Genomic DNA, 52106 nt, shown 5'->3' with positions numbered 1-52106 from the left:
GCGGCGGTGGCTGGCACTGGCGTCATGCCCGCGACGCCCCCGCGGGGGGGGTCCGCGGGCCGGGCGGGGGGGGGTGGGGGGGGGGGGGGCGGGGCCCCCCCCCCCCCCCACGACCCCGTTCTCGGCACCCCGGGCGGGCGCGGCACCCCTTCACGCGACCCGGCTCACTCGCCCGGGTAGACCACGCCCGCCTGGCGGCGGACCTCGTCCATGGTCCGCATGACGTCGAGCGTGTCCTGCCACGTCATGCGCGGGCTCTCGGTCAGGCCTGCCTCGACGCACCGCGCGACCTCGGCCGCCTGGTACTGCTTGCCCTCGCCCCGGAAGCCCTCGTAGCGCCACTCGGCGCCGTCGTGACGGACCACGCGGAACGACGTCGGGGCGTAGAACGTGCCCTCGACCTCGATGCGCCCCGCGGTCCCGGAGATCGACGCCACGTTGGGCGTCTGCGACCACAGGGTCGTCGACAGCGTGGCCATGGCCCGGCCGTACCCGAGCGTGATGCCGAGCTGGCCGTCGACCCCTGTCTCGGTCAGCGCACCGACCGCGCTGACCGACGACGGCGCCCCCAGCACGTCGTGCGCGAACGACACGGGGTACACGCCCAGGTCGAGCAGCGCACCGCCCGCGAGCTCGGGCGCGTAGAGCCGGTGCTCGGGGTCGAACGGGAAGAACTGGCCGTGGTCGGCGGTCACGTTGACGATCTGGCCGATCTCACCGCGCGCGATCACCCCGCGCAGCGCCGCGACGTGCGGCAGGAAGCGCGTCCACATGGCCTCCATGACGAACACCCCCGCGGCCCGGGCGGCGTCGAGGATCTCGCGCGCCTCGGCCTCGTTGCGCGTGAACGCCTTCTCGACCAGGACGTGCTTGCCCGCGGCGATGGCCAGCAGCGCGTGGTCCCGGTGGTGCGAGTGGGGCGTGGCGACGTACACGACGTCGACCTGCGGGTCCTCGACGAGCTCGGTGTAGTCGGCGTGGGTCGTGTGGATGCCGTGCTCGGTCGCGAAGCGCTCGGCCCGGACGCGGTCGCGCGAGCCCACGGCCACGACGCGCGCCCGGGTGTGGTCGCGCACGGCCTCGGCGAACGACCCGGCGATGTTCCCGGCCCCGAGGATCCCCCAGCGGACCGTGGGCGCGGTCCGGGGATCGGGCACGACGCCGGAGATCACCTCGGGGAGGTCGGCAGCGGTCGCAGCGAGGTGAGGCAGGGAGGTGGGCGTCGGGTCGGTCGGTGCCGCAGGGCGGGCGTCGTTGCTCATGGGTTCACGCTAACCCCGTGAGAACGCTGCCACGGGTGATTGCCCGAGGTGTGGTCGTACAGCGCCCAGGCCGTCGCGGACGAGCACGAGGTTGCGTGCGGTCGAACCCCGCGATCTCGTCCGTCCCGGCCGTCAGGACGACCGCAACCTCGTGCTCGGCACCGGCGCCCGACGCCCGGCACCCGGCCCCCGGCACCGACGCCCGGCACCCGACTCCCCAGGCCCGGCATCCCTCACTCCCCCGGGTACACGACCCCCAGCTGGGCGCGCGCCCGGTCCATGACCTGCAGGAGGTCGAGCGTGTCCTGCCACGTCATGCGCGGGCTCTCGGTGAGCCCCGCCGCGAGGCAGCGCGCGACCTCGGCTGCCTCGTACTGCTTGGCCCCGGGCGCGTACCCGTCGTAGTCGCGGCGCGCGCCGTCGGCCCAGACCACGCTGAAGGCCGTGGGCACCATGAAGCGGTCGACGACCTCGATCCGTCCGCCCGACCCCGCGATCACGAGCGACGTCGCCGACTGCGCCAGGACCGACGAGGCGAGCGTCGCCGTCGCGCGGTCCCCGTACCGCAGCACCACGGTCGACTGGGCGTCCACCCCGGTGGGAGCCGCGAGACCGACGGCCGTGACGTCGTCGGGCATACCCAGGAGGTCCGTCGCGAACGCGAGCGGGTAGATCCCGATGTCGAGCAGCGCACCGCCCGCGAGCTCGGGCGCGAAGAGCCGGCCCGCCGGGTCGTACGCGGCGTTCGACCCGTAGCTCGCCGTGACCGACCGGACCTCGCCGATCTCACCCTGCGCGATCAGCGCGCGGATCGCGGCGACGTGCGGCAGGTGCCGCGTGAGCATGGCCTCCATGACGAACACGCCCGCGGCCCGCGCGGCGTCGAGCACCTCGCGACCCTCCGCCTCGTTGCGCGTGAACGCCTTCTCCATGAGCACGGGCTTGCCCGCCGCGATCGCGAGCAGCCCGTGGTCGCGGTGGTGCGAGTGCGGGGTCGCGACGTACACGACGTCCACGTCGGGGTCCGCGACGAGCGCCTCGTACGAGCCGTGGACGGTCGCCGAGGGCGCGTGCCGCTGCGTGAAGTCCCGTGCCCGGTGCTCGTCGCGCGAGCCCACGGCCGCCACGTGGCCCTGCGTGAAGGTCCGCACCTCGTCGGCGAACGATCCCGCGATGTTCCCCGCGCCGAGGATCCCCCAGCGCACGGGTGGGGCAGCGCCCGGGTCGGGGACGGCGTCGAGCACGTTGACCACTGCGTGGGAGACCATGCCTCCACGCTACTGCGGCCCCGGGGGCGGCCGGTCGACGGACCAGTCGCCCCCGGGGCCGCTGCCCCCAGGACGGGTTCCGGACGATCGGAGGACCAGACGCGAGAACCGCCGCTGTGTCGCACGTCACCCCGGGTCGGGACACGATGGATCCACCCGAGCGAACGGAGACCCCGATGGCGCACCCGACTCCCCCGCAGTCCCCGGCCGGCCCTTCCCCGCAGGGCGCCGTGCCCGGCGCCACGGGAAGCACCGCGGCCGGCAGCACCGCCGTGCCGGGGAGCGCCGCCAGTGCCCGCGGCCTGGTCAAGACGTACGGCCAGGGCGAGACGACGGTCCGCGCCCTCGACGGCGTCGACGTCGACTTCCGCGCGGCCGAGCTCACAGCCATCATGGGCCCCTCGGGCTCGGGCAAGTCGACGCTCATGCACTGCATGGCCGGCCTGGACACCCCGACGTCGGGCAACGTCGTGATCGACGGGACCGAGGTCAGCCGCCTCTCGCAGCGGCGCCTGACGGCGCTGCGGCGGACCCGGATCGGGTTCGTGTTCCAGTCGTACAACCTGGTCCCGACGCTCACCGCCGCAGAGAACATCACGCTCCCGCTCGACATCGCGCGCGCCCCCGTGAACCGCGCGTGGTTCGACGAGGTCGTGGCCGCGGTGGGCCTGGGCGACCGGCTGCACCACCGGCCGTCCGAGCTCTCGGGCGGGCAGCAGCAGCGGGTCGCGTGCGCGCGGGCCCTGGTGTCGCGGCCGTCGGTGGTGTTCGCGGACGAGCCCACGGGCAACCTGGACTCGCGCTCGTCCGCGGAGGTGCTGGGCTTCCTGCGGCGGTCGGTCGACGAGCTGGGGCAGACGGTCGTCATGGTCACGCACGACCCGCGCGCGGCCTCGTACGCGCACCGGGTCCTGTTCCTGACCGACGGGCGGATCACGGCCGACCTCGCGGCCCCGACCCGCCGCGACATCCTCGACGCGCTCGGGCAGGCGGAGGAGGACTGATGCTGCGGGTCGCGCTGCGCGGGGTCCGGGCCCACCTGGTCCGCTTCCTGCTGTCGACGCTCGCCGTGATGCTCGGGGTCGCGTTCGTCGTGGGGACGTTCACGTTCCGCGCGATGCTGTCGTCGACGTTCGACGAGATCATCGCGACGACCCTCGTCGCCGACGTGTACGTGCGCGGCGCCGAGGAGATCGACGCCACGACGAGCGCCGGCAGCTCGTTCGGCACGCCCCACGCGCCCGTCCCGGTCGCGCTCGCCGACACGGTCGCAGGGGTCGACGGCGTCGCGCGCGCCGTGCCCGACGCGTCGGGTCCGATCGTCCTGGTCGCGGCCGACGGCACGGCCGTCACGACGTCAGGGCCCCCGAGCATCGGGATCGCGGTGGGACCGGACGAGCCGACCGTGACCCTCGCGAGCGGCGCCTGGCCCGTGGGCGGCACGCAGATCGCGCTCGAGGAGAGCGCGGCCTCGGCCGCGGGGCTCGCCACGGGCGACGCGACGACCGTGGTCCTCGCAGGCGCCCCGCAGCCCGTCACGGTCACGGGGGTCTTCGCGATCGAGGCCGCCGCGGCGGGCACCATCCTGGTGGGGCTCGACCCCGCGACCGCGCTCGCGACCTACGCGCCCGACGGGACCGTCCCCACGATCTCCGTCTACGCCGCGGGCGACGCGTCCGAGCAGGTGCTCGCCGACCGTGTGGCCGAGGTCCTGCCCGAGGGGGCCGAGTCGCTCACGGGCGAGGCGATGCGCGACGAGGCCCGCGAGGGCGTCGAGCAGATCCTCGGCTTCATCGAGACGTTCCTGCTGGTCTTCGCGGCCATCGCGCTGTTCGTGGGGGCGTTCATCATCGCCAACACGTTCGCGATGTCGGTGCGCGAGCGCCAGCGCGAGTTCGCGCTGCTGCGCGCGCTCGGGGCCTCGCCCGCTCAGGTCTTCGCGTCGATCCTCGCGCAGGCGGTCGCGGTCGGGCTCCTGGGAGCGGCCGCGGGCGTGGTCCTGGGCCGGGTCCTGGTCAGCGGCTTGCGCGCCGCGTTCGGCTCGACCGGAATGGAGCTCTCGGGTCGCGTGCCGCTGAGCGTCACGTCGGTCGTGGTCGCGATCTCGCTGGGGGTCCTGGTGAGCGTGGTCGCGGCCGCGGTCCCGGGCCGCCACGCGGCCCTCACCCCTCCGGTCCAGGCCATGCACGACGACGTCGCACCGGACCGCGGGACCGGCACCCGCGCGGTGGTCGGGCTGGTGCTCACGCTGGTCGGTGCCGGGCTCCTGGTGCTCGCCTCGCGCCTCGGGAGCTCGGCGTCGGCCGACCCGACCGGGTGGGCGCTGGTCGACGACCTCAACCCGCGGGTCCTGCTCGCGGTGGGCGCGAGCGCGGCCCTCGTGGGCGTCCTGGTCCTGTCCCCCGCGATCGCCGGCGCCGTCATCACGGTGCTCGCCGTCCCGGCCGTGGCCGCGATACGTCCGCTCGGTCGGCTGGCGCGCGGCAACGTCACGCGCAACCCCCGCCGCACCTCGAACACGGCCGGCGCGCTCCTGATCGGGATGGCCCTCGTGAGCGCGACCGGAGTCATCGCGGCCTCGACGCAGGCCTCGGTCCGGTCGATCGTCGACGAGCAGGTGCGGGCCGACTACGTGGTCCAGGCGGCCGCCGCCACGGGCGCGCTCCCCCCGGGTGTCACCGACGCCGTGACCGGGCTCCCCGCCGTCGGGCAGGCGCTCGCGCTGCGGCTCGGGACGCTCGACGTGGACGGCGAGCCCAGCGGCGCCACGGTCGTGCCGCCCGGGTTCTTCACCGAGGCGCTCGACGCACCCGTGGTCGAGGGAGACCCCGACCGGGCGCTCGCCGACGGCAAGGCCGTGGTCAGCACGACCGCAGCGCGGGACGAGGCGTGGGAGGTCGGCGACACCCTGACCCTGACGAGCGACGACGGCGCCCGTACCCAGGACGTGCGCGTGGGGGCGATCATCGACACCCAGGTCATCTCGTCCGACGTGGTCCTCGCCGACGCGACCTACGCGAGCGTGGGCGCCCCCGAGATCCCGACCTACGCGGTGTACGTGACCGCGGCACCCGGGACCACGACCGCGGAGCTGCGCGACGCGCTCACCGCGGCCGTCAAGCCCTTCCTCGTGGTCTCGGTCCTGGACCGCGAGGAGCTCGCCAACGCGGCCGCGGCGCAGGTGGACCAGGTCCTCGTGATCCTCTACGCGCTGCTCGGGCTGTCGATCGTCATCGCGCTGCTGGGCATCGTCAACACGCTCGCGCTGTCGATCATCGAGCGCACGCGGGAGATCGGGCTGCTGCGCGCGGTGGGCCTCGGGCGCCTCCAGCTCGCGGGCATCATCACGATCGAGTCCGTCCTGACCGCGGTCTACGGGACCGTGCTGGGCGTGATCACGGGCATCGCGATCGCCGCGGCACTGCCCGGGGTGCTCGCCGAGCAGGGGCTCACGAGCCTCGCGGTCCCCTGGGGGCAGGTGCTCGCGGTCCTGGGGCTCGCGGTCGTGATCGGGCTGGTCGCGAGCGTGTGGCCGGGCATCCGGGCCTCGCGCCTGCCGGTGCTGGAGGCCGTCACGGTCGACTGACTCGTCGTGTCGACGCCCTCCGTGCCGGACCCACCGCACGCGTCGAGCCGTCGGCCGCCGAGGGAGGACGACGCACCTACGTCGTCTCGGCGGGCACCACCCTCGCCGTCGCCGTCGTCGCGGCCGGGGTCCGGTAGCGGCGCAGAGGCGCGTTGCGCCAGGCGACCAGCCCGACGACGGCGCTCGCCGCGAGCCCGCCCGCCACCAGGGCGACGGGGGCCGAGGTCAACGACGCGAGGACCCCGCCGCGGAAGTTGCCCACCTCCGGGCCGGCGACCCCCACGACGTGCTCGACCGACGACACGCGGCCCCGGAACTCGTCGGGCGTCTCGAGCTGGACGAGCGCTCCGCGCGTCACGACCGACACGGTGTCCGCCGCCCCCGCGACCGCGAGGCACGCGAGCGCGAGCCACAGCGGTCCTGCCAGCCCGAAGCCCGCGAGCGCGAGCCCCCACGTCGCCGCCGCGGCGAGCTGCAGCGCGCCCGACCGCGGCGCGCGCGTGACCGCGCCGGACAGCAGTCCCGCGCCGATCCCGCCCACCGCGACCGCCGAGAGGAACAGCCCGAGGGTGCGCGGGTCGCCGTCGAACCGGATCTCGTTGACGAGCGGGAACAAGGAGACGGGCATCGCGAGCACGGTCGCCGCGACGTCCGTCGCGAACGAGCCCCGCAGGGTCGGCCGCTTCCAGACGATCGACCAGCCGCCCGCCGCGGCCCGACGGCGCACGGGTCGTCCGTGGTCCGGCACCGGTCCACCGTCCGGCACCTGCACGGGCACGGGAGCGAGTGCGGGAGCGGGCGCCGGTGCGGGGCCGCCGTCCGACGCGGGCGCCAGGGCAGGCGTGCGGACCGGCGGGAGCGGCGGCAGCCGCACCAGCCCGAGCAGGGCGACCACGGCCGCCGCCACCTGGACGCCGTAGGCGGCCGCGAGGTCCCAGCGCGCGACGACGAGGCCTGCCAGCGCCGGCCCGACGAGCATCGCGACCTGGAACGCGAGGTTCTGCAGCGCGAGCCCGGCCGCGACCTGGTCGGCGGGCAGGAGGCGCGGCGGCACCGTCCGGCGCGCGGGCGAGCCCAGCGCGTTGCACGCCGCGCCGAGGCTCACGAGGCCCAGCAGCACCCACACGGACCGGTTGCCCGCGAGCGCCTGCGCGGCGAGGCCCACCGCGGAGAGCACCTGGCCGGCCGACGCGAGGCGCATGATCGTGCGGCGGTCGTGCACGTCGGCGAGGTGCCCGCCGACGAGGCCGAGGGCGAGGAGGGGTACAGCGGTCGCGAGACCGATCGCACCGGTCCACACCGGGCTGTGCGTGAGCTCCCACACCTGGAGCAGCACCGCGACCGTGGCCACCTGGAAGCCGAGGCCACCGACGGCCGAGCCTGCCCACAGGTCGCGATAGGCGGCACTGGTGCGCAGCGGGCGCAGGTCGACGACGTTGTCCCGCACGTCAGGGCGTCTCGGCTGCCGGCGTGCCGGGCGTCTGCGCCGGGTGTCCCGCGGCGTCGAGCCGCTCGACGAGCCGGGAGCGCAGGGACCTGCTCGCGAGGACGCGTTCGAGGTCGGTGACGACGGCGCTCAGCGCGTACGGCAGCTCGTCGTCGATCTCGGCGATCGACTCCTCGGTCGCGCGCCACTCGGCCTCGAGGAGGGGGACGAGCGCGCGGGCCTTGTCGGTGAGCGCGACGCGGCGTGTGCGGGCGTCCTCGCCGGACTCGGTCTGCACGAGTCCTTCGCTGCGCATCGCGGTCACGGTCTGGCTCATGGCCGAGTGCGTGCGGCCGAGCGACGCGGCGAGCTCGCGGATGGTCAGCGGCCCGGTGTGGGCGAGACGGATGAGCGGGTAGACGAAGCGCGGTCGCACGCCGTCGACCCCGCGGTCGGTGTAGACGGTGCCGATCTCGTCGTCGAGCCGGCGCAGCAGGGTATGGAGGGAGTCCCAGCGTCCGGGGACGGCGGTCGGGTCGATGGATGTCACAGCACTGTTATAACAGCACTTATACAAGCACGTCGAGCCAGTGCTCCGACAGGCGGTGGACCGCTCCCCGACATAGCGTCGAGGTGTCGGCGGTCCGCGGGAGCAATCCTCCATGCGCGTCCGCTCGGCTCCCTGTCCCCACCCGAGGAGGTCCACATGTCCGAGGTCCCGATCCGCACGCTCATCAGCCCGCTGCGGTACGTGCAGTCGCGCGGCGCGCTGTCGCGGCTCGGCGAGTTCGTCGCACCGATCGGCACCAAGCCGCTGCTGGTCGCCGACGACGTCGTCTGGGAGATCGTCCAGGACACCGTCGCCGAGTCGTTCCAGGCCGCGAACCTGCCGCGCGAGCGCGAGGGCTTCGGCACGTACGCGACCGCTGCGGAGGTCGACCGGCTGGCCCGGCGCATCCGGGAGACCGGCTCGGACGTGATCGTGGGGATCGGCGGCGGCAGCACGATCGACGCCGTCAAGGCCGCCGGGCACCTCGAAGGGATCCGCTGGGTCTCGGTGCCGACCGTGGCCTCGACCGACGCCCCGTGCTCCGCGCTGTCCGTGATCTACACCGAGGAGGGGGCGTTCGAGGAGTACCGGTTCTTCCCGCACAACCCGGACCTGGTCCTGGTCGACACCCAGCTCGTGGCCAACGCCCCGGTGAAGTTCCTCGTCGCGGGCATCGGCGACGCGCTCGCGACGTGGATCGAGGCCCGGGCCGTGGCCCAGGCCAACGCGACGACCATGGCGGGCGGGCTGCCGCTCATCACCGGGACCGCGCTCGCCGAGCTCTCGTGGAAGATCCTGTGGGAGAACTCGCTCGCCGCGATCGAGGCCGTCAAGGAGCACCTCGTCACGCCCGCGGTCGACGCCGTGGTCGAGGCCAACACCCTGCTCTCGGGGCTCGGGTTCGAGTCGGGCGGCCTCGCGGCGGCCCACGCGATCCACAACGGGCTCACGGCCGCCCCGCAGACCCACGGGCTCACGCACGGGCAGAAGGTCAACATCGGCTCGCTCACCCAGCTCGTGCTGGAAGGAGCCCCGTCGCAGGAGATCCGCGACTTCGTCGAGTTCACGACGCGCGTCGGGCTGCCCAACACGCTGACGGAGATCGGGCTCACGACGGCCGACGTGGGCGACCTGCGCCGCGTGGCCGAGGCCGCGACGGCACCGGGCGAGACCATCCACGCGATGCCGTTCGAGGTCCGCGTGCCCGAGCTGGTCGACGCGCTGCGCTCGATCGAGGGCCTGTCGCGCGCGATCCGTGCGGACGCGGGCCTGCCCGAGCCCGTGAGGTACACGGGGCACTGAGGCGCTGTCGGCCGACCGCGGCCTTCCGGCCGGCCTCCAGCTGGCGAAGTGTCCAACGAGGTAGCCGCCGAGGTAGAACGTGCTGCGCGAGGTAGTGCGCGCCGCGTTCTACCTCGCGCAGCACGTTCTACCTCGAGGGCCCGGCCCGCACGAACGAAGGCCCCGGCCCGCTCCCTCATGGGGGCAGGTCCGGGGCCTTCGTCATGCCTGGCGCAGGCTCGGCGGCCCCTCCCGGGCGCGCCGAGCCAGGGACCGCTACTTCTTCTCGACGGGCGCCTTCTTGGCCGGGGCCTTCTTCGCGGCCGGCTTCTTGGCGGGAGCCTTCTTGGCCGGCGCCTTTTTCTTGGCCGGGCCCGCCGCGCGCTTCTCGGCGAGGAGCTCGATGGCCCGCTCGGGCGTGATGGACTCGGGCGTCACGTCGCGCGGCAGCGTCCGGTTGGTCTCGCCGTCGGTCACGTACGCACCGAAGCGGCCGTCCTTGACCACGATGGGCTTGCCCGACGTCGGGTCGTCGCCGAGCTCGCGCAACGGCGGGGTGGCCGTGGCTCCCCGACCGCGCTTGGGCTGCTTGTAGAGCTCGAGCGCCTCCTCGAGCGTGACCGTGAACATGGCCTCCTCCGAGGGGAGGGTGCGCGAGTCCGTGCCCTTCTTGAGGTACGGGCCGTAGCGGCCGTTCTGCGCGGTGATCTCGACGCCCGTCTCCGGGTCCGTGCCCACGACGCGCGGCAGCGACAGCAGCCGGAGCGCGTCTTCGAGCGTCACGGTGTCGAGGCTCATGTCCTTGAGGAGCGACGCCGTGCGCGGCTTGGGCAGCGCTGCCTTGGCCTTCTTGAGCGCGGCCGCGGACAGCCCCTCGTCGAACGTGGGCTCGGGGAGCTGCTCGGTCACGTACGGCCCGTAGCGCCCTGCGCGCGCCACGATCGGGTTCCCGGACTGGGGGTCGGCGCCGAGGATCCGGCCGTCGTCGGCGCCCGCGGCGAGGAGCTCGCGCGCCTTCTCGACCGTGAGCTCGTCGGGAGCCAGGTCGTCGGGCACCGAGGCGCGCGGCGGGGTCTGACCATCTGCGACAGGTCCGCTGAGATCTTCCACGTAGGGCCCGTACCGACCGACGCGCAGCTGGATGCCCTCGCCGATCGGGACCGAGTTGATGTCGCGGGCGTCGATCTCACCCAGGTCGTCGACGAGCTGACGCAGCCCCTCGCCCTCCTCGCGCCCCGTGCCGTCCCCGAAGTAGAAGCGGGTCAGCCACGCCACGCGGTCCTTGTCACCGGCCGCGATCGCGTCGAGGTCGGCCTCCATCTCCGCGGTGAAGTCGTAGTCGATGAGCCACTCGAAGTGCTCCTCGAGCAGGCGGATCACGGCGAACGCGAGCCAGCTGGGCACCAGGGCCTGGCCGCGCGGCAGCACGTAGCCGCGGTCCTGGACCGTGGAGATGGTCGACGCGTACGTGGACGGTCGGCCGATGCCGCGCTCCTCGAGGGCCTTGATGAGGCTCGCCTCGGTGTACCGCGGAGGTGCGGACGTCGAGTGCCCGTCGGCCGTGAGGTCGCGCCCGTCGAGCCGGTCGCCCTCAGCCATCTGCGGCAGGCGTGCGTCCTCGTCGCCCCGGCGGCCGGACTTCGCCGCGGCGCCGTCGGCCGTCTCCGCAGCGTCGTCCGTGCCCTCCTCGTATGCCGCGAGGAAGCCGCGGAAGCTGATGACCGTGCCGGAGGCCGCGAACACGGCCTCCTTGCCGGCGACCTGGGCATCCGTGCCCGCGACGGGTGCGGCCAGTCGCACCGACGCCGTCGAGCCCTTGGCGTCCGCCATCTGCGAGGCGACCGTGCGCTTCCAGATGAGCTCGTACAGCTTGAACTGGTCGCCGCTGATCTCCCGCGCCACCTGGGCCGGGGTGCGGAACGAGTCCCCGGCGGGGCGGATGGCCTCGTGGGCCTCCTGGGCCCCCTTGGCCTTCGACGCGTAGGCGCGCGGCGAGCCGGGCACGAACTCGGGGCCGTACAGCTCGGCGGCCTGACGGCGCGCAGCGTCGGTGGCCTCGGCCGACAGCGACGGGGAGTCCGTACGCATGTAGGTGATGTAGCCGTTCTCGTACAGCGCCTGCGCGGTGCGCATGGTCTGCCGCGAGTTGAAGCGGAGCTTGCGGCTCGCCTCCTGCTGGAGCGTCGAGGTCGTGAACGGCGCGGCCGGACGGCGCGTGTAGGGCTTGGTCTCGAGGCTGCGGACCGCGAAGTCTGCGTCCGCGAGCCCGCCGACCACGAGCGAGGCGGCCTGCTCGCCGAGCTGGACCACGCCGTCGCGTGCCGAGGCGGGCTTGAGCTGCCCGCGGTCGTCGAAGTCGCGGCCCGACGCGACGCGCGCGCCGCCGAGCTGCACCAGGCGCGCGTCGAAGCTCTTGTCCGCGTCTGCGGCGTCCTTGTCCGCGAGCGCGAAGGTCCCCGAGACGTCCCAGTACTCGGCCGCGACGAACGCCATGCGCTCGCGCTCGCGCTCGACGACCAGGCGCGTGGCCACGGACTGCACGCGACCCGCGGACAGCCCCTGGCGGACCTTGCGCCACAGGACCGGCGAGACCTCGTAGCCGTACAGGCGGTCGAGGATGCGGCGCGTCTCCTGCGCGTCGACCAGGTGCACGTCGAGGTCGCGCGTGTTCTCCAGCGCGCGCTCGATCGCCTCGCGGGTGATCTCGTGGAACACCATGCGGTGCACGGGCACCTTGGGCTTGAGCTCCTCGAGCAGGTGCCACGCGATGGCCTCGCCCTCGCGGTCCTCGTCGGTCGCGAGGTAGAGCTCGTCGGCGTTCTTGAGCGCCCGCTTGAGCTCCGCGACCTTCTTCTTCTTGTCCGCGTAGACCTCGTAGTACGGCTCGAACCCGTCGTCGACGTTGACCGCGAACTTGCCGAACGGCCCCTTCTTCATGTCGGCGGGCAGCTCGGAGGGCTGCGGGAGGTCGCGGATGTGCCCGACGCTCGACTCCACCTCGAAGTCGTCACCGAGGTAGCCCTGGATCTTGCGTGCCTTCGTGGGGGACTCCACGATGACGAGCTTGCGACCTGAGGACATCCGTTCCTGCTTTCCGTAGCTGCTGATCGAGGCCCACACCTGGAGCGATCTCCAGGTGGGCCGACGTGCGGGGTGAGCGACGCAGTCCGGCACGTCTCGTGTGCCCGATCCGCTGCGCGGCTCCCACCCGGCAGCCTATGACGTTACGCCACCGGCGCCAGGCGGCACCTTATCGACTGTGGACCACCGTCGGGGCCACGTCCTGTGGACGGGCGCTCAGGGCCAGGCCGGGCGCGACGTCGCCTGCCGGAGCAGGAGGAGCACCGCGAAGGCACCCGCGGTGGCGGACACCACCCCGAACGCTCCCCCGACATAGGCCGTGGTCTCCGCGAGGTCCGTCATGTCCCAGCTCGCCGGGGCGACCTCGCGCAGGCACCAGGCCGCGGCGACGGCCGAGAACGCAGCCCCCACCAGCATGAGCACCGCCACCACGACCGACCCGGGGTAGGAGCTGCTGCGTCCCGGCGGCACGCGGTCGAGCGCGCTCGACGGGGTGAACGCGAGCGCGAGCGCCGTCCAGGCCGTCACGACGAGCACCGCCGCGACGACGTCGCTCGGTCGGTGCCAGTGGCCGATGAGGGTCGAGACCCCCGTCGCCGCCGTGTACGTCGCGCCGAGGATCGCGACCAGGGGCCGCGCCGCCCGGGGGACGACCAGGAGCAGCGCGACCGCGACCGAGGCCGCGACCGTGGTGTGCCCGCTCGGCAGCGTGTTGCCCACGCCCCAGCCGCCGATCAGGTTGGGTCGCTCGAGCAGCACCTTCTTGAGGAGCTGGGTGGAGATGTTGGCGCCGATCACGACGAACGCCACCTGGACGGCCAGTCCCCACCGCCGGCGCAGCAGCGCGATCCCCATGGCCGTACCGAGACCCAGCACCACGAAGCTCACCGAGACCACGTCGAGCACGGGCTCGCCGAGCGCCCAGAGACGCCCGCGACCGTAGTCCGAGCCCCGCAGGGCCGCCTGGTCGAGGTGCTGACCCGCGGCCGACAGGACGAAGTAGCGCCAGACCACGGCATAGGCGACGACCGCCGCGACCGCGACCAGACCTGCCGCAGCCCGCGCCCCGACGTTGGTCGCTCCCGACCGCGGCGCACGGGCGGGGTTCGGCGCGACGGCCCGCGACGGAGCGGGCCGCGGGGGGTACCTCGGGGCGGGGTGGGGCCGGGACGGCGTCGGGTAGGGGGAAGTCACCCGTCAACGGTAGGTCACCGGGTGTGGGGATCTGGCGAAGAGAAGGGGCAGGTCACGGCAGGTCGGGCCCGTCGACGAGCGGAGCCGCAGCACGGTCCACCCAGGACGACCGAGAGCCGGCCGGCACCCGACGCGGGGTACCGACCGGCTCTGCTCACGGGGACGACTGGGCGCCCCGCGGCCAGGGGATCATCGACCCTGGCGGCTTCAGACCCGCAGCTCGGCGGGCAGCTCGCCCTGCCCCTCGTGCAGCAGGCAGGCGACCGAGCGGCCCGGCTCTCCGACACCGGGCAGCCCCAGCGACGTGGGGCCCAGGGAGGGGTGGACGTCGGCGCACGCGTCCATGACGTGCGCGCAGCGGGGCCGGAAGGGGCACCCGCTCGGGAGCGCCTGGAGGTCGGGCGGCGACCCAGGGATCCCGACGAGCGGGCGCTTGGGGCCGTGCAGGGGCGGGAAGGAGTTGAGCAGCCCGTGCGTGTAGGGATGGCGCGGGCGCCGGTAGACGTCGCTCGCGGAGGCCTGCTCGACGATCTCGCCCGCGTACATGATCGCGATCCGGTCGGCGACCTCGATGAGCAGCGAGACGTCGTGCGTGATGAACACGACCGAGAAGCCCAGGCGGTCGCGCAGCTCGATGATCTGCTCGACGATCTGGCGCTGCATGACGACGTCGAGCGCCGTCGTGGGCTCGTCCATGATGAGCACCTTGGGCTCGAGCGCGAGCGCCATCGCGATCATGACGCGCTGGCGCATGCCGCCCGAGAGCTGGTGCGGGTACGCCGAGATGCGGTCCTTCGCGATCCCGACCATGGACAGCAGCTCGCCGGCCCGCTCGTTGCGGTCGTAGCGCGACATCCCGGGGCGGTGCGCCGCGATCGCGTCGGTGAGCTGCTTGCCGACCCGGTAGACCGGGTTGAGCGAGTTCATGGCGCCCTGGAACACGATGGCCGTGTCCTGCCAGCGTGAGCGCCGCAGCTCCTTGTCGCTCATGCGCAGGATGTCGACGGGCTCGTCGCCCGTGACCCCCGTGCCTCCGTGGAACAGCACCTCGCCGCCCGTGATGAGGCCGGGAGGGGGAAGGAGGCGGGTCGCGGCGTAGACGAGCGTCGACTTGCCGCAGCCCGACTCGCCCGCGATCCCGAGCACCTCGCCCTCGTGCAGCGTGAGGTCGACGCCGCGCAGGGCGCGCACGGGCTCGGGGCCGTAGCCGTAGGCGACGTGCAGGTCGCGGATCTCGAGCACGGGCTTGCCGGTCCCGGTGGGGGCGCCGGCGGGGGGAAGGGCGGTGACCGTCATCGGACGCTCTCCTTGCGTGTGGTCGTGCCGTCGTTGTCGCGGTCGTCGCGCGCGTCGCGTGCGGCCTCGCGACGCGACCCGGTCGGGCCCTCGGCCCGGTTCTCGCTCGAGCCGCCCGGGTCGCCCGGTCCAGCCGGACCGTCCGGGGTGCCGGGCGCGCCCTTCCCCGTGCCCTTCTCCGTGCCCGACGGCGTCGCACCGGTCGAGGCGGGCGACGCACCCGGGCGCGTGGCGCCGTCGGGCCTGCTGGTGGTCGTGGCGTTCGCTGCCGGCGCCCCCTCGCGGACCACGGCCGTGAAGCCGATGCGCGGCGAGATGCGGCGCCTGCGCAGGGCGCGCGGGCTCGCACCCGTCGAGCGCAGGCGCGGGTTGACGAACTCGTCGATGCCGAAGTTGATGAGGGTCAGCGCCATGCCGAGCATCGCGATGCACAGGCCCGCCGGGACGAACCACCACCACGCGCCGCGCGAGAGGGCCTGCTGCTGCTCGGCCCAGAAGAGGATCGTGCCCCAGTTCCAGTCGGAGATCGACGTCACGCCGATGAAGGCGAGCGTCGTCTGCATCAGGATCGCGAACGTCACGGTGCCCACGAAGCTCGACGCCATGATGGCCGTGAGGTTCGGCAGCGTCTCGAACCACACGATGCGCCACGTCGACTCGCCGTTGGCGCGCGCGGCCTCGACGAAGTCGCGTCGACGCAACGACAGGGTCTGCGCACGCAGGATGCGCGCGCCCCACGCCCAGCTCGTCGCCGCCAGGATGAGCGCGACCGTCAGGCCGCCCGCGTCGGGGAGCTGCCCCGCGACGATGATGATGAGGGGCAGCGCCGGGATGACCAGGAAGATGTTGGACAGCGACGAGAGCAGCTCGTCGCTCACGCCACCCAGGAAGCCTGCGCTCACGCCGACGAGGATCGACAGGAGCGTCGCGCCGATGCCCGCGATGAAGCCGACGATCATGACGCCGCGCGTGCCCACGAGGATCTGGGAGAACACGTCCTGGCCCACGTGCGTGGTGCCGAGCCAGTGCGCGCCGCTCGGCGGCTGGAGGATGTCCGAGGACATCGCGCTCGGGTCGTAGGGCGCGATCCACGGGCCGATCACCGCGAGGATCGCGAAGAAGCCCAGGATCGCGAGCCCCGTGAAGGACTTGCCGTTACGCAGGAACAGGAGCTTCTGCTTCTTGGGAGAGCCCTTGCGGCGCTGGGGCACCTCGGGGGCGAGAGGCTCTGCCCCGTTGTCGAGCTGGGCGTGGTCCATCTGGACGGGGATGCCGGTCATCGGTCAGCCCTCCTGTCGGGTGCGCGGGTCGAGGACCACGTACGCGAGGTCGGCGAGGATGTTCGCCACGAGGACGGACAGCGTGATCATGAGGAAGATGCCCTGCATGAGGGGGTAGTCGTGCGCGCCGATCGCCTGCAGGAGCGTGAAGCCCACACCCTGGTAGGAGAAGACCTTCTCCATGACGAGCGTGCCGGACACGATGAAGCCGAGCGACAGCGCGAAGCCCGAGACCTGCGGCAGGATCGCGTTGCGGGCCGCGTAGCCGAACATCACGCGACGCTCCGACAGGCCCTTGGCCTGCGCGACCGTGACGTAGTCCTCCGAGGTGACCGTGACGGTCATGTTCCGCATGCCAAGGATCCAGCCCGCGACCGAGGACAGCACGATCGTGATCGCCGGCAGCGTGCCGTGCTCGATCACGGAGCTGATGAACTCCCAGTTCCACCCGGGCACCAGTCCCGGCTGGTAGGCGCCCGACGACGGGAAGACCGACCACGTCACCGAGAAGAGCATGATCGCGACCAGGCCCAGCCAGAAGTACGGCACCGACGAGAAGAAGGTCGTGATCGGGAGGAGGCCGTCGGCCCACGAGCCGCGACGCCAGCCGATGACGACGCCCAGGAACGAGCCGAGCAGGAAGCTGATGACCGTCGCGATCCCGACCAGACCGATGGTCCACGGCAGCGCTTGGGCGATGACCTCGCTCACGGTGCTCGGGAAGAGCATGATCGAGAGCCCCAGGTCGCCCGAGAACAGCATCTTCCAGTAGTCGACGTACTGCTCCCAGAGCGAGGCCCCGCTGTCGAGACCGAAGAGGACGTAGAGCGACTCGCGGGCCTCGGAGCTGATGCGGCCCTGGTTCTTGTTGATGAAGGACGACACCGGGTCGCCGTCCATCATGCGCGGGATGAAGAAGTTGATCGTGATGGCCGCCCACGCGGTGATCACGTAGAAGACGATGCGTCGCAGGAAGTACTTCATGCCGACACCCCCACTCGTGCGGAGCCGAGCGCGGGGATCAGGTCCCGCTCGGCAGGTTCGACGTCGGACGCTCCCACGTAGCCCCAGCAGGCGACCTTGCGGCCGTCGCCCACGTCCACGAGGTCCGGGACCTTGCTCCGGCACAGGTCCGTCGCGAACGGGCAGCGCGGGCTGAAGCGGCAGCCCTCGGGCGGGCGGACCATCGACGGGGGCTCGCCGTTCGCGCCCGTGCGGTCCTGCGCGGCGAGGTTCTCCGGGTCCGGGGCCGAGCGCACCAGGAGCTGGGTGTAGGGGTGGGCGGGCTCCTGCGTCACGAGCTCGCTCTCGCCGTGCTCGACGATGCGGCCCGCGTACATGACCCGGGTCTCGTCGGCGAAGTACCGGGCCGAGGCGATGTCGTGCGTGATGTAGAGGATCGCGATGCCGAGGCGGTCGCGCAGGTCCTTGAGCAGGTTGAGGATGCCGATGCGGATCGACACGTCGAGCATCGAGATGGGCTCGTCGGCGAGCAGGACCTCGGGGTCCGCGGCCAGGGCGCGGGCGATCGCGACACGCTGGCGCTGGCCGCCCGAGAGCTCGTGCGGGTACTTGTCGACGTACCGCTCGGGCTGGAGCTGCACCCTGTTGAGCAGTGCCGCCAGGGCGTCCTCGAGGGCCTGCCCGCGCAGCCGGGGCTGGTGGATCCGCAGCGAACGCGTGAGCGTGTAGCGGATCGTGTGGACCGGGTTGAGCGACCCGAACGGGTCCTGGAAGATCATCTGCACGCGCCGGCAGTACCGGCGGAAGGCCCGACCGCGGTGCGCGGTCACGGGCTCGCCGTGCAGCAGGATCTCGCCCGACGTCTGCGTGTACAGGCGGGCCAGGAGGCGGGCGATGGTCGACTTGCCGGACCCGGACTCCCCGACGAGCGCGACGACCTGGCCGCTGCGCAGCGAGACGTCCACGCCGTCGACCGCGTGCACCACGGCGTTCGAGCGCAGGCCCCGGACGGGGAAGTGCTTGGTGAGCCCGCGGGCCTCGAGGACGGGCGCGTCGGGCGGGGGCGCGGCCGGGGCGGTGTGCGTGTCGGAACTCATGGTGAACCTGACTGCTGGGGGGAACGGGGTGGAGTCAGCGCTGACCAGCTGCTCGTGAGGGGGCGGGGCCGCCGCCGGGCCGTGGTCGGGCCTGGCGGGAGGCCGAGGAACGAGGCCGGACGGTAGGCCCGGCGGCGGCCCCGCCCCCTCACTCACGAGCAGCCACGCGATCAGGAAGCCGGCTTCAGCTTCGTGAGGATGAGCGACGCGTTGGCCGTCGTCGGCTGCGGGTTCGCGTACGGGTCCTCGTCCGAGGGCCAGCCCACGAAGTTCTTGGTCGAGTACTGGGCCGCGGCCGGGCGTCCGAGGAGCGCGATGGTCGGGACCTCGTCGACGAAGACCTGCTGGACGGTCTCGAGCGCGGCCGTGCGGGCTGCCTCGTCCGTGGCGTTGGCGTACGTGGCCAGGGCTGCGGTCGCCTCGTCGTTCTTGAAGCGGCCGAAGTTCCAGTTGGCACGCTCACCGAGCGGCATGTACTGGGCGCCGTCCATCTGGTTGGAGTACGTGTCCCAGGGGGTCGCGCCGCCGTCGGTCCAGTGCATCGAGGCCTGGAAGTCGCCCTCGGCGATCGCGGTGAACCAGGCGTCGGCGTTCTGGCCCTCGACCGTGGCCGTGATGCCCAGGGGCTTGACGGCGTCGGCGACCATCTGGAGCTCGGTCAGGTAGTCGGACCAGCCCGTGGGGTTGGTCAGGGTGAACGTCACGGCGTTGCCCTCGGGGTCCTTGAGCGTCGTGCCGTCGAGGGTGTAGCCCGCGTCGGCGAGGACCTTCTTGGCGCCCGCCTCGTCGACCGTGTACTCCTTGCCCTGGAAGGGCGCGGTGATGAAGTCGGTGCCCGCGGGCTCGGGGAGCCCGGTCACGTTGGTCAGGGGCGGGAAGACGCCTGAGGACGCGAGCTCGGAGATCTGCTTGCGGTCGAGCACGAGCTGCACGGCCTTGCGGACGGCGACGTCGTCGAACGGCGCGGTCTCGGTGTTGAGGAACAGCGCGTCGACGCCCAGGCCCGTGGGGGCCCACTGGTTGTTCACGTCGGGGTTGGCGTCGATGTAGACCTTCTCGTAGTCGGGGATGAAGGTCCATCCCCACTGCGCCTCGCCCGAGACCAGGGCGTTGGTGAGCGCGTTGTTGTCGTTGTAGGAGCTGTAGCGCAGCTCCTTGACGCCGAGCTCGCCGCCCCAGTAGTCGTCACGGGCCGTGAGGGTCGCGGCCTGCGCGGTCCAGGACTTGAGGGTGTACGGCCCCGTGCCGACAGGCTCCTCGTTGGTCCAGGTCGTGGGGTCCTCGACGTCCTTCCAGACGTGCTCGGGCACCACGAAGAGCTGGAGGATCTGGCCCTGCTTGACGAACTGGCCCGAGGTGAACGAGACCGTCACCTTGTTGCCGTCGACCGTGATGTCGCCGAACGGCAGCGCGAACGTGTTGAGGCCCTCGTTGTCCTTGCGGATCTGGAACGAGTAGGCGATGTCCTCGGCCGTGAAGTCCTCGCCGTCCGACCACTTGACGCCGTCACGGGCCGTGAGGGTCAGCTGCGTGTAGTCCGCGTTCCACTCCCACTCGCTCGCGAGCCAGGGAACGGGGTCCTCGGACGGACGCACCGTGTTGACCTGGGCCAGCGGCTCGTAGATCGCGAACGCGTAGCCCAGCGACATCGCCGAGGACGTGTTGGCGAAGGGGTTGGAGTTGTCGGTCTGGGGACCGTTGGGCATCCCGATGGTCAGGACGCTCGAGCCTCCTGCCGACGAGGTGCTTCCCTCGCCGCTGCCGCCGCCGCTGCATGCGGTGGCGATGAGGGCGAGCGACGTGAGTCCGACGATCGCCGTGCTGATCCTGCGCTTGTTCATGAGTGCCTCCTTGCACTGAAAATCTGAACGAACCGTACGTGCGGTCCGCGGTGAACCTGACATCTGCTGGGTGGGGCTGGGTCGTGCGCGGTGCTGCGGGGCCGAGCGGGTGGTGCAGGTGGTGCGGTGGTGCTGTCGGGGAGCTGCGGCGGGGGAACGCCGCCGCTCCCCGGGTCAGGCGGGCAGAGGAGCCCGGAGCCGGAGGTCGCGGATCGACCGCCCGGCTCGCAGGACGTGCCCGCCGGCAGCGGTGACCCACTGCTGCGAGGGGACGTCCCAGATCTGGAGGGCGCGCGCGGGGATGCGCACGCGCGCCGTGGTGAGCTCGCCCGGGGCGGCGTCGACGACGGCGAAGCCGCCGAGCCAGCGCACGGGGCGACGAGGAGCATCGGGCGTGCCGGACGAGACGTCGGGCTCGACGTAGACCTGGACGACCTCGCGGCTCACGCGCTCGCCCGTGTTGCGGACGACCACGTCGAGCAGCACGTCGGCGGTCGGGGCACCGTCAGTCCTGGCGGGGGCCTCGACGACCGTCGCGCCCACGTACTCCCACGTGGACCAGCCGAGGCCGTGCCCGAACGGGGCCGCGGGCGTGGCGCCCGTGCGCTCCCAGGCGCGGTAGCCGACGTCGAGCCCCTCGGTGTACTCGACGACCCCGTCCTGCGGGATCGCGTGCGGTACCGGGACGTCCTCGAAGCGTGCGGGCAGGGTCCACGGCAGCCGGCCCGAGGGCTCGGTCACGCCGAGCAGCGCGTCCGCGAGTCCCGAACCGGCCTCCTGGCCGCCGAGCCACGCCCACAGGACGGCCGGGGCGTCGTCGAACCAGGGCAGCAGGACCGGGGCGCCCGCGTTGACGACCACGACCGTGCGGGGGTTGGCCGCCAGGACGAGCTCGGCCAGCCGGTTCTGGTTGCCCGGGAGATCGAGGTCGGGGCGGTCGTAACCCTCGGACTCGACCTCCTCGGTCGTGCCGACGACGAGGACCACGACGTCGGCCTCGGTCGCCGCGGCGACGGCCACGTCGAGCATCTCCTGGGCGGTCGCGCCGGGGAGCCGGTGGACCAGCTCGCCCCGGACGAACGACGCGTACCCGACGGCGTGGACCACCTGGAGGGTCGCGTCCAGCCGCGCGGTGCGCGGCTCGGTGACCTCGACGTCCACGGTGCGGGCGACCGGGTGGTTGTGCCCCGAGCTCAGGACGACGTCCTCGTTGACGACGACGTCGCCCGTCGAGACGAGCCGACCGTCGACCGTCACCGTGTGGACGCCGACCGTACCGATGCCGAGCTCGTGCGTGCCAGGCTCCTCGAGGTCCACGTCCGCGCGGACCCGCACGGCCACGGCGTCGGCCCGGACGTCCTGGAGCCATCCGTCCCACGTCGCGGCCGTGCGGGAGTCGAGGACCTCGCCGCGCGCGTCGAGGAGCTCGACACGGGCACCGGGCGCGCCCGTGACCGGGTCGCTGCACCGGCCCGACACGTCCAGGGCGGGCGGGTTGGAGCGTGAGCGGGCGCCGTCGTGGACCAGGATGCGGGTGCCCTCGGGCAGCCCTGCGCGGAGCTCCTCCTCGGGCGTGGTCACGCGGTCGGGGACCACGAACGACGAGCCGCCGCCCTGGAGGAACGGGGTCGTCGCGGCGGGGCCGAGGAGCGCGACGGTCAAGGGACGGCCGGCGGGAGCGAGGGCCGCGGGGTCGAGGGGCACGAGTCCGCGGCTCCGGTCGGACGCGCGGCCGGTGCCGTCCGTCCCGTCCGCCTCGTTCTTGAGCACGACGATCGAACGTGCGACGAGCTCACGGAGGAACGCGGCCGACGCCTCCTGGCCCGTGAGCCCGTCGCGGGCCGACGACGCGGAGGAGGGTGCGTCGTCGGGCTGGAGCCCGGTCACCTGCGCGGTGCCGGGAGCGTGAGGTGCCCCGAGGTCGAGCGCGCCGACCCGGTGGGCCAGGCGCATGAGGCGCACGACCTTGTCGTCGAGCTCGCTCTCGGCGACCTCTCCCGAGCGGACAGCGGCGAGCAGGCCGTCGCCCCAGGGGCCGTCGGGGCCGGGCATCTGCAGGTCGAGGCCTCCCTCGACCGCGCCGCGGATCGTCTTGGTGGCGACCCAGTCGCTCACGACGACGCCGTCGAAGCCCCACTCGTCCTTGAGGACCCCGGTGAGGAGCGGGCGGTGCTCGAGCACGGGGGCCGCGGTCTCGCCGTCGTCGACGCCCGAGTAGGCACCCATGACGCTCCAGGCCTGGGCCTCGTGCACGACGCGCTCGAACGGCGGGAGGTAGACCTCGCGCAGCGTGCGCTCGTCGAGGCGCGCGAGGTAGCGCGTGCGCTCGGTCTCGGAGTCGTTCGCGACGTAGTGCTTGACGGACATGCCGACGCCGTGGGCCTGCGAGGAGCGCACGAGCTCGACCGCGATCTCGGCCGTCAGGTGCGGGTCCTCGGAGTAGCACTCGAAGTGGCGGCCGCCCACGGGCGTGCGCTGGAGGTTGATCTGCGGGGCGAGGACGACGTCGACGCCGTGGCGGCGCGCCTCGGACGCGAACAGGGCGCCGGCGCGGGCCGCCAGGTCGCGGTCCCAGGTCGCGGAGAGCGCGCTGGGGGCGGGGAACATCGCGGAGGTCTGCGCGGTCACCGGGGAGCCGTCGGCCAGGGTGGACTCGCCTCCCGTGCCACGGACGCCCACGGGGCCGTCGGACATCGCGACGGCCCGCAGGCCGATGCGCTCGATCGGGTTCGTGGTCCACATGCCGGCGCCGACGAGGAGGGAGACCTTCTCCTCGACCGTGAGGTCTGCGGTGAGGCGCGCGAGGCGTTCCTCGGTCCCGTCGACGTCAGTGTCGGCACCGACGGCGACGACGTCGGGGGTGACGTCGGTCGTGACGTCGTGGGTCTTCAGTGACACCAGGTGCTCCGTTCGGACGGCGTTGTCTGCTGGCCGATATACAACCACACTTACTGACTAGTCAGTAAGTCAACGAAGATCACAGTATGGTTGCGGTCATGACAGAGGCCACCACACCGGCGCGCACGCGCCGACCGCGCAAGGGCACCGCCGCCCGGCGCGAAGAGATCCTGCGCGCAGCCATGCGCGTCTTCGGGTCCAAGGGGTACCACCAGGGCTCGCTCGCCGAGGTCGCCGAGCAGGTCGGGATCACCCACGCCGGGGTGCTCCACCACTTCGGCTCCAAGAACCAGCTCCTCATCGAGGTCCTCGAGTTCCGAGACGTCGTCGACGTCGAGCACCTCGAGGGCAAGCACATCCCCGGCGGGCTCGACCTGTTCCGCCACCTCGTCACGACCGCCCGCATGAACGCCGAACGCCCCGGCATCGTGCAGGCCTACACCGTCCTGACGGGCGAGTCCGTGACCGACCAGCACCCCGCCCGCGACTGGGCCGCGCGCCGTTTCGCGGGCCTGCGCGGGGACATCACGAGCGCGCTCGACACCGTGATAGCCGAACGCCGAGAGGCCGGCCTCCTGACGCCCGAGGACGACGTCGAGCTCGACCCCGTCGCCCTCGACCGCGCCGCGAGCACGATCATCGCCGTCATGGACGGCCTCCAGACCCAGTGGCTGCTGGACCCCGAGGCGGTCGACCTCGCGGGCGCCACGGCCTTCGCGATCGAGGCGATCCTGTCCTCGACGCTCGCCGCCTCACGCAGGGAGCGGCCGCTCGACTGAGGGCTCCCGCTCACAGTCGATTCATAGGAACACCACAGGCGTCGCCGAGACACCACGCGCACCATGGACGCATGACCACGACGCCCGCGCCCACGGAACCCCTCGTCTCGCCTCGCGCCCCCGAGCGCCTGACCCGGGCCGACGGCTCGCCCGTGCGCGTCCTCGTGGTCGACGACGAGCCCAACCTCGCCGAGCTCCTCACCTCCGCCCTGCGCTACGAGGGGTGGGACGTCTCGACCGCGCTCGACGGGCAGTCCGCGATCCGCACGGCCCGCGAGGTCGGCCCCGACGTGATCGTGCTCGACGTCATGCTCCCCGACCTCGACGGGCTCTCGGTGCTGCGCCGCATCCGCGCGACCTCGCCCGACGTCCCGGTCCTGTTCCTCACGGCCCGCGACACGGTCGAGGACCGCGTCGCGGGGCTCACCGCGGGCGGCGACGACTACGTGACCAAGCCCTTCAGCCTCGAGGAGGTCGTGGCCCGCCTGCGCGGCCTCATGCGCCGCGGCGGTGCGACGGCCGCCCGCGAGGACTCGACCGTCGTCGTGGGCGACCTGGTCCTCGACGAGGACTCGCACGAGGTGTTCCGCGGCGGCGACCCCATCCACCTGTCGGCGACCGAGTTCGAGCTCCTGCGCTACCTCATGCGCAACGCGCGCCGCGTCATGTCCAAGCCGCAGATCCTCGACCGCGTGTGGAACTACGACTTCCGCGGGCAGGCCAACATCGTCGAGCTCTACATCTCCTACCTGCGCCGCAAGATCGACAAGGGCCGCGAGCCCATGATCCACACGCTGCGCGGGGTCGGGTACGTCATCAAGCCGGCTGAGGGCAGCACGGGCACAGCGGGCGGCGGGGGTTCTGCGGGCACAGCGGGCGGCGGCGGCTCTGGGGGCACAGCGGGCGGCGCGGGCACCCCTGCGAGCACAGCGCCCGACGGCGCCGCGAAGGCCTGACGCGTGACCTCACCCCGGGCGTCGCGCACCGCCCGACCACGCACCCTGCGCCGACAGCTCGTCGTGGTCCTCGTGGCGATCCTGCTCGTCCTGGGCGTCGCGCTCGCCGCGAGCTCGACGCTCGCGCTGCGCCAGAGCCTGGTCGACCGGCTCGACCAGGAGCTGGTCCAGGCGAGCCAGCGCGCCGAGCGCGGCCCGTTCGACCGGTTCGGCGCCGACGCCCCTCCCCCCGATGGCGCGGCGGGCACGACCGGCACGGGCGACGACGGCTCGACCGAGGACCCGGGCGCCGGGACGCTCCCGGGCGAGGCTCCGTCGTCGGGCACGGGGAACCAGAGCCCCCTGCCCCCCGGGCAGGGAGCCGGGACCATCAACGTCGTCTACGAGGACGGGGCGGTGCGGTTCGCGGGGTACATCGACGCGTCGGGCACCCTCCAGCAGCTCACGGACGAGCAGGTCGCCGACCTCGCGACCGTGCCCGCCGACGACCGTCCCCACACGGTCGAGGTGAGCGACCTCGGCTCGTTCCGCGCCGTCGCGACCACGACCCAGCGGGGTGAGCCCAGCATCACCGCGATGAGCACCGCCGGGGTGACCGAGACCCTCGAGGGCTACCTGCTCGTCGAGGCCGGGCTCGTGGCCGCAGGGATCGTGCTCGCGTCGGTGCTCGGGACGTGGCTCGTCCGCCGCTCGCTGCGGCCCCTCGACTCGCTCGCCGACGCGGCCGTGCACGTGTCCGAGCTGCCCCTCGACCGCGGTGAGGTCGAGGAGATCCCGCGCGTCGACGAGCAGTTCACCGACGAGCGGACCGAGGTCGGGCAGGTCGGCGCGGCGCTCAACCGGATGCTCGACCACGTCGAGGCCTCCCTGACCGCACGGCACGAGTCCGAGACCCAGGTCCGGCAGTTCGTCGCCGACGCGAGCCACGAGCTGCGCACGCCGCTCGCCTCCATCCGCGGGTACTCCGAGCTCGTCCGCCGCTCCCCCGACCAGGTCCCGCCCGACACGCTGCGCGCGCTCGACCGCATCGAGTCCGAGGCCGTGCGCATGGGCGACCTGGTCGAGGACCTGCTGCTCCTCGCACGGCTCGACGCGGGCCGCCCGCTCGACCGAGAGCCCGTCGACCTCGCGGCCCTCGCGATCGATGCCGTGGCCGACGCGCACGCCGCGAGCCGCGACCACGTGTGGGAGCTCGACCTGCCGCTCGCGGGGGGCGAGGGGCCGGTGATCGAGGGCGACCAGGACTCCGCCGAGGGCGACCGGCCCCGCGCCGAGGGCGACACGCTGACGCTCGACGGCGACGGGATCCTCGCCGAGGGCGACGCCCTCTGGGCCGACGGCGACGACTCGTTCGACGTCCCCGACGTCACGGTCGTGGGCGACGAGGCGCGCCTGCGGCAGGTCTTCACCAACCTGCTCGGCAACGCCCGCGTCCACACGCCGCCCGGCACGCGCGTCGTCGTGGGCATCCGGCCCGACGGCGAGGACCACGTGGTCCTGACCGTGACCGACGACGGCCCCGGCATCCCGCCCGCCCTGCTGCCGTCGCTGTTCCAACGGTTCAGCCGTGGCGACTCGGCACGCAACCGGGTCGGCGGCTCGACCGGGCTGGGTCTCGCGATCGCCCAGGCCGTGGTCCAGGCGCACGGCGGAGACATCTCGGTGCGCGACGCGACGGCCACCGACCTCGCCCGGACGAGCGCCACGGGACCGCAGGCCGACGACTCGGGGCGGGCTCCGGCGTCGGGCACGACGTTCGAGGTCCGGCTGCCGCGGCGCTGACCTGCTGCGCGCGGGCTCATGCGGTCGCCCGCCGAGCACGGGGTTCTGCGCGGTCGAGCACGAGGTTGCGGTCGTCATCCATCCGACAGCGACCGCAACCTCGTGCTCGGCACCCGAGCGAACGGCTCAGAGCGCCGCGTGCGCCTCCTTCTCGGCCTGGTACTCCTCGATCGTCAGCGTCCGCAGCCGCGAGTTGCGGCCCGTCGGGTTGTCGACGTACCCCACGGCCGAGATGTACGGCTCGATCACGTGGATCTTCTGCAGCGGCGTCACGATGAGCAGCTGGAGGCCCAGGCTCTTGAAGAGCTCGAGCGCGAACCGCGTCGACTCGTCCGACCCGCGACCGAACGCCTCGTCGATCACGACGAAGCGGAACGCCTTGGACCGCACCGCGCCCCAGTCGAGCTTGAACTGGTACGCGAGCGAGGCCGCGAGGATCGTGTAGGCGAGCTTCTCCTTCTGGCCACCGGACTTTCCGCCCGAGTCGGAGTAGTGCTCGTGCTCGACGTCGTCCTCGCGCGACCGCTCGGACGCCGAGAGCACGAACCAGCTCCGCACGTCGGTCACGCGACGCTTCCACGCCTCGTCGGCCTCGGCCTGGCCCTCGCGCCCACGGAACCGCTCGACGATCGCCTTGACCCGCAGGAACCGCTCCTCCGAGTAGTACGCGACGGTCTCCTCGCCCGTGTCCTCGTCGCGCCTCCCCTCGAGGTCGAGCCCCAGGACCCCGTCGGTGCACGCCCGCAGGTCCGCCCGGAACTCGCGCACCTCGGTGTTGGGCGTGGGCGCCATCTCGAGGCGGATGTACCGGCCGGGGTTGTAGTCGATCGCGCGCAGCGAGTCGTTGATGATCTCGACGCGCTCGCGGATGAGGTCGGCCTGCTTGGACAGCTCGGCGTGGAAGCCCGCGATGTCGCGGATCGTGTTGGTGTTCAGGTAGGTCTTGAAGTCGCCCTCGAAGCGCGGCAGGTCGTCGCGCGTGAGGCGCTCGTGCAGCGCCCGGTACTCGGGCGCCGAGCGCACGTCGTTGTCGAGCTCCGTGGTCTCGACCGGGTACGCGGCCCGGAACGCCGTCATCTGGGCGGCGATGCGCGTGCCGAGCTGCCCCTGCCGGGTCTGGGCCTCCTCGACCTGGCCCGTGAGCCGGGTCCGCAGGGCGGCCTCGACCGCGTCGGGGTCCACGTCGCTGCGCGAGCCGGCCTGCGTGCCGGCCTGCTCGCTGGCCTGTGCTGCGGTCTCGGCGTCGAAGAGCCCGGCGAGCTCCTCGGCCAGCCCCGCATCGGCGGGCCCCTGCTCGGCCAGCACCCGGGCCGAGCGCTCCCGCTGGTCGCGTGCCGTCGCCAGCGCGTGCTGGTCCGCCCCGGCGGCCGAGAGCAGCGCGTCGCGGTCGCTCGCGAGTCCCGCGGCCCGGCGCGACAGGTCGCGGAGCTGGTCGGCGATGCGGCTCAGCTCGGTCGACGCGCCCTCGATGCGCCGCTTCTCGTCGTGCAGCTCGGCGATGGCCCGGACGGGCTCCTCCCAGTCGAGCTCGCGCCACTCGCGGAACACGTCGAGCCGGTTGAGCGCGCCCGAGCGCGAGATCGCGGCGCTCTTCTCGCGCCCGACCTCGTCACGCCGCTCCTCGAGCGCCGTGCGACGCCCCGCGACGTCGGTCGCCTGCTCGAGCAGCGCGTCGATCTTGGCCTGGTTGCTCCAGCCGAGCACGTAGCCGCTGCGGTCGCGGACGGAGCGCCGGTCGTCCTTCTCGTGGTGGCTGGCCGAGTGCTTGACCTGCCCCTCGCGCGTCACGGCGCGGGGCACGCGCTGGAAGTCGGCGAGCGTCGCGGCGCACACGTAGTCCGCGCGACGCTCGAGCTCGTCGGCCAGCCAGGCGGCGAGGTCGCCGTCCTTGACCTCGAGGAGGTCAGCGAGCAGCGGCCCGTCCTCGCGGCTCGCGGGCGGGGTCCCGACGCCGCCGCGCACCTTCCGCGTGCGGCCCGCGGCGGGCGCGGGCACGCGGTGGTAGACGAGCCGGGTGCCCAGGTCCTGCGCGTTGATCCAGGCCGAGACCGCGTCGTAGTGCTGGGCGGGCACGAGCAGCGAGAGCGCGAAGCCGCGCAGCACACGCTCGGCCGCGCCCTCCCACTCGGCGTGCTCGGCGCGCACGCCGAGCAGCTCGCCCGCGAAGGGCAGGTCGGCGTCCGTGAGCCCGACGTCGGAGCACAGGCGGGTGCGCAGGTCCAGGCTCGTGCGGGGCAGGTTGGACTCGCGGTCGGCGAGCGAGCGGAGCTCGGCGTTGATCTCGCGGGCCTCCGCCTCGACCGCGCGCAGCTCGGCCGCGACCTCCCCCGCGCGGCCCTCGATCTCCCCCAGGGTGTCCTGCGCGTCCGACTGCAGCGCGGCCGTGCGCTCGCGCAGCGCCGCGAACTCGTCGCGCGACGCGACCGGCTCGAGGCCCGCCGCGGCCAGGTAGCGCGCGTACTCGTCGGCCTTGGCCCGACGCTCGGCGCGCTCGACCTCGCGGCGCGCGACCTCGCCCTCGATCTGCGCGAGGCGGTCGCCGCCGTGCCCGGCCCGCTCGACCTCGAGGCGCTGGCGCTCCGCGTCGAGCAGCGCGAGCTCCTCCTTGAGGCGGTCCAGGCCGTCGGCGCGTGCCGTGATCGACGCCTCGAGCTCTCCGATGCGTGCGTCGAGCGCCTCGACGCGCCGGCCCGCGGTGAACCCGCGCAACGCCTCGCGCTGGGCGACGAGCCCGCGGGCCCGCTCCCCCACCGCGTCGTACGCGTCGGCGTCGGCCAGCAGGGGCGCGAGCTGGTCGATCTGCGCACGGGCCTTGACCACGGCGTCGTGCGCGCTCGTGAGGTCGTCGAAGTGCGCGACGAGCTTCTCGGTCCAGCGGGCCGCGTCGAACGGTTCGAGCATGTGCTCGCGCACGAACTCGTTGAGGTCGCCCACCGACTTCATGGACACCGTCTGGTGGAACAGCTCCATGGCCTGCTCGGACTCGATGCCCAGCAGGCGCCGGAAGTCGCGCCCGTACTCCGGGAAGTGGTCGCGGATCTGCGCGCCGGACTCGCGCAGGCGGCGGCGCAGGACGTTGATGTCCCCGTCGAAGCCCGCGAAGTCGTCGGCGATCGTCATGGGCGAGGTGCTCGTGACGTAGAAGCGCTCGGGCTGCCCCTGCGCGCCGTCCTTGAGCCAGAACACCTGCGCCAGCACGGCGCGCGAGTCGAACCCGCGGTTGGCGAACTCGCCCAGGATGACCGAGTAGGTGTGGCCGCGGCGCAGGCCCACGTGCCGCGAGGCACCCGTGACCTCGTTGCGCTCGGACTTGTAGTGCCCGGCCACGTAGGAGCGCAGCGTGCGCTCGCGCGTGTCGGCGCCCGCCGCCTTGTTGTAGCTGATGCGGTTCGCGGGGAGCAGGAGCGTCGTGATGGCGTCGACGATGGTCGACTTGCCCGAGCCGATGTCCCCCGTCAGGAGCGCGTTGCGCCCCTCGAGCTCGAAGCTCCACGCGTACTTGTCGAACGTCCCCCAGTTGAGGACCTCGAGCCGGTCGAGGCGGTAGCCCGACCGCTGGTCCAGGTCCGCTGCCGCGTCGTGCAGCTCGACCGCGCTGAACAGTGCCTCGGCCATCAGGCCTCCTCGTGGGTCGGGCTGGTCTCGGTCTGCTCGGCGATGCTGCCGGTGCTTGCGCCTGCCGCAGCCGGTCCGCCCGCGGGAGCTCCGCCGTCGGGCAGGAGCGCTCCCCCGTCGCGCGACGCGAGCTCGGCCGCGTACTCCGCGAGGCGCGCGTCGAAGTCCGCGAGCCACTGGCCGTCGACGAACGCCTTGAGGATGCGGCGCACCTCGTACGTGTCCGGGGTGTCCGGCACGGGGCGCAGGAAGCCCAGCTCGACCACGCGACGCACGTTGGCCTCGACGCGGTCGCGCGCGCGGGCCTCGTTGCTCGACTCGGGCAGGAACACGCGGACCAGGTCCACGATCTCGTCGCGCGTCAGGACCAGGCGGGTGTCACCGCCCTCGGAGTCGAACTGCGCGAGCCGCTTGCGCAGCAGCGCGAGCAGCAGGCTCACGTCGAACGACAGCTCGCGCCGCGCGACGAGGCGCGGGATGAACGTGCCGTCGCCCTCGTCCTCGGGCTGCGCACGCAGGTACGCGTACCCCTCGGACTCGTCGATCACGACCTCGAGGCCGAGCGTCGCGACGAAGTCCCGCGCCTGCGCCTCGAGCGCGAGCAGGTCGCGCCACGTGCGCGTGCCGGCCTCGCGGTAGACCACGCCCTTGACGAGCGAGGTCACGACGAGCGACAGCTCGGGGCTCTGGCCGCCGGTCTGCCCGGGGCGTTCGGTCCGGACGGGCTGCTGGCTCACGGGGTTCCCTCCTGAGGAGACGGCTGGGGAGACGGCTGGATGGTCGGTGCGGGCGGGTCCTGCGCGAGCGACCGTGCCACGGCCCCCGCGAGGTCCTTGGCCCCTGTGCGGGCGAAGGTCACACGTGGCACGCGCGCGACCCGGACGCGCGAGCCGGCGGGCCGCTCGTCGACCGCGGCGACCTCGACCCCGCTCGCCACCGGCAGGTCCGGCACGTGGTCGTCGACGACCCACCGCACCTCGTCGGTGTGCGCCGGGTCGTGCACCACGTCGAAGCGCGGGTCGTCGAGAGACAGGTACGTCACGAGCTCCGCGAGGCCCTGCTCGAGCGGGTTCTCCTCGACGAGCTGCGCGAGCGAGACCTGGCCCCGGCGGCGCAGCGCGTCACGGACCGTGCGGCTCAGGCGCTCGGGATCCACGTGGACCTGCGTGAACAGGGCCGACGCGTCGAAGTCCGCGACGCCCGCGGTCACGCCCTCGCTCGCGAGGGGCTCCTGGTGCTGGGGCCGGTAGAGCGGGCGCTCGGTCGGCAGGTGCACGTCGACCGAGGTCGAGTCCATGGTCGTCGCGAGCGGCCCGGTGTCCGCAGCCCCCAGGCGCAGCCGGTCGGGGGCGTCGCGCAGCGCGAGGGCGCGCGACTCGATGCTGCGCAGGATGTCGATCACGCGACGGTTCTCGAGCCACACCTGGTCGTCGAGGAACCGGCGCAGCTGCTCGGACAGGACGCGCACGGTCGACTGCGTGCGCTCGCCCGCGTCGAGCCAGTCGTAGTGGATGCGGCGCAGACGTCGCCCGGCCGCGCGGCCAGTGATGCCGGGGGCCGCCTCGTCGTCGTCCCCGACCTGCTCCTCGAGAGCAGGCAGGGCCTGGACCTTCTCGACGAGCTCGGCGAACTCCTCCTGACGCTGGCGGTCCAGGAGGAAGTCGTAGAACGCGTGGAAGCTACGGCCCTGGTCCGAGTCGGCGATCGCCGAGCGGCTCCCGACGACCGCGTCCAGCAGGTCGCCCTTGGCGCCGTCCCAGCCCGTGATGCGCTCGCGCATCTCGCGGTCGAGCGTGCGGAAGTTCGCCTCGACCTCGCGGAAGTCCGCGAGCAGGTCTGCGGCCGTGCCCGTGAGCTGCTGGTAGCGGTCGCGCTGGGCGGCCGCGTCGAGCAGCGAGAGCTGGCCCGCTCGCACGCGCTCGATCTCCTCGTCGATCCGCGCCCGCCGCGCCTCGAGCTCGCGCAGGCGCGCGTCGGCGTCGGACTCGGTGCCGACCGTGAGCTGGCGCAGCAGCTCGAAGACCGTGTTGAGGCGCGACTCGGTGCCCACGAAGCTGCGCTCGCGCAGCGCCGAGACCCACCCGACGGCCTTCTCGACGGCCGGGGTCGCGTCGTAGTGCGCCTCCTCCGAGCCCGTCGGGTAGAACTTGCGCAGCCAGCCCTGCTCCGGCGCCGACCAGTGGTCGAGGTAGGCCTTGGGCGAGCGCGGGTAGCGGCGGGCCTCGCTGGGGTGGTCCGCGGGCACCCCAGGGTCGTGGGCATCGCGTGCGCCGGCATCGTCCGGCCCGACGGCGTCGCTCGCCGCGGCGGGCTCGTCGCCCTCCGCGACGGGTCGGGACTGCGCGCGGGCGGGCCGGTCCGGTCCGTCGATCGCGTAGAGCGCGTCGTCGAGGAGCGAGACCAGCTCGGCCTCGCCGATCGAGCGGACGTTCTGCTCGACGAAGACCGTGCCGAGGAAGCTCAGGGCGAGCGGTGCGTTGTCCGAGCGCAGGAGGCGCCAGGCCGGGGTGCGCCGCAGGGCGTCGATGTCGTCGTGCTGCACTCAGGCCCTCTCGCGTGTCTGTGGTTCGTGCTGCGTGCTGGGTCGTGCTGCGGTCGTGCTGTGCGATGGACCGGCGCCGGTCACGGGTCCGGTCCGAGGGCCCGTGCCCAGACGCCCGCCGGTCCGGTCGAACCCGTCCGAGCGGGTCCCCCCGCGGTCCCGCCGCACGCTCGGCACGTGCCGTGCACCCCACCTGCCGCACCGAGCATCCTAGGCGCCGGGTCCCACGATCCCGGGATCGGCACGGCCACCCAGCGCCCCCGGTGCTCACCGGCCCCGTCCCTCCCTCGAACGATGTACGCGCGGCGAGCGAAGATCGGCGACGTGGGCGACGCCGTCGGGCAGCGTCCCGACCAGCATGGACACCATGCGCACCCTCCTGGAGACCCCGCTCGTCCTGCTGATCCTCGCGTGCGAGATCGGCTTCTGGGTCGTGCTCGCCGCAGGGCTGATCGCCCGCTACGTGCTGCGCCGCCGTCGGCTCAGCACGATCCTGCTGGTCAGCGTGCCCCTGATCGACCTGCTGCTCGTGAGCGTGTCGATCGCGGACGTCGCGGGCGGGTCGCCGCCCGAGGCCGTGCACGGGCTCGCGGCCGTCTACCTGGGGTTCACGGTGGGGTTCGGGCACTCGATCGTCCGGTGGGCCGACGCTCGCGCCGCGTACCACCTCGGTGGTGGACCGAAGCCCGTCAAGCCGCCGAAGGACGGTCTCGCGGGGCTCGTCCACGAGACGAAGGAGCTCGGCAAGGCAGCGGTCGCCGCGGCGATCGCGCTCGGCGTGATCGCGACCATGTCGACCGTCGCCGGGACCGGGCTCATGGCTCCCGCTCAGTGGCCGAGCGACCCGCTGTGGGTGTGGGCGCTGCGCGTCGCCGTCGTGCTCGGCGCATGGGTCGTGCTCGGGCCCGTCTGGGTGCTGCTGGGGTTCGGAGGCGGGTCCCGGCAGACGCAGGACTCGCGGCCCGCGCACGCCGACCGGGTGGCTCCGGCGGACCCTCCCGTCGGGTCGGCTGCTCCGACGGCTCCCTGGGGCCGCTAGCCGTCGGAGGGTACGAACGGCGCGAACGGCGGGCGCTCGCCGAACCGGTCGAACGCGCCGAGGTAGCGCGACCCCCACGAGACACGGGTAATCTCGCCGAGCCCGAACCACCTCGGAGCCGCTTCCCAGCGCCCAGCCGTGTCGATGAACCGCAGCCCCAGGCCCTCGTCCGTCAGGATCCCCACGGCTCCAGGGAAGTACTCGCCGGGAGACTCTGCCTCGGAGTGCACGGCGAGCAGGCGGCTCGTGCGGGCCACCGACCGCACGACCTCCTCGACGGACGTGAGGTCGACGGCGAGGTCCGGGTGCAGGAGCGGCCAGGAACCGAGCCCCGCAGCAGCGCGCTCGACGAAGCGCTGGTTCGCGCGTCGCAACCGGCGGACCTTCGTGACGTCCTCGGTCCGGATCACCTCGTAGCCGTCGGCGTGAGCCCAGTCCGCCAGCGACCCGACGAGCGTCCACACCCCCGATGCGAGCACCACACCGTCCAGAAGGTCGGTGCCGGGGCCCAGGGTGCGGCGGTGGATCGTGACGACGGCGCCGGTCGTGCGGGCCTCGTCGAGCGAGAGGGTGCGGGACATGGCGGGAGCGTAACGCCCGAGGACTCCGATCCAGGACCGGATTTCCGTCCTGGTCGTCGAGGACGGGACGGCTGCGCGATGTGGTCGAGGCGACGCTGGTCGAGCATGCGGTGGGCGTCCGTCGACCATGCGGCGGGCGTCCGTTCCGAGCGGGATCCTGACGACGACCGCATGGCTGAGCGCCGAGAGCCGCTCGGGTCCTTCGTCACACATCAGCCGCGACGTACACCAGCCCGTCGGGCTCGGGGACCAGGAACGCACGGTCGCGTGGGGCGGGTGCCGACCGTCCCGTCACGACCGGCAGCTCGTCGTCGCCTGCGACGTCGAACCCGATGACAGCACGACGGAACGGGACGGAAGCGTGCACCACCCGGCCGATCCGGGCCAGCCACTCGTCGAGGGGGCGCCGCCACGCAAGAGACTCGCCCCCGGACTCGTCGCCGAACGGGAAACCACCGACGTCGACGCCCGCCGAGGCCAGGCCGGCAAGCGGCAGGAAGAGGACCAACGAGTGGCCGGCCCGTGCGACGGCTCCGACCTGCTCGGCCCCGGGCGCCTCGACCGCGTCCTCGGCGTCACGCAGGAGCAGCACTCCGCAGGCCGACTCCCTGGCATCCGGAAGGAGCACGCGGCCTCGCAGCTGTCGTCCCTGGGCCAGTGCCACGGCGGCCAGACGCTGCCCCTCATGAGTCGTCAGGTCCGGGGCGACCGGTCCCGCTGCCGTGACGATCGTCGCCCCCGAGAGTCCCGCGGCGGCTGCGAGCGCCTTGACGCCTTCGCCGAGCCGCTCCTCGTCGCCACCATCCATCAGCAGGACCAGCTCGTAGAAGCCACCCCTCCAGTGCCGCTCGCCTGTCGGACCGGGTCGCGTTCGTCTCATGGGACGAGAGTGCTGCGCGCACGAGACGAAGTCCACCCGTCTCGGTGCCGAGCAGGTGGTCGGTGTCCGTCGAGCATGCGGCGGGCGTCCGTTCCGAGCGGGATCCTGACGACGACGCATGCTCGGCCGAGAGCCTCGAGCCCGACGTCAACCGTCCAGCCAGTCCTTCGCAGCCGCCAGCAGCTCCGCGTCGTCGAGCGAGGCGTCGAGCCGCAGGCGCGGGCCGGACCAGTCCGCGAGCGCCCGGGCGCGCTCGGCGAGAGAGTCCCAGCCGGGCTCGGGCAGCGCCGGGTAGCGCGAGCCTCGGGCCACGAGGCGCTCGCGGTGCAGCCGCTCGTCCGCGAGGTAGACCTCGACGAACCAGAGACAGGTCGCGGTCCGCGCGGCGAGGTCGATCCACTGCTGCCGGGCTGCGGGGTGGTCGTTGACCGCGTCGACGATGACCGCGTTGCCCAGGAGCAGGTTCTCCTGGGCGACCGACTCGACAGCGAGGTACGCGCCCAGGCCCGTGACGTCGTCGTGCACCGCCCCTGCGCGCAGGAACGCGTCCTCGACGGGGTCGACGCTGAGCATCACCGCGCCCAGGTCGCGCGCGAGCAGGCGCGCAAGTCGGCTCTTACCGGTTCCGGGCAGTCCAGCCATGGCGATCAGCACGATCGTGAGGATAGGCCCGTCATGTTTCGGGACGGGGTCGAACGTCGGAACGGAGTCGAACATGTGGTTGCCGTCCAGGTGACCATGTTCACTGCTGGCGGTGCGGCTCCCGCGCATCGCGAGCCTGGATGACGACGACTGCACGCTCGGCACCGAGCCACGGTCGAGCACGAGGTTCCGCGCGGTCGAGCACGAGGTTGTGGTCGCTTTCGCCCGGATAGCGACCACAACCTCGTGCTCGGCGCTGCCAGGTGGCACACCCGCGACGGACCGCGAGGTCTCAGCCGCCCTGGGCCGCGACCTCGGCGTCGCTGCGCAGGATGCAGAACTCGTTCCCCTCGGGGTCGGCGAGCGTGAACCATCCCGAGCCGTCGGGGCGTCGGTGGTCGGCGAGCTGCGTGGCCCCCAGGCCGAGGAGCCTCGCGGTCTCCTCCTCGCGGGTCCCGTCGACGGGGCGGAGGTCGAGGTGGAGCCGGTTCTTGAGCTCCTTGCCCTCGGGGACCTCGATGAAGAGCAGCCGTCCACGGCTCTCCGCGGGGGCGTCGGAGCCCGCCGGCGGGAAGATCATGCACTCCTCGTGGCCGGGCAGGTTCGGGTCGTCGGGGTCCTCGACGTAGCCGAGGACCCCGCACCACCAGACGGACTGGGCGTAGGCGTCGCGGGCGTCGAACGTCGTGTGCTGGATGCGAGAGGTCATGGCCTCAACCTAGGGACGTCGCGTCCCGGTCGCAGCAGGATTTTCGGGGCACACGACCGACGAGCACGAGGTTGCGCGCGGTCGACCACGGGGTTGCGATCACCAAGGTCCGGACAACGACCGCAACCTCGTGCTCGGCACCCCACGCCCCCACGGCACCGGGACGGCACCGACCACGCCCCGGACCTCACGGCACCAGGAAGCCGTCCCGCACGAGTCCCCGCACCGCAGGCAGCAGCTCGCCCGCGAGCTCCCCGGCCGGCACCTCGAACAGCGACGCGATCGCCCCGATCAGCTGCCCCACGGTCAGCTCGCCGTCGCTCGCCCCCACGAGCGCCGCCAGCCCGGTCGACGCCTGGATCCCGCGGCCCAGGCCGTCGCCTTGCCGGACGATCACGACGTTCGGGTCCTCGGCGCCGGGCGTCAGGTAACGCTCCTCGGTCACGTCGGGCGCCACGGACAGCCGCGACGACGCGAGCGCGGCGTCGTCGCGGGCCTCGAGCCAGTCGTGGGCCGCGAGCGAGGCTGCGAGGTGACCGCCGAGCGGCTGGCGCACCGACCCTGTGTGCTCCTCGAGGCGGCGCAGGCTCACGCCGTGGCCCGCGGCGGGCTTGCGGAGCGTCACGATCCCGAACCCCACGGCCTCGACGTCGCGCGTCGCGAAGTCGTCGAGCCACGCCTCGTACGACGCGGCCCAGGCCCCTGGCTCGCGCTCGGGGGTCGTGCCGCCGTCGCGGATCCACGTCTCGGCGTACTCGGCCGGGTCGAGGACCTCGCGCTGGATGATCCAGCCGTCGAGCCCGGCCTCCTCGAGCCAGGCCCCGACGCGCTCGGTCCACGGCTCGCCCCGCCGGTGCTCCCAGTTGCCGAGCATCTGCGCGACACCGCCCGGCGCGAGCACGTCCCCGACGCCCACGATCAGGTCGCGCACCAGGTCGTCGCCCGCACGGCCGCCGTCGCGGTACTCGTACTCGGGAATGGTGCTGCTCGTCCCGCCCGGCACACCGCGGGGCGTGATGACGAACGGCGGGTTGGAGACCACGAGGTCGAACGCCTCGCCTGCGACGGGGTCGAGCATCGAGCCCTCGCGCAGGTCCAGGCGCACGCCGTCGAGGGCCGCGTTGAACTCGGCGAACCGCAACGCACGCCGGGAGATGTCGGTCGCGACGACCGACTGCGCGTGCCGCGAGGCGTGCAGCGCCTGGATGCCGCAGCCCGTCCCGAGGTCGAGCACCCGTCCCACGGGCGTGCGCATGGTCACCTGCGCGAGCGTGATCGAGGCCCCGCCCGCGCCGAGCACGTGATCGCCCGCGAGGCGTCGCCCGGTCGCGAGCTCGCCCAGGTCCGAGGCCAGCCACCAGGTGACCGGGCCCGCCGCGTCGGCCGCGGCGTAGGGGCGCAGGTCCGCCAGGGCGCGCACGCCGTCGTCGGGCCCGTTGCCGGCCGCGGCCACGAGGCCGAGGCGCGCCGCGCCGTCGGCCCCCACCCCGGGCAGGGCCGCGTCGAGGTCCGCACGACGGACCTCGAGGCCCAGCAGGAAGAGCGCGGCGAGCACGGCCCGCGGGTCCTTCCGGCCCGACGACGTCGCTCCCGTCCGGTCGTCGAGCGCGGCCCGGGCGACACGCAGCGCGGGCACGGCCTGCTCCCGGTGCAGGGCTGCCGCGGCGAGCGGACCGAGGAAGTCCTCGACGCCGTCGACCGTGTAGCCGGCCGCCTCGAGGTCGGAGCGCAGGAGCGGCAGGAGGCGTGGGTCGATCGTGGGTTCACCGAGGGACATGCGCCTATCCTCCCCCGGTGGCCAGGCGCAGCGCGCGGCCGCACGGGAGGACGACGGAGGGGCGGGCCCGCAGCGCGTGCTGCGGGCCCGCCCCTCCGGGACGGCCGGACGTCAGGCCTTGCAGTTCTCGGTCGTCCACTTCTGGACGTTGTCCGCGGCCGCCTGGAAGTCGGTCGACTGGAGCGAGTCGGAGAGCTCGGTGGCCTTCTCCATGTAGTCGTCGGCCGTGGGGTCGAGCTCGGAGAGCGCCGTGAGCGTCTCCCCCATGTTCTCGAAGCCCTCGGTCAGCGTGGTCCAGTCGGCTGCGATGGCCTCGGGAGCCTTGGCGGCCTTGAGCTCCGTGACGAGCTTGTCGAACGCCTCGCCCGCGGCCGCGGGGTCGCTCGCGTCGACATCGTTCATCGAGTCCTCGAAGCCCTCGCCGGTCTCGCAGAAGGCCTTGACGTCGGCATCGCCGCTGCAGGCTGCGAGGGAGAAGGTCAGCAGGACGGCGGTCGCGAGGCCGCCGACGGTCTTGGTCAGGTTCTTTCGGTTGGTCATGCACACCATCCTGGAGCATTCCTGTGAGCATCGCCGACAGGATTGCGCCTCGCGGGGACTTCTCCCCATCGGATTCACCCGGTGCAGGTCGTGTCCAGGTACGTCGTCACGCGTCCCGAGGCCGCCGTCATGGCGTCCGTGTCGAGGTCCTTGCCCGCGTCGTCGAGCGCGCCGACGATGGACTTCGCGGAGTCGATGTCGGCCTTGGACAGCGCCTCGGCCGCCGTCCTGACGTACGACGTGACGGTCTTCCAGTCGCCCGCGATCTCCGCCGGCGGTTCGACGCTCGTGAGCGCGACGCGCGCGTTCTCGAAGCCGGTCACCAGGGTGCGAGGGTGCTCGACGCTCATCGACACCTGGGCCGTGTTGGCGGCGGCCCAGGCCGCCTCGGTCTCGGCGCAGAACGACGTGTCGACGGCCGGGTCCGCCTCTCCGCCGGCGGCTGCGGCGGCCTCTGCCTCGGCGTCTGCCGCCGAGGCGGCATCGGTCGCCGCGTCGACGGCGGCGCTGTCCTCGGCGGTCGAGGACTCGGTCGCGACGGGCTTCGGCGACTGCTCGGCCGGGTCGGCGTCGCCGCCCCCCGAGCACGCCCCCAGGGCGAGGAGCGCGACCACGGCGAGCGCCGTCGTCGGGCGCAGGAACGAGTTGCTCATGCGTCCATCATCCTTGCTCGGGGCCGTCCTCCGAAACTCCCTGGTCACAGGGGTGACGCCCACGACAGCGGCCCGGCGCGCACCGGCTCCGCGATGACCCGGCCCCCGAGCCCACGCTCCGTCACCGCTCCCGCGCCGGAATGTGCCTTTTCTCCCTAGGATGGGCCGGTGAGTGCGACGCAGCGGGGACCGGTCGACCGGCCCGACGACGGCCGAAGCAGCGAGGACCGCCCTTCGGGTGCCCCCACGCCCCCGCCCGCCCCCGTGCCACCGCTGCGACGGCGCACCGAGGCTCGCACGCCCGTTCAGGACCGGAGCAACCTCCGCCAGCGGGCCATGGTCGAGGCCGCGGCCCGCCTGCTCATCGCCGAGGGGTTCCCCGCGGTGACCCACCGCCGCGTCGCGAAGGCCGCCGGGGTGCCGCAGGGGTCGGCCTCGTACTACTTCCCGTCGAGCTCGTCGCTCGTGACGGCTGCGGTCGAGGCCGCCGAGGACCTGCGGGGCGCTGCGGCCACCGAGCGGGCCGACTCGCTCCCCCGACGCGAACGCTCGACGACCAGGACGGCCCGCCTGCTCATCGAGACGTTCTACGCGCCCTCGGTCGACGACTCGGTCGTCGACGTCCGGCTCGACCCCATGCTGACCGCGATGCGCGACCCCGCGCTCCGACCCATCATGCGCGCCTCGCGCCCGCGCCTCCTGGCCGCGCTGCGGACCGTCCTCGACGCGAGCGGGTACGAGCACGTGACCGACGTGGACCTCCTGGGCCACTTCGTCGACGCGTCGCTCATGTCCGCGGCCTCCGACGGGACCGAGCAGGTCCTGGACCGGGCCACCGCGACCACGGCGAGGCTGCTCGAGCACTGGCGCTGAGGTCGGGGCGGGGGCCGGGGCCGCTCCCCGGCGGCCCGGCGGCCCGACCCGAGCCTCAGCTCGTCACAGCCCGCGCAGCAGCGCCCGGTAGAACACGACCCCGCGCCCGAGCGCGTCGATCGTCACGTGCTCGTCGACGCCGTGGATCGACTCGCGCTGCTCGCGCGTCATCGCGAACGGGCTGAACCGGTAGACGTGCTCGGAGATCTCGCAGAAGTGCCGCGAGTCGGAGGCGCCGAGCATGACGTAGGGCGTCACGACCGCGTCCGGGTACGCGGCGCCGATCGACCCGCGGACCAGCGCGAACTGCTCGCCGTCGGTCGGGGACACGGGCGAGGGGTCCTCGCCCGAGACCACGCGCAGCTCGACCGTGGGGTCGTCGATCACGCGGCGGAGGCGCTCGACGACCGACGCGACCGTCTCGCCCGTCGCGATCCGCACGTTCGCGTTGGCCCTCGCGGACGCCGCGAGCACGTTGGCCCCGGGGCTGCCCTGGAGCTGGGTGATCGCGACGGTCGTACGGACCATGGCGTTGGTCTCGGGGCTCACGGTCCCCAGGACCCGCGCGAGCGCGGGGCGGAGCTGGCGGGCGCTCGCGAACAGCAGCCGGAGCCCGAACGGCGAGTGGCGCCCGAGCGTGTCGATCATCTCGAGCGTCGGCTCGGGCAGGTGCGGAGGGAACGGGTGGGCGTCGATGCGCGTGATCGCGCGTGCGAGCCGGGCCGTGGCGCCGCCGCGCACGGGCGTCGAGGCGTGCCCGCCGAGCGACTGCGTGCTGATCTCGAGGTCGAGGATGCCCTTCTCCGCGACGCCGACGACGGCCGTGGGCGCGGTCACGCCCGGGAACGCGCCCTCGACCACGGCCCCGCCCTCGTCGACCACGAGCCACGGGCTGATCTTGCGCTCGCGCAGCACGGCCACGGCCGCGCGCGCCGCGTCCCCGGCGGTCTCCTCGTTGTGCCCGAACGACAGGTAGACGTCGCGGTCGGGCGTGAAGCGCTGGCCCAGCAGCGACTCGACCGCCTCCAGGAGCACCACGAGCGATCCCTTGTCGTCGAGCGTGCCGCGCCCCCACACCGCGCCGTCGCGGATCGCGCCGGAGAACGGGTCGCCCGACCAGTCCTCGGCCTCGACGGGCACGACGTCGTAGTGCGCCATGAGCACCGCGGGGGCCGCCGGCGCCGCGCCCTGCCGGCCGCGCCACCGGAAGAGCAGGCCGTGGCCCGCGACGCGCTCGAGCGTGAGCCGCTCGTGCACGCGCGGGTAGAGCTCGGCGAGCCGTTCGACGAACGCCTCGAAGACCGCGGGGTCCTCCTCACCGGGCACGCGCGAGGACACGGACGGGATGCGCACGAGCGCGCTCAGGCGCTCGGCCGTCCCGACGGCGTAGCTGGCCGGGTCGTCGCGCGCCCCCTCGTCCTGGGGTCGGGTCGCGCGGGCACCGCTGCCCGCGAACCGGCCCGTGCGCTCGTCCTGGCCCTGCGGGGTGAACCGCGCGGCCCGGGCGAACCCGGCGCCGACCAGGGCGACCACCCCGGCGGTGAGGGCGCCCGCGACGGCGCGTGCCGCCGTCGGGCCCTGTCCTGTGCTCCTGCTGCTCACTGCTGCGCCTCCTGGACGACGACGGGTGCTTGCTGGGGGGTGAGGGGCTGGGTGGGGTCGACGGGCTGGGCCTCGGCGTCCGCGAACGCGAGCCGCGGGACGAACGCGAGCACCACGGCCGCCACGACCGCCGTGACCCCGCAGATCGTCCAGACGATCATGTAGCCGCTGAGCGACCCGGCCGTGGCCTCGGACCCGTCGAGCGTCACGTGCGTGCCCGAGATCAGGGCGAGCGCGAACACGCACGACGCGAACGTGCCGCCGATGGTCTTGGTCGTGTTCGTCAGGCCCGTCGCGACGGCCGTGCGCCCCACCGGTGCCGCGGCCGCGGCAGCCGCCGGCAGGGCCGCCACGAGCGCCCCCGAGCCCAGCCCCGCGACGACCATGTTCGTCAGGAGGTTCGCGGTGGTCTCGTGGAACGGCAGGAAGAGCAGATAGCCGACCGCGACGAGCGACGCCGCGAGGATCAGCGTGCGCCGGGGCGTGAGCAGACGGGTGATGCGCGCGAACGCGAGCGCCCCCAGCAGGCACGAGACCACGTACCCGCCCACGAGCAGCGAGACCGTCATGGACGACGCGCCCAGACCGTAGCCGTAGACCTCCGGGTCGGTGCGCGCGAACGTCGACAGCGGGCCCTGGGCACCCAGGATGCTGACGCCGAACAGGGCCGCGGTGACCATGATGGGCCACATGGTCGGGCGGCGAAGGACCCGCAGGTCGACGAGCGGGTCGGCCTGGCGCAGCTCGTAGCGGCCCAGTGGCCACAGCGACGCGACCCCCACCACGACGAGCGCCCACGCCCACCAGGTGCCCAGGCCGTTGGTGCGCATGAACGTGAGCCCCGCGCTGACGAGCAGCAGGGTCAGGCTCAGCAGGACCACGCCGCCGCGGTCGAGCGTGCCCTCGCCCTTCTCGGGCGACTCGGGGATACGGAACCACACCACGAAGAACACGGCCGTCACGGCCGCGGCGGGGATGCTCAGGGCCAGCCAGAGCCGGTCCTGGGCGAGCGCGCCGGCCTGCCCGCCGGCCAGCGCCCCGACGATCGCGCCCGCCTGGAGCGCGGCCACGATCACGCCGGTCGCCCGGCGGGTCAGCGACGGGCCGTCCGCACGGCCGCGCGAGCGCGCGTAGACGAGCGCGACCTGGAGCGGCAGCCACACGACGTAGAACCCCTGGAGGGACCACGCCACGAGGAACACCCAGAAGGTCGGGGAGAACGCCACGGCCCACGAGGCCGCGGCCGTCAGGGCCGTCGTGACGAGCAGCATCCGGCGGTAGCCGTGGATGTCGCCGAGCTTGGCGAAGACCGGCACGACCATGGCCGAGAGCAGCAGCTGGGCCGCCTCGAACCAGTTGACGTCGGCGTCGTGGATGTTCAGGTGGCGGGCGATGTCCGTCAGGAGCGGGGTGTAGAAGCCCTGGAGGATGCCGCTCGTGAACTCGACGAAGAACAGGTAGCCGACGATCCCGCCCGCGATCCCGCCGACCTTGAGCGCCGTGCCGTTGACGGCCCTGTCCACGCGTCCTGGAACGCCTCGCACCATGTTCGCCTCCGCAGGGCCGGGTGGGACCGGCCTGTACCTGGCCCGCCGTTGGACCGCTCGGCAGGATACTAGGTACTTCACGTTTCACGTAGATGTCGAGGTCGGGGCCTCGTCCGGCCGTCCGCTAACCTGGCGGACCACGTCCGAACCACGCTCACCAAGGGGCCCTCGTGCGACGAACACCTCGACGGGCGGGCGCCCTCGTCACGACCCTGTGCCTCGCTCTCGTCGCCGGCGGCTGCGCGGTCAACGCGGGCAGCGCCAAGGCCGACGCCTTCGAGCGCCACTTCGAGGACGTCCCCGACGTCGCGGCGGCCTCCGCGGGCGGCACCAACGACCTCCCGTTCGTGGGCAGCGCGACGGCCACGGTCGAGATCGCGCCCGGGACCTCGCGCGAGCGCGTCGCCGAGATCGTGCACCTGGTCGGCGAGTACCAGCACGACCACTCGGGCGTCGTGTCGACCGTCGAGTTCGACGGCTCGTCGATCGCCGTGGCGGACAAGGCCGCGACCAACGACGCGGACCTCGCCCTCGTCCACACGCTCGTCGACACCCCCGAGGTCGGGACCGTCCAGCTCCTGGCCCGCGAGACCGTGGTCACCGCGGCACCCGGCGTCTCGTTCACGATGCTCTTCGAGGACCTCCTGCGCGCCGACGGCCCGTACCCGGCGCTGCCGGACGTCGAGCTGTCGGTCCTGGACAGCTCCGGCACGCTCGAGGTCGTCTCGGAGGACGGAACGGTCCCCGTCGAGTCCCTCGCCGCGTTCTACGCGATCTCGGCCGCGTTCCCTCCGGTGAGAGCCGAGATCTCGGCCGACCGGCTGCGCGTGCGCGTCGCCCACGACGCCGACCGCCTCGCGGCACGCGACCTCGCCCTGGCCGCCGCGCCGTCGGTCGCAGAGGGGCTCCGGGTCGACGGCGGGAACGTCGAGCGGTTCGGTGCGTCCGAGGAGACGGACGCGACGGCCGACCTGATCGTCCTCGCGCTCGACGGCCGACCCGGCATCGAGTGGATCAAGGCCTACGGGGACGAGGTCGTCGTGACCGTCGACTCGCTCGAGACCGCGCAGAGCGTCGCCGGAGGGCTCACCGCGCTCGCGGGGGGCACCACGGTGCGCATCGTCTCGCCCGGCACCTGGGCCGACGAGGGCGGCGAGTCCGGGTACACCGGTCCGTCGTTCGACGTCATGGCCCACCAGGGCGAACCCACGCTCCTCTCGGTCGACCAGGTCGCCACGCTGTTCTCCGAGCACCCCCTGCTGGACGAGGTCGAGTCGGGTGCCGACCGACTGGTCCTCGACATCGACGAGGCGACCACGAGGGACCGCGCAGCTCTCGCGACCGCCGTCGCCCCCCTCGTCGCGCCCGGTACCGACGTCTCCGTGAGGTCGGGCTCGCTGTGGTTCAGCTTTGTCGCAGGTCAGCCGCTCGCCGACGAGCACCTCGACGACCGCGGTGAACGGCGCGCGGCACAGGACTTCGTCGACGCCTGGGACGCCGCGGCCCGCTGAGTCGCGCGGGCGACGTCTGCCGCCCGGACGCGCGCGGCTCGGGTGAGGTGCCCCCGGCGGTGCGCGCCGCCGTCGGGCACCTCACGCCGGCGGCGGCCCGACCGTCGACCCGCGCACCACGAGGCGCGGCGCGAGCACCTCGTGCCGGTCCTCGCCGCGACCGCCCAGCCGTTCGAGCAGCAGCTCGACCGCGAGCGCCCCCATGCGCCCGCGCGGCTGGTGGACGCTCGTGAGGCGCGGGCGGGCCCGCCGGGCGAGCGCCGAGTCGTCGTACCCGACGACCGCGAGCTCCTCGGGCACGCGCAGGCCCTGGTCGTGCGCGCGGTCCAGGAGGTCGAACGCCTCGACGTCGTTGCGCGCGAACACGCCCCCGTAGCCGTCCGCGACGAGTTCGGCGACCGCCACGTCGGGGCCGACGACGCGGATCTCCTCGGCCAGGCCGTGACGGCGCATGGCCGCCTCGTACCCGACCCGGCGCGCGAGGCCCGCCGGGCGGGCGCTCCCGCTCACGTGCGCGATCCGCGAGCGTCCGAGGCCCACGAGGTGGTCGACCGCGAGCGCCGCGCCCCGGCCGTCGTCGTTGGTCACGGTGTCGACGCCGTCGACCGCGCCGAGCGGGCGTCCGACCATGACGACGGGCGCGCGGCGGGCCGCGGCACGCAGGTGCTCCTCCTCGAGCCAGGAGCTGATGACGACGAGCCCGTCGACGTTGAGGCCCAGCAGGGTGTCGAGGTGGCGCGCGAGGTGCCCGCGGTCGCGCGACCCGTGGACGAGCAGCACCGAGAAGCCCGCACTGCCGGCAGCCTCCTCGACCCCTGCCACGATCTCGGTGTGGTACGGGTTGTCGAGACTCGACAGGACGGCCCCGATGAGCATGGTCCGACCCTGCTTGAGGCTGCGCGCGAGGGCGTTGGAGCGGTAGCCGAGGTCGTCGGCCGCGCGCCGGATGCGTTCGCGCGTGCGTTCGCTGACGCCCGGGTCGCCGCGCAGGGCGAGCGAGACGAGCGACTTGGAGACGCCTGCGTGGGCGGCGACGTCGAGGAGGGTCGGGCGGGGGTTCACGGGTCCATTCTCCCCTCTCGCCGGCCCGAAACTGGAACGTTCCAGAAGTTCGGGCGTGGTTCGCCTCCCGGACACCGGACGGACGCCGGGCCGTCGCTTCCCGTACCTACCGTCCCACTGTGACCACGACCGACCTCACCCGCCCCGCGCCGCTCCCCGGCGCCACCCCCCGCCTCACGCCGCCCGGCCTGGGCGTGCGCCCCGACGCGCTGCTCCTCGACTTCGGCGGCGTGATCTTCCAGACGGCCAAGCGCCCCGAGGGCTATGGCGAGCTCGCGACCCACCTCAGCGAGGTGCTCGGGCGCGCGGGCCACCGCTTCTCCCCCGAGACGCTCGAACCCGTGCTGCGCGGCGGCGTCAAGGCGCTCAAGGACTGGAAGAACTCGTCGAGCCGACGCCTCGCGCCGCTCGAGCTGGACCACCGGACCATCTGGCACGACTTCCTCGCCTCGCCCTTGCCCCTGGCCGCGCGCGAGGTCCTCGCGGGCAGCGCGGGCACGCTCCTGGCCCGCCTGACCGCGACCCTGAGCGAGCACACCGTGCGCCCCGGGATCCCCGAGCTGCTCGCGACCGCGGACGAGCTCGGCGTCCCGGTGGGGATCGTGTCCAACGCGCACTCGGGCCGCGCGCACCGCTCGCTCCTGGCCGCGCACGGCCTCGACGAGGCGTTCGGCGTGCAGGTCTACTCGGACGAGGTCGGCCTCCGCAAGCCCCACCCCGGCATCATCGCGATGGCGGCCCGCGCGCTCCGCACGACGCCCGAGCGGACCTGGTACGTGGGCGACACGCTCGACCGCGACGTGGTCGCCGGTCGCCGCGCCGGCGTCGGGGCCGTGATCCTCACGCGCCACCACAGCGACGTCCCGCCCTACCCCGTGACCGACACGGCGGACGCCGTGCTCGACACCCCCGAGGGCATCGGGGACCTGCTGCGTGCCGCGGACCGTCCTGCGACGCCTCTCGCGGTCTCCGCGTCAGCGGTGCTCGGGGGCCCCGAGGCGCCCGTGAGCGCGGGACGCCCGTCGGCCCTCCTGCTGGACCACGGGGGCGTCGTCGTGACCTCGGTGCCCGACGACGCAGCGCGCCTCGCGTTCGCCCGTCACCTCTCGCAGCGGCTCGCGGTCGCGGGACACGACCTCTCGCCCGAGGAGGCCGCGGGCGCCGTGGCCGGTGCCCGCGTGCGGCACCGCGCCTGGAAGGACCGGCACGAGGGGGCACCCGCCGGTCGTGCGGCCGGGCTCGTCGAGGACGTCGAGGAGATCGACGCGACGACGTTCTGGGTCGACCTGGTCGGCCCGGCCCTCGCCCACCTCGGGGACGGGATCGAGGACTGGCTGCGCGCCGAGGCCCACGCGCTCGTGCTCGAGTACGCGCGCTCCAAGAGCGTGGCGACCCTGCGCCCAGGGGTGCGCGACGTGCTCGAGGCCGCCCGAGCGGGCGGCGTCCCCGTCGCGATCGTGTCCAACACGGTCTGCGGGCGCGCGGTCCGCGAGGAGCTCGAGGCGTTCGGGATCGACCACCTCGTGGGCGTGCACGTCTACTCGGACGAGCTCGGCTACCGCAAGCCCGACCCGGTCACGGCCCGCACGGCCCTGACCGCGCTCGACGCCGACCCCCGGGCCGCCTGGTTCGTCGGGGACAAGCCTCACCGCGACGTCCTGGCAGCGCGCGGCGCGGGCGTCGGGACCGTCGTGCTCGTGCGGGGCGGGTCGAGCAACGACGCGACCCTCGACTCGGCCGACGGCGCCTTCACGCCCGACCACGTGATCGACGAGGTCGGGGACCTCCTGGCGCTCTGGGCACCCGCTTCTCCCGTGGCGCCTGCAGCGCCCCTGCCGCACGACCGCTGACCGCCGCACCCCCGCGCTCTTCTTCTCCCACCGCCACCCGCTCCTCACCACCGACCGCCCCAGGAAGGCACACCATGAACGGCTCCGCGAGCTCGACCGCCCCGGCCCGTCAGTCCCCGCCCACCTCGTCCCCCCGGAAGCCGACCACGCCCGTGAGCGCGCTGCGCCGCCGCCTGCACGACCCGGACGGCATCAGCAGCTCCCAGAAGCTCATGATCCTCGTGCTCTCGATGACGCTGTTCGGGGTCTCCGACATCGTCACCGGGATCGTGCCGAGCATCGAGGTCGGCCCGTTCGAGCTCGAGGTCGCGTACTTCGCGTTCATCCCCGTGGTCCTCGCCGCGCTGTTCTGCCCCTTGTGGGTCGCGATCGGTGCACCGCTCGGCGAGATGGTCTTCTCCGACATGCTCCTGGGCGACTTCGGCGGGCTCGGCGAGCTCGAGGGCTTCCTCCAGCTCCTGCTGGGCATCTACGTCGCGGGCTGCATCGTGCGCGACCCGCGCAACCGCCGCCAGCTCTTCGCCGCGGCGCTCGCCCTGGTCTCGATCGACAAGATCTCCTCGGGCCTCATCGACCTCGCCAAGGTCGGGATCGGGATCGACCCGGAGACGCTCGAGGAGTCGGACGGGCTCTTCCAGGCCGTGCTGGTGTCCGAGTCGATCGAGCTCGTCATGGCGCTGCTCATCACGGGTGTCCTGTTCGGCGCCCTGCCGGCCATGTGGCTCGCGCCGCGCCTGTACGGGAAGATCGAGCCGCTCATGGGCCTGCGTCCGCGCGACCCCCAGAACCCGCCGCGGCTCGTCGGTCCGCGCGGCACCCCGTTCTGGCTCATCGGAGTCCTGGCCCTGCTCGGGGCCGTGGCGATCGGCGTGGTCTCCCAGTGGGAGGAGTTCGTGGGCCGCGAGGGCGGCATCATGACGCTCGGCGCCTTCCAGCCCGACTTCGTCGACGAGTACGGCACCGCCTACCTCTGGGTGGCCCTCACGGTGGCCGCCCTGGCGGTCGCCGGGGCGTGCGTGCTGGTCGCGGTCCTGCGTGCCCGACGGCGCCGCGACGCCGGTGCGCCGCTCACCTCGCCCTCGCAGCAGCAGACGGCGGACCGGGGCGAGGCCTGATGCCCGCGCCGGCCATGGCGATCGAGGTCCGCGGGCTCACGTTCCGCTACCCGGGCGCCGAGGTGGACACGCTGCGCGGGGTCGACCTGCGGATCGAGGCGGGCGACTTCGTCGCCGTGGTCGGCGGCAACGGGTCCGGCAAGACCACGCTGTGCAAGACGTTCAACGGCCTGGTGCCGCACTTCTGGTCCGGGGACCTCACGGGCTCGGTCCACGTCCTGGGCCAGGACACGGCCGAGGTCGGGGTCGCCGAGCTCTCGCACAGCGTCGGGTACGTCTTCCAGGACTTCGGGAACCAGCTCGTGCGCCCCACGGTGCGCGACGACGTCTCGTTCGCGCCCGTGAACTTCGGTCTGACCGACTGGGAGGAACGCACCACGACCGCGCTCGAGACCCTCGACATCACGTCGCTGGCCGACCGGTTCACGTGGCAGCTCTCGGGCGGCCAGCAGCACCTCACGGCCATCGCGGGGGCGATCGCCCTGACCCCCTCGGTGCTCGTGGTCGACGAGCCCGTGGCCGAGGTCGACCCCCACCGCGCCCAGGAGATCTACGAGCACCTGTCGCGCCTCAACCGGGAGCTCGGCATCACGATCGTCGTGGTCGAGCACCACGCCGAGTTCGTGGCCCGCTATGCCCGGTCCGTGGTCCTCATGGCCGACGGGCTCCCCCGCTGGCACCTGCCCGTGGCCGAGGCCCTGGCCCGGACCGAGGACCTCGAGGCCGCGAACATCCCCGTGCCCCAGGTCACCGCGGTCGCGCGGGCCTTCGAGCCGCACGGCCCCGTGCCGTCCACGGTCCCCGCGGCGATCGCATGGCTGCGGGAGCGACGGCTCGCCGAGCCGGCTCCGGGGTCGACCGCCGGATCGGCCGCGGCCCGGGGCGGGACGGCCGACGGCCACGTCTCCGACGGGCCCGCCACCGCTGTTCCGGGCCCGGCCGCCGACATGAGGGCTCCAGCCCTGCCCGGCTCCCGTCGCGGCTCGGTCATCGCCCGCGTCGAGCGGGTCACCCGGGCGTACCGCACGCTCGCCGGACCCCGGTCGGTCGTGATCGACGGGCTCGACCTCGATCTGCACGAGGGCGAGCGCGTAGCCCTGGTCGGATCGAACGGTGCCGGGAAGTCGACCCTCCTCAAGCTCCTGTCGGGGCTCGACGTCCCGGACGCCGGCAGCGTGAGCGTCGACGGGACCGACACCCGGACCGTCTCGGCCGCCGAGCTCGCCGACACGGTCTGCTACCTGTGCCAGCGCCCCGAGGAGATGTTCCTCAAGGACTCCGTCCGGGCCGACGTCGCGATGCACCCGGCCGGACGCCGCGTGCCCGGGACCGCAGCGCTCGTGACCGAGGTCCTCGACCGCGTCGACCTGACCTCGCTCGCCGACCGTGACGGGCGGCTGCTGTCCGGCGGCCAGCAACGGCGGGCGACGCTCGCCGTCGGGCTCGCGATGCGGCCCCGCCTGCTGCTGCTCGACGAACCCACGTCGAGCCTCGACCTGCGCAGCCGTGACGACGTGATCGACATGCTCGCGGCGCTCGCCGAGCACATCCGCTGCACCGTGATCGCGACCCACGACATGCACCTGGTCGCCGAGTGGGCCGACCGGGTGATCGTCCTCGACCAGGGGCAGGTCATCGCCGACACCGACCCCCAGACCCTGTTCTCCCGGCAGGACCTCCTGCGACGGGCCCGGCTCGTGCCCCCGCAGGTCGTCCAGCTCGGCGCTGCCCTCGGCCTGGCCCCCGTGCCGCTCTCGGTACCCGAGCTCGTGGCCCGGTTGACCCTGCGGTCCACGGCCGCCGACTCGACCGCACGCACCAACGGGAGGCTCTCGTGAGCAGCACCACCAGCGTCTCGACCGCGCTGTCCGCGGACGTTCCCCCGCGCTCGGCCCCGCGCGGCGGCTCCCCCGCACCGGTGGGTGACGGGCACTCGCGGCCCTCGCGACTGCGCCGGGCCGACAGCGAGCGCCTGTCGCTCGAGTGGATCAAGCTCGAGCTCATGCGCGTCGCCTACGCGACGCGCGGCGGGTTCCTCGCCCGGCGCGACCCCCGCGCGGTGCTCTTCTGGTACGCGCTGTGCGGGCTCGCGCCGTGGTTCACGTACGACCTGACGGTGCTCGCGATCCTGTTCGTGATCGCGGCGGGCACCGCGCTCGCGGCGAGGATCGGGCCGCTCCTGCTCGGGGTCTTCGCGCTCGGGATCGCGGGACAGTGCCTCTACCTGCTGGCGCTCGTCTGGTTTCTCCAGGGCGACGCGACCGCGATCCAGGGGCTCGCGGTCATCACGCTCAAGCTCGGCACGGTCTCGCTCGTGAGCATGGCCGCGTTCGTCTCGCTCGACCCCGAGAAGCTCTCGGACGCGCTCCTGGCGCTGCGCGCCCCCGCGATGCTGGGGTTCGGGGTCAGCTACGGCTACCGGATGCTGCCGCTGCTGATCGACGAGTTCCACACGATCGTCGACGGGCACCGCCTGCGCGGGCCGCGCGCGACCCGGCACGGCCTGCTCGGCTGGCGCACCGCGCGGCGGGTCTCGCTCATCGTCGTCGAGTCGTTCTACCCGCTCATGCTCAACACGGCCAAGCGGACGCGGACCACGGTCGAAGCCCTCGAGACCAAGGGGTTCACGACCGAGCGGCGCGACGACGCCGGTCGCCGCATCCGCCTCGCGCACCTGACGTTCGGGGCCGGGGACGTCGCGCTGCTCGCGACGTCGCTCGTCGTCGTGGTCGCGGCGTTCGCGGTGGGCATGGCCTGGCCGGTGCTGGGCTGAGCCGGTGAGCCGGTGGTCGCCGGCCTGAGCCGCTGAGCCGAAGGTCGGCCCGAGCCACCGACGGCCCTGCCGGCCCCCTCTGCCCCAGGTACGCGCAGCACCATCTCCAGACCAGCCTTGTTGTCAGAAGTGGGGGGGGGGGGGCCCCCCCCCCCGCGCCCCCCCCCACGGGGGTCGCGGGTGATCTCCTGCGCCCCCCCCGCGGGCCCACCCCCCACAGCGCACCGGGGCCCGGCGCCCCGCCCCCCCCCGCGA

At 73.5% G+C, this 52106-nt stretch carries 37 protein-coding genes and 1 pseudogene; 13 read left to right on the top strand and 25 right to left on the bottom strand.

From position 1 onward, the window contains the following. Positions 1-164: 164 nt before the first annotated feature. Together ACIPWA_RS20335 and ACIPWA_RS20330 are read right to left on the bottom strand one after the other, a co-directional pair. Complete coding sequence (locus ACIPWA_RS20335; RefSeq protein WP_400292456.1) at positions 165-1262, bottom strand: Gfo/Idh/MocA family protein; 1098 nt, start codon at positions 1260-1262, stop codon at positions 165-167. 233 nt (positions 1263-1495) lie between these two features. After that, positions 1496-2530 (bottom strand): Gfo/Idh/MocA family protein, encoded by a 1035-nt coding sequence (locus ACIPWA_RS20330; RefSeq protein WP_400292454.1) that lies wholly within the window; start codon positions 2528-2530, stop codon positions 1496-1498. 176 nt (positions 2531-2706) lie between these two features. Between ACIPWA_RS20330 and ACIPWA_RS20325 the strand changes: the two genes are divergently transcribed. Together ACIPWA_RS20325 and ACIPWA_RS20320 are read left to right on the top strand one after the other, a co-directional pair. Further along, complete coding sequence (locus ACIPWA_RS20325) at positions 2707-3534, top strand: ABC transporter ATP-binding protein (RefSeq protein WP_400292453.1); 828 nt, start codon at positions 2707-2709, stop codon at positions 3532-3534. Continuing rightward, the gene (locus ACIPWA_RS20320) at positions 3534-6116 is read left to right on the top strand and encodes an ABC transporter permease (RefSeq protein ID WP_400292451.1); all 2583 of its coding nucleotides are present in this window, start codon (positions 3534-3536) and stop codon (positions 6114-6116) included. Before ACIPWA_RS20325 ends, ACIPWA_RS20320 begins: the two co-directional genes overlap by 1 nt. Positions 6117-6192: 76 nt before the next feature. Here the strand turns inward: ACIPWA_RS20320 and ACIPWA_RS20315 are convergent, their stop codons facing one another. Beyond that, entirely contained in the window at positions 6193-7563 is a 1371-nt protein-coding gene (locus tag ACIPWA_RS20315) for an MFS transporter (protein ID WP_400292449.1), read from the bottom strand. A 1-nt stretch (position 7564) separates the two neighbouring features. Then, positions 7565-8092, bottom strand: coding sequence for a MarR family winged helix-turn-helix transcriptional regulator (locus ACIPWA_RS20310; RefSeq protein WP_400292447.1), 528 nt, complete (start codon positions 8090-8092; stop codon positions 7565-7567). A 156-nt stretch (positions 8093-8248) separates the two neighbouring features. Between ACIPWA_RS20310 and ACIPWA_RS20305 the strand changes: the two genes are divergently transcribed. Beyond that, positions 8249-9394, top strand: a complete 1146-nt coding sequence (locus tag ACIPWA_RS20305) for a glycerol dehydrogenase (RefSeq protein ID WP_400292446.1) — start codon at positions 8249-8251, stop codon at positions 9392-9394. Positions 9395-9649: 255 nt separating this feature from the next. Here ACIPWA_RS20305 and topA read toward each other — a convergent pair whose 3' ends face one another. The 8 genes from topA to ACIPWA_RS20265 form a co-directional block, all read right to left on the bottom strand. Beyond that, on the bottom strand, positions 9650-12454 hold the full coding sequence (topA, locus tag ACIPWA_RS20300) for a type I DNA topoisomerase (RefSeq protein WP_400292445.1): 2805 nt from the start codon (positions 12452-12454) through the stop codon (positions 9650-9652). Between the two features lie 216 nt (positions 12455-12670). Further along, entirely contained in the window at positions 12671-13648 is a 978-nt protein-coding gene (locus ACIPWA_RS20295) for a phosphatase PAP2 family protein (RefSeq protein WP_082618340.1), read from the bottom strand. A 207-nt stretch (positions 13649-13855) separates the two neighbouring features. Next, positions 13856-14944 carry an ABC transporter ATP-binding protein gene (locus ACIPWA_RS20290; RefSeq protein ID WP_056649353.1) on the bottom strand — a complete coding sequence of 363 codons (1089 nt, stop codon included), beginning with the start codon at positions 14942-14944 and terminating at the stop codon, positions 13856-13858. Then, positions 14941-16224, bottom strand: coding sequence for an ABC transporter permease (locus ACIPWA_RS20285; RefSeq protein WP_400292442.1), 1284 nt, complete (start codon positions 16222-16224; stop codon positions 14941-14943). Before ACIPWA_RS20285 ends, ACIPWA_RS20290 begins: the two co-directional genes overlap by 4 nt. 3 nt (positions 16225-16227) lie before the next feature. Next, on the bottom strand, positions 16228-17208 hold the full coding sequence (locus ACIPWA_RS20280; protein WP_056649350.1) for an ABC transporter permease: 981 nt from the start codon (positions 17206-17208) through the stop codon (positions 16228-16230). Then, the gene (locus tag ACIPWA_RS20275) at positions 17205-18284 is read right to left on the bottom strand and encodes an ABC transporter ATP-binding protein (protein ID WP_056649347.1); all 1080 of its coding nucleotides are present in this window, start codon (positions 18282-18284) and stop codon (positions 17205-17207) included. The genes ACIPWA_RS20280 and ACIPWA_RS20275 overlap by 4 nt, the downstream gene beginning before the upstream one ends. Positions 18285-18454: 170 nt before the next feature. Next, the gene (locus ACIPWA_RS20270; RefSeq protein ID WP_400292440.1) at positions 18455-20125 is read right to left on the bottom strand and encodes an ABC transporter substrate-binding protein; all 1671 of its coding nucleotides are present in this window, start codon (positions 20123-20125) and stop codon (positions 18455-18457) included. A 174-nt stretch (positions 20126-20299) separates the two neighbouring features. Next, positions 20300-23023: a beta-d-glucosidase gene (locus ACIPWA_RS20265; protein WP_400292438.1), complete on the bottom strand. Its 2724-nt coding sequence runs from the start codon at positions 23021-23023 to the stop codon at positions 20300-20302. Between the two features lie 98 nt (positions 23024-23121). On the opposite strand from ACIPWA_RS20265, the gene ACIPWA_RS20260 reads away from it, so the two are divergent. The 3 genes and pseudogenes from ACIPWA_RS20260 to ACIPWA_RS20250 all read left to right on the top strand — a co-directional run bounded on the left by ACIPWA_RS20260 (position 23122) and on the right by ACIPWA_RS20250 (position 26540). Next, complete coding sequence (locus ACIPWA_RS20260; protein WP_139107917.1) at positions 23122-23802, top strand: TetR/AcrR family transcriptional regulator; 681 nt, start codon at positions 23122-23124, stop codon at positions 23800-23802. Between the two features lie 71 nt (positions 23803-23873). Continuing rightward, a pseudogene (locus tag ACIPWA_RS20255) lies at positions 23874-24629 on the top strand (response regulator transcription factor); the annotation flags it as partial. Between the two features lie 132 nt (positions 24630-24761). Further along, positions 24762-26540 (top strand): sensor histidine kinase, encoded by a 1779-nt coding sequence (locus ACIPWA_RS20250; RefSeq protein ID WP_400292436.1) that lies wholly within the window; start codon positions 24762-24764, stop codon positions 26538-26540. 126 nt (positions 26541-26666) lie between these two features. Here ACIPWA_RS20250 and ACIPWA_RS20245 read toward each other — a convergent pair whose 3' ends face one another. Genes ACIPWA_RS20245 through ACIPWA_RS20235 form a run of 3 tightly spaced genes read right to left on the bottom strand, consistent with a single transcriptional unit; the run spans position 26667 to position 32697 of the window. After that, complete coding sequence (locus ACIPWA_RS20245) at positions 26667-30155, bottom strand: ATP-binding protein (protein ID WP_400292435.1); 3489 nt, start codon at positions 30153-30155, stop codon at positions 26667-26669. Continuing rightward, positions 30155-30892, bottom strand: coding sequence for a DUF4194 domain-containing protein (locus ACIPWA_RS20240; RefSeq protein ID WP_400292434.1), 738 nt, complete (start codon positions 30890-30892; stop codon positions 30155-30157). Before ACIPWA_RS20240 ends, ACIPWA_RS20245 begins: the two co-directional genes overlap by 1 nt. Continuing rightward, entirely contained in the window at positions 30889-32697 is a 1809-nt protein-coding gene (locus ACIPWA_RS20235) for a DUF3375 domain-containing protein (RefSeq protein WP_400292433.1), read from the bottom strand. The genes ACIPWA_RS20240 and ACIPWA_RS20235 overlap by 4 nt, the downstream gene beginning before the upstream one ends. A gap of 367 nt (positions 32698-33064) precedes the next feature. On the opposite strand from ACIPWA_RS20235, the gene ACIPWA_RS20230 reads away from it, so the two are divergent. Then, positions 33065-33736: a hypothetical protein gene (locus tag ACIPWA_RS20230; RefSeq protein WP_400292431.1), complete on the top strand. Its 672-nt coding sequence runs from the start codon at positions 33065-33067 to the stop codon at positions 33734-33736. On the opposite strand, the gene ACIPWA_RS20225 is transcribed toward ACIPWA_RS20230, so the two are convergent. From ACIPWA_RS20225 to ACIPWA_RS20195, 7 genes are all read right to left on the bottom strand, one after another. Beyond that, positions 33733-34317, bottom strand: a complete 585-nt coding sequence (locus ACIPWA_RS20225; protein ID WP_400292430.1) for a hypothetical protein — start codon at positions 34315-34317, stop codon at positions 33733-33735. The genes ACIPWA_RS20230 and ACIPWA_RS20225 overlap by 4 nt on opposite strands. A 205-nt stretch (positions 34318-34522) precedes the next feature. Beyond that, positions 34523-35197 carry a hypothetical protein gene (locus ACIPWA_RS20220; RefSeq protein ID WP_400292429.1) on the bottom strand — a complete coding sequence of 225 codons (675 nt, stop codon included), beginning with the start codon at positions 35195-35197 and terminating at the stop codon, positions 34523-34525. Positions 35198-35344: 147 nt separating this feature from the next. Next, positions 35345-35851, bottom strand: a complete 507-nt coding sequence (locus ACIPWA_RS20215) for a P-loop nucleotide/nucleoside kinase family protein (protein ID WP_400292427.1) — start codon at positions 35849-35851, stop codon at positions 35345-35347. A 280-nt stretch (positions 35852-36131) separates the two neighbouring features. Further along, entirely contained in the window at positions 36132-36548 is a 417-nt protein-coding gene (locus ACIPWA_RS20210; protein ID WP_400292425.1) for a VOC family protein, read from the bottom strand. Positions 36549-36735: 187 nt separating this feature from the next. Then, a complete protein-coding gene (locus ACIPWA_RS20205) occupies positions 36736-38325 on the bottom strand; it encodes a DUF7059 domain-containing protein (protein WP_400292424.1) in 1590 nt (529 codons plus the stop codon). Positions 38326-38436: 111 nt separating this feature from the next. After that, positions 38437-38865, bottom strand: a complete 429-nt coding sequence (locus ACIPWA_RS20200; RefSeq protein ID WP_400292422.1) for a hypothetical protein — start codon at positions 38863-38865, stop codon at positions 38437-38439. A gap of 74 nt (positions 38866-38939) precedes the next feature. Then, positions 38940-39518 carry a hypothetical protein gene (locus ACIPWA_RS20195; protein WP_400292421.1) on the bottom strand — a complete coding sequence of 193 codons (579 nt, stop codon included), beginning with the start codon at positions 39516-39518 and terminating at the stop codon, positions 38940-38942. 168 nt (positions 39519-39686) lie between these two features. Here ACIPWA_RS20195 and ACIPWA_RS20190 point away from each other — a divergent pair, with 168 nt between their 5' ends. Next, a complete protein-coding gene (locus tag ACIPWA_RS20190) occupies positions 39687-40391 on the top strand; it encodes a TetR/AcrR family transcriptional regulator (RefSeq protein ID WP_400292419.1) in 705 nt (234 codons plus the stop codon). A gap of 63 nt (positions 40392-40454) precedes the next feature. Here the strand turns inward: ACIPWA_RS20190 and ACIPWA_RS20185 are convergent, their stop codons facing one another. Beyond that, positions 40455-41993, bottom strand: a complete 1539-nt coding sequence (locus ACIPWA_RS20185) for a M20/M25/M40 family metallo-hydrolase (protein ID WP_400292417.1) — start codon at positions 41991-41993, stop codon at positions 40455-40457. Further along, positions 41990-43516, bottom strand: a complete 1527-nt coding sequence (locus tag ACIPWA_RS20180; protein WP_400292415.1) for an MFS transporter — start codon at positions 43514-43516, stop codon at positions 41990-41992. Before ACIPWA_RS20180 ends, ACIPWA_RS20185 begins: the two co-directional genes overlap by 4 nt. A 194-nt stretch (positions 43517-43710) precedes the next feature. Between ACIPWA_RS20180 and ACIPWA_RS20175 the strand changes: the two genes are divergently transcribed. Next, positions 43711-45051: a hypothetical protein gene (locus ACIPWA_RS20175; protein WP_400292413.1), complete on the top strand. Its 1341-nt coding sequence runs from the start codon at positions 43711-43713 to the stop codon at positions 45049-45051. An 81-nt stretch (positions 45052-45132) separates the two neighbouring features. Here ACIPWA_RS20175 and ACIPWA_RS20170 read toward each other — a convergent pair whose 3' ends face one another. Continuing rightward, positions 45133-46113: a LacI family DNA-binding transcriptional regulator gene (locus tag ACIPWA_RS20170; RefSeq protein ID WP_400292411.1), complete on the bottom strand. Its 981-nt coding sequence runs from the start codon at positions 46111-46113 to the stop codon at positions 45133-45135. Positions 46114-46232: 119 nt separating this feature from the next. Here ACIPWA_RS20170 and ACIPWA_RS20165 point away from each other — a divergent pair, with 119 nt between their 5' ends. The 4 genes from ACIPWA_RS20165 (at position 46233) to ACIPWA_RS20150 (ending at position 51851) form a co-directional block, all read left to right on the top strand. Further along, positions 46233-47963, top strand: coding sequence for an HAD family hydrolase (locus ACIPWA_RS20165; protein ID WP_400292409.1), 1731 nt, complete (start codon positions 46233-46235; stop codon positions 47961-47963). Positions 47964-48037: 74 nt separating this feature from the next. Then, positions 48038-49078: a DUF8171 family membrane protein gene (locus ACIPWA_RS20160; RefSeq protein ID WP_400292407.1), complete on the top strand. Its 1041-nt coding sequence runs from the start codon at positions 48038-48040 to the stop codon at positions 49076-49078. Beyond that, on the top strand, positions 49078-50916 hold the full coding sequence (locus ACIPWA_RS20155) for an ABC transporter ATP-binding protein (RefSeq protein WP_400292406.1): 1839 nt from the start codon (positions 49078-49080) through the stop codon (positions 50914-50916). Before ACIPWA_RS20160 ends, ACIPWA_RS20155 begins: the two co-directional genes overlap by 1 nt. Continuing rightward, positions 50913-51851 carry an energy-coupling factor transporter transmembrane component T family protein gene (locus ACIPWA_RS20150; protein WP_400292403.1) on the top strand — a complete coding sequence of 313 codons (939 nt, stop codon included), beginning with the start codon at positions 50913-50915 and terminating at the stop codon, positions 51849-51851. The genes ACIPWA_RS20155 and ACIPWA_RS20150 overlap by 4 nt, the downstream gene beginning before the upstream one ends. The last annotated feature ends 255 nt before the right edge of the window (positions 51852-52106 follow it).

Origin of the sequence: Oerskovia enterophila (assembly GCF_044748475.1) — a bacterium.
GTDB lineage: Bacteria > Actinomycetota > Actinomycetes > Actinomycetales > Cellulomonadaceae > Oerskovia > Oerskovia enterophila.
This window is presented reverse-complemented; position numbering and strand designations above follow the sequence as displayed.

Excerpts from the sequence above, each read along its gene's own strand:
- ACIPWA_RS20330 (WP_400292454.1), bottom strand. The coding sequence starts at position 2,530 with ATGGTCTCCCACGCAGTGGTCAACGTGCTCGACGCCGTCCCCGACCCG.
- ACIPWA_RS20270 (WP_400292440.1), bottom strand. The coding sequence starts at position 20,125 with ATGAACAAGCGCAGGATCAGCACGGCGATCGTCGGACTCACGTCGCTC.
- ACIPWA_RS20280 (WP_056649350.1), bottom strand. The coding sequence starts at position 17,208 with ATGAAGTACTTCCTGCGACGCATCGTCTTCTACGTGATCACCGCGTGG.
- ACIPWA_RS20230 (WP_400292431.1), top strand. The coding sequence starts at position 33,065 with ATGCGCACCCTCCTGGAGACCCCGCTCGTCCTGCTGATCCTCGCGTGC.
- ACIPWA_RS20245 (WP_400292435.1), bottom strand. The coding sequence starts at position 30,155 with ATGGCCGAGGCACTGTTCAGCGCGGTCGAGCTGCACGACGCGGCAGCG.
- ACIPWA_RS20275 (WP_056649347.1), bottom strand. The coding sequence starts at position 18,284 with ATGAGTTCCGACACGCACACCGCCCCGGCCGCGCCCCCGCCCGACGCG.
- ACIPWA_RS20290 (WP_056649353.1), bottom strand. The coding sequence starts at position 14,944 with ATGACGGTCACCGCCCTTCCCCCCGCCGGCGCCCCCACCGGGACCGGC.
- ACIPWA_RS20285 (WP_400292442.1), bottom strand. The coding sequence starts at position 16,224 with ATGACCGGCATCCCCGTCCAGATGGACCACGCCCAGCTCGACAACGGG.
- ACIPWA_RS20160 (WP_400292407.1), top strand. The coding sequence starts at position 48,038 with ATGAACGGCTCCGCGAGCTCGACCGCCCCGGCCCGTCAGTCCCCGCCC.
- ACIPWA_RS20305 (WP_400292446.1), top strand. The coding sequence starts at position 8,249 with ATGTCCGAGGTCCCGATCCGCACGCTCATCAGCCCGCTGCGGTACGTG.
- ACIPWA_RS20325 (WP_400292453.1), top strand. The coding sequence starts at position 2,707 with ATGGCGCACCCGACTCCCCCGCAGTCCCCGGCCGGCCCTTCCCCGCAG.
- ACIPWA_RS20155 (WP_400292406.1), top strand. The coding sequence starts at position 49,078 with ATGCCCGCGCCGGCCATGGCGATCGAGGTCCGCGGGCTCACGTTCCGC.
- ACIPWA_RS20225 (WP_400292430.1), bottom strand. The coding sequence starts at position 34,317 with ATGTCCCGCACCCTCTCGCTCGACGAGGCCCGCACGACCGGCGCCGTC.
- ACIPWA_RS20200 (WP_400292422.1), bottom strand. The coding sequence starts at position 38,865 with ATGACCAACCGAAAGAACCTGACCAAGACCGTCGGCGGCCTCGCGACC.
- ACIPWA_RS20205 (WP_400292424.1), bottom strand. The coding sequence starts at position 38,325 with ATGTCCCTCGGTGAACCCACGATCGACCCACGCCTCCTGCCGCTCCTG.
- ACIPWA_RS20195 (WP_400292421.1), bottom strand. The coding sequence starts at position 39,518 with ATGAGCAACTCGTTCCTGCGCCCGACGACGGCGCTCGCCGTGGTCGCG.
- ACIPWA_RS20260 (WP_139107917.1), top strand. The coding sequence starts at position 23,122 with ATGACAGAGGCCACCACACCGGCGCGCACGCGCCGACCGCGCAAGGGC.
- ACIPWA_RS20320 (WP_400292451.1), top strand. The coding sequence starts at position 3,534 with ATGCTGCGGGTCGCGCTGCGCGGGGTCCGGGCCCACCTGGTCCGCTTC.
- ACIPWA_RS20335 (WP_400292456.1), bottom strand. The coding sequence starts at position 1,262 with ATGAGCAACGACGCCCGCCCTGCGGCACCGACCGACCCGACGCCCACC.
- ACIPWA_RS20210 (WP_400292425.1), bottom strand. The coding sequence starts at position 36,548 with ATGACCTCTCGCATCCAGCACACGACGTTCGACGCCCGCGACGCCTAC.
- ACIPWA_RS20220 (WP_400292429.1), bottom strand. The coding sequence starts at position 35,197 with ATGAGACGAACGCGACCCGGTCCGACAGGCGAGCGGCACTGGAGGGGT.
- topA (WP_400292445.1), bottom strand. The coding sequence starts at position 12,454 with ATGTCCTCAGGTCGCAAGCTCGTCATCGTGGAGTCCCCCACGAAGGCA.